This window comes from Pseudoalteromonas sp. Xi13, from assembly GCF_003952205.1.
In the GTDB taxonomy this organism is placed as follows: domain Bacteria; phylum Pseudomonadota; class Gammaproteobacteria; order Enterobacterales; family Alteromonadaceae; genus Pseudoalteromonas; species Pseudoalteromonas atlantica.
In genome coordinates this window covers 1,306,274-1,347,500 of record NZ_CP034439.1, presented here as the reverse complement: position 1 = coordinate 1,347,500, position 41,227 = coordinate 1,306,274, and the positions used below count along the sequence as shown (strand labels likewise).

The 41,227-nt window shown below is 41.0% G+C and carries 38 protein-coding genes, 8 tRNA genes and 1 pseudogene (1 of these 47 only partly in view); 19 read left to right on the top strand and 28 right to left on the bottom strand.

The features are described 5' to 3' along the window. Positions 1–161 precede the first annotated feature (161 nt). Together EJ103_RS06140 and EJ103_RS06135 are read left to right on the top strand one after the other, a co-directional pair. Positions 162–1,577, top strand: a complete 1,416-nt coding sequence (locus tag EJ103_RS06140; protein WP_126006545.1) for a sodium:alanine symporter family protein — start codon at positions 162–164, stop codon at positions 1,575–1,577. 182 nt (positions 1,578–1,759) lie between these two features. Beyond that, positions 1,760–3,355: a BCCT family transporter gene (locus EJ103_RS06135; protein ID WP_096739834.1), complete on the top strand. Its 1,596-nt coding sequence runs from the start codon at positions 1,760–1,762 to the stop codon at positions 3,353–3,355. Between the two features lie 542 nt (positions 3,356–3,897). Here EJ103_RS06135 and EJ103_RS06130 read toward each other — a convergent pair. The 12 genes from EJ103_RS06130 to EJ103_RS06075 form a co-directional block, all read right to left on the bottom strand. Then, positions 3,898–3,984, bottom strand: a tRNA-Leu gene (locus EJ103_RS06130). A gap of 37 nt (positions 3,985–4,021) precedes the next feature. Continuing rightward, a tRNA-Cys gene (locus EJ103_RS06125) sits at positions 4,022–4,095 on the bottom strand. Positions 4,096–4,114: 19 nt separating this feature from the next. Next, a tRNA-Gly gene (locus EJ103_RS06120) sits at positions 4,115–4,190 on the bottom strand. A gap of 60 nt (positions 4,191–4,250) precedes the next feature. Continuing rightward, positions 4,251–4,337 (bottom strand) — tRNA-Leu (locus EJ103_RS06115). A gap of 39 nt (positions 4,338–4,376) precedes the next feature. After that, a tRNA-Gly gene (locus tag EJ103_RS06110) sits at positions 4,377–4,452 on the bottom strand. A 90-nt stretch (positions 4,453–4,542) separates the two neighbouring features. After that, a tRNA-Leu gene (locus tag EJ103_RS06105) sits at positions 4,543–4,629 on the bottom strand. Between the two features lie 36 nt (positions 4,630–4,665). Continuing rightward, a tRNA-Cys gene (locus tag EJ103_RS06100) sits at positions 4,666–4,739 on the bottom strand. 27 nt (positions 4,740–4,766) lie between these two features. Further along, positions 4,767–4,842, bottom strand: a tRNA-Gly gene (locus tag EJ103_RS06095). A 208-nt stretch (positions 4,843–5,050) separates the two neighbouring features. Further along, positions 5,051–5,596 (bottom strand): CDP-diacylglycerol--glycerol-3-phosphate 3-phosphatidyltransferase, encoded by a 546-nt coding sequence (gene pgsA, locus EJ103_RS06090; protein ID WP_024033647.1) that lies wholly within the window; start codon positions 5,594–5,596, stop codon positions 5,051–5,053. A 42-nt stretch (positions 5,597–5,638) separates the two neighbouring features. Continuing rightward, a complete protein-coding gene (gene uvrC / locus EJ103_RS06085) occupies positions 5,639–7,462 on the bottom strand; it encodes an excinuclease ABC subunit UvrC (RefSeq protein WP_004589510.1) in 1,824 nt (607 codons plus the stop codon). Between the two features lie 11 nt (positions 7,463–7,473). Further along, positions 7,474–8,124, bottom strand: coding sequence for a UvrY/SirA/GacA family response regulator transcription factor (gene uvrY / locus EJ103_RS06080; RefSeq protein ID WP_004589511.1), 651 nt, complete (start codon positions 8,122–8,124; stop codon positions 7,474–7,476). A gap of 158 nt (positions 8,125–8,282) precedes the next feature. Next, a complete protein-coding gene (locus EJ103_RS06075; RefSeq protein WP_024033649.1) occupies positions 8,283–9,434 on the bottom strand; it encodes a dicarboxylate/amino acid:cation symporter in 1,152 nt (383 codons plus the stop codon). Positions 9,435–9,800: 366 nt separating this feature from the next. Here EJ103_RS06075 and cysK point away from each other — a divergent pair, with 366 nt between their 5' ends. Together cysK and EJ103_RS06065 are read left to right on the top strand one after the other, a co-directional pair. After that, positions 9,801–10,769 (top strand): cysteine synthase A, encoded by a 969-nt coding sequence (gene cysK / locus EJ103_RS06070; RefSeq protein WP_004589513.1) that lies wholly within the window; start codon positions 9,801–9,803, stop codon positions 10,767–10,769. A 146-nt stretch (positions 10,770–10,915) separates the two neighbouring features. Then, on the top strand, positions 10,916–11,350 hold the full coding sequence (locus tag EJ103_RS06065) for a hypothetical protein (protein ID WP_029773124.1): 435 nt from the start codon (positions 10,916–10,918) through the stop codon (positions 11,348–11,350). A gap of 66 nt (positions 11,351–11,416) precedes the next feature. On the opposite strand, the gene EJ103_RS06060 is transcribed toward EJ103_RS06065, so the two are convergent. Then, a complete protein-coding gene (locus EJ103_RS06060) occupies positions 11,417–13,693 on the bottom strand; it encodes an acyl-CoA dehydrogenase (RefSeq protein WP_126006544.1) in 2,277 nt (758 codons plus the stop codon). A 167-nt stretch (positions 13,694–13,860) separates the two neighbouring features. On the opposite strand from EJ103_RS06060, the gene EJ103_RS06055 reads away from it, so the two are divergent. Continuing rightward, positions 13,861–15,708 (top strand): M2 family metallopeptidase, encoded by a 1,848-nt coding sequence (locus tag EJ103_RS06055; protein ID WP_126006542.1) that lies wholly within the window; start codon positions 13,861–13,863, stop codon positions 15,706–15,708. Positions 15,709–15,796: 88 nt separating this feature from the next. On the opposite strand, the gene EJ103_RS06050 is transcribed toward EJ103_RS06055, so the two are convergent. The 7 genes from EJ103_RS06050 to EJ103_RS06020 all read right to left on the bottom strand — a co-directional run bounded on the left by EJ103_RS06050 (position 15,797) and on the right by EJ103_RS06020 (position 21,831). Further along, on the bottom strand, positions 15,797–16,591 hold the full coding sequence (locus EJ103_RS06050) for a putative porin (RefSeq protein ID WP_004589517.1): 795 nt from the start codon (positions 16,589–16,591) through the stop codon (positions 15,797–15,799). Positions 16,592–16,790: 199 nt separating this feature from the next. Further along, positions 16,791–17,165 (bottom strand): PH domain-containing protein, encoded by a 375-nt coding sequence (locus EJ103_RS06045; RefSeq protein ID WP_004589518.1) that lies wholly within the window; start codon positions 17,163–17,165, stop codon positions 16,791–16,793. After that, positions 17,165–18,073, bottom strand: a complete 909-nt coding sequence (locus EJ103_RS06040) for an ABC transporter ATP-binding protein (RefSeq protein WP_024033654.1) — start codon at positions 18,071–18,073, stop codon at positions 17,165–17,167. The genes EJ103_RS06045 and EJ103_RS06040 overlap by 1 nt, the downstream gene beginning before the upstream one ends. Then, positions 18,070–18,897, bottom strand: coding sequence for an ABC transporter permease subunit (locus EJ103_RS06035; RefSeq protein ID WP_024033655.1), 828 nt, complete (start codon positions 18,895–18,897; stop codon positions 18,070–18,072). The genes EJ103_RS06040 and EJ103_RS06035 overlap by 4 nt, the downstream gene beginning before the upstream one ends. A gap of 163 nt (positions 18,898–19,060) precedes the next feature. After that, entirely contained in the window at positions 19,061–20,242 is a 1,182-nt protein-coding gene (locus EJ103_RS06030; protein ID WP_054983889.1) for a cystathionine beta-lyase, read from the bottom strand. A 9-nt stretch (positions 20,243–20,251) separates the two neighbouring features. After that, the gene (nudC, locus tag EJ103_RS06025) at positions 20,252–21,175 is read right to left on the bottom strand and encodes an NAD(+) diphosphatase (RefSeq protein WP_126006540.1); all 924 of its coding nucleotides are present in this window, start codon (positions 21,173–21,175) and stop codon (positions 20,252–20,254) included. 152 nt (positions 21,176–21,327) lie between these two features. After that, on the bottom strand, positions 21,328–21,831 hold the full coding sequence (locus EJ103_RS06020) for an NYN domain-containing protein (RefSeq protein WP_004589523.1): 504 nt from the start codon (positions 21,829–21,831) through the stop codon (positions 21,328–21,330). Between the two features lie 166 nt (positions 21,832–21,997). Between EJ103_RS06020 and EJ103_RS06015 the strand changes: the two genes are divergently transcribed. After that, complete coding sequence (locus EJ103_RS06015) at positions 21,998–22,621, top strand: hypothetical protein (RefSeq protein ID WP_126006539.1); 624 nt, start codon at positions 21,998–22,000, stop codon at positions 22,619–22,621. Then, positions 22,621–23,364: a DUF3307 domain-containing protein gene (locus EJ103_RS06010; protein WP_126006537.1), complete on the top strand. Its 744-nt coding sequence runs from the start codon at positions 22,621–22,623 to the stop codon at positions 23,362–23,364. Before EJ103_RS06015 ends, EJ103_RS06010 begins: the two co-directional genes overlap by 1 nt. Before the next feature lie 102 nt (positions 23,365–23,466). Here the strand turns inward: EJ103_RS06010 and EJ103_RS06005 are convergent, their stop codons facing one another. After that, entirely contained in the window at positions 23,467–24,858 is a 1,392-nt protein-coding gene (locus tag EJ103_RS06005; protein ID WP_004589525.1) for a DEAD/DEAH box helicase, read from the bottom strand. A 136-nt stretch (positions 24,859–24,994) separates the two neighbouring features. On the opposite strand from EJ103_RS06005, the gene EJ103_RS06000 reads away from it, so the two are divergent. Further along, the gene (locus tag EJ103_RS06000) at positions 24,995–25,417 is read left to right on the top strand and encodes a DUF1801 domain-containing protein (RefSeq protein ID WP_126006535.1); all 423 of its coding nucleotides are present in this window, start codon (positions 24,995–24,997) and stop codon (positions 25,415–25,417) included. Positions 25,418–25,686: 269 nt separating this feature from the next. Here the strand turns inward: EJ103_RS06000 and EJ103_RS05995 are convergent, their stop codons facing one another. Beyond that, on the bottom strand, positions 25,687–26,526 hold the full coding sequence (locus EJ103_RS05995; protein WP_004589526.1) for a 2OG-Fe(II) oxygenase family protein: 840 nt from the start codon (positions 26,524–26,526) through the stop codon (positions 25,687–25,689). 267 nt (positions 26,527–26,793) lie between these two features. Here EJ103_RS05995 and EJ103_RS05990 point away from each other — a divergent pair, with 267 nt between their 5' ends. After that, the gene (locus tag EJ103_RS05990; RefSeq protein ID WP_126006533.1) at positions 26,794–27,996 is read left to right on the top strand and encodes a bifunctional alpha/beta hydrolase/OsmC family protein; all 1,203 of its coding nucleotides are present in this window, start codon (positions 26,794–26,796) and stop codon (positions 27,994–27,996) included. Between the two features lie 247 nt (positions 27,997–28,243). Here the strand turns inward: EJ103_RS05990 and EJ103_RS05985 are convergent. Beyond that, positions 28,244–28,678: pseudogene (locus tag EJ103_RS05985) on the bottom strand (alpha/beta hydrolase); the annotation flags it as partial. 124 nt (positions 28,679–28,802) lie between these two features. On the opposite strand from EJ103_RS05985, the gene EJ103_RS05980 reads away from it, so the two are divergent. Next, positions 28,803–29,126, top strand: coding sequence for a hypothetical protein (locus EJ103_RS05980; RefSeq protein ID WP_004588950.1), 324 nt, complete (start codon positions 28,803–28,805; stop codon positions 29,124–29,126). A gap of 90 nt (positions 29,127–29,216) precedes the next feature. Here the strand turns inward: EJ103_RS05980 and EJ103_RS05975 are convergent, their stop codons facing one another. The 3 genes from EJ103_RS05975 to aspS form a co-directional block, all read right to left on the bottom strand. Then, entirely contained in the window at positions 29,217–29,813 is a 597-nt protein-coding gene (locus tag EJ103_RS05975; protein WP_126006532.1) for a pentapeptide repeat-containing protein, read from the bottom strand. Positions 29,814–29,842: 29 nt separating this feature from the next. Continuing rightward, entirely contained in the window at positions 29,843–30,073 is a 231-nt protein-coding gene (locus tag EJ103_RS05970; RefSeq protein WP_126006530.1) for a hypothetical protein, read from the bottom strand. 189 nt (positions 30,074–30,262) lie between these two features. Continuing rightward, positions 30,263–32,041: an aspartate--tRNA ligase gene (gene aspS, locus EJ103_RS05965; protein WP_029772588.1), complete on the bottom strand. Its 1,779-nt coding sequence runs from the start codon at positions 32,039–32,041 to the stop codon at positions 30,263–30,265. A gap of 247 nt (positions 32,042–32,288) precedes the next feature. Here aspS and EJ103_RS05960 point away from each other — a divergent pair, with 247 nt between their 5' ends. The 4 genes from EJ103_RS05960 (at position 32,289) to EJ103_RS05945 (ending at position 35,508) form a co-directional block, all read left to right on the top strand. Then, positions 32,289–33,137 (top strand): DUF72 domain-containing protein, encoded by an 849-nt coding sequence (locus tag EJ103_RS05960; protein ID WP_096739850.1) that lies wholly within the window; start codon positions 32,289–32,291, stop codon positions 33,135–33,137. Positions 33,138–33,150: 13 nt separating this feature from the next. Beyond that, positions 33,151–33,654: a YgjP-like metallopeptidase domain-containing protein gene (locus tag EJ103_RS05955; protein ID WP_126006528.1), complete on the top strand. Its 504-nt coding sequence runs from the start codon at positions 33,151–33,153 to the stop codon at positions 33,652–33,654. Between the two features lie 204 nt (positions 33,655–33,858). After that, the gene (locus EJ103_RS05950) at positions 33,859–34,881 is read left to right on the top strand and encodes a hypothetical protein (RefSeq protein WP_126006527.1); all 1,023 of its coding nucleotides are present in this window, start codon (positions 33,859–33,861) and stop codon (positions 34,879–34,881) included. 6 nt (positions 34,882–34,887) lie between these two features. Then, positions 34,888–35,508: a hypothetical protein gene (locus EJ103_RS05945; RefSeq protein ID WP_126006525.1), complete on the top strand. Its 621-nt coding sequence runs from the start codon at positions 34,888–34,890 to the stop codon at positions 35,506–35,508. A gap of 131 nt (positions 35,509–35,639) precedes the next feature. Here the strand turns inward: EJ103_RS05945 and EJ103_RS05940 are convergent, their stop codons facing one another. Continuing rightward, on the bottom strand, positions 35,640–36,329 hold the full coding sequence (locus EJ103_RS05940) for a DUF3334 family protein (protein ID WP_004588943.1): 690 nt from the start codon (positions 36,327–36,329) through the stop codon (positions 35,640–35,642). Positions 36,330–36,445: 116 nt separating this feature from the next. Between EJ103_RS05940 and cmoA the strand changes: the two genes are divergently transcribed. From cmoA to EJ103_RS05915, 5 genes are all read left to right on the top strand, one after another. After that, the gene (gene cmoA, locus EJ103_RS05935) at positions 36,446–37,171 is read left to right on the top strand and encodes a carboxy-S-adenosyl-L-methionine synthase CmoA (protein WP_126006523.1); all 726 of its coding nucleotides are present in this window, start codon (positions 36,446–36,448) and stop codon (positions 37,169–37,171) included. A 12-nt stretch (positions 37,172–37,183) separates the two neighbouring features. Beyond that, on the top strand, positions 37,184–38,152 hold the full coding sequence (cmoB, locus tag EJ103_RS05930; RefSeq protein WP_054982276.1) for a tRNA 5-methoxyuridine(34)/uridine 5-oxyacetic acid(34) synthase CmoB: 969 nt from the start codon (positions 37,184–37,186) through the stop codon (positions 38,150–38,152). A gap of 181 nt (positions 38,153–38,333) precedes the next feature. Then, complete coding sequence (gene purM, locus EJ103_RS05925; RefSeq protein WP_029772582.1) at positions 38,334–39,386, top strand: phosphoribosylformylglycinamidine cyclo-ligase; 1,053 nt, start codon at positions 38,334–38,336, stop codon at positions 39,384–39,386. After that, positions 39,386–40,033: a phosphoribosylglycinamide formyltransferase gene (purN, locus tag EJ103_RS05920; RefSeq protein ID WP_126006521.1), complete on the top strand. Its 648-nt coding sequence runs from the start codon at positions 39,386–39,388 to the stop codon at positions 40,031–40,033. Before purM ends, purN begins: the two co-directional genes overlap by 1 nt. Before the next feature lie 16 nt (positions 40,034–40,049). Then, the gene (locus EJ103_RS05915; protein ID WP_029772580.1) at positions 40,050–40,787 is read left to right on the top strand and encodes a DUF3108 domain-containing protein; all 738 of its coding nucleotides are present in this window, start codon (positions 40,050–40,052) and stop codon (positions 40,785–40,787) included. Between the two features lie 72 nt (positions 40,788–40,859). Here EJ103_RS05915 and EJ103_RS05910 read toward each other — a convergent pair whose 3' ends face one another. Then, a protein-coding gene (locus EJ103_RS05910) for a class II glutamine amidotransferase (protein ID WP_004587229.1) crosses the window boundary here: on the bottom strand, positions 40,860–41,227 show its 3' end. The gene runs 397 nt beyond the window's last position; the window shows 368 of its 765 coding nt (coding positions 398–765); its start codon lies beyond the right edge, outside the window; it ends in the stop codon at positions 40,860–40,862.

The window sequence follows — 41,227 nt, the reverse complement described above, 5'->3', positions numbered from 1 at the left end:
ATTGCATTTAATTTATACCCATAAGAACCCCACATTAAAAACACATGTTACCCACAAAAGCCTGTGGATAAGACTGCTTTTTTGCTTTTAAAACTAAACTCTTTTGATTTGTTATGGTAAGTTGCCAGCACTTTTTCAACTCATGTACTTAGGTAGTATTCATGACAGATATAATAAATAGTATAAGTGCCTTACTTTGGGGCCAAGTTCTCGTCTACTTATTAATAGCAGCAGGTGTCTTTTTTACCATTCGGTTAGGCTTTATTCAATTTGTACAATTCCCTCATATGTTTAAAGTGATGTTTGGCTCACGTAAATGTGGTGGAGATGAGATTTCTTCTTTTCAGGCTTTTTGTACTTCTTTAGCGGCGCGTGTTGGAACAGGTAATATGGCCGGTGTTGCCGTGGCACTTTATTTAGGTGGCCCTGGGGCTATATTTTGGATGTGGTTGATTGCTTTAATAGGTATGGCAACTAGCTTTGCAGAAAGTACGTTAGCGCAAGCTTATAAAACTAAAGACGCTGATGGCAACTTTAGAGGCGGCCCTGCTTATTATATGGAGCGTGGTTTAGGCAAACGCTGGATGGGTGTGTTGTTTTCATTATGCTTAATTTTAGCCTTTGGCCTGGTATTTAATGCTGTACAGTCAAACTCTATTGCTGCCGCATTTGAAGTAGCGTTTGATGTACCTAAGTATATAGTAGGCATTGCACTTGTAATTGGCTCTGGCATCATTATTTTTGGTGGATTAAAAACAATATCACGCTTTGCCGAAATGGTTGTTCCATTTATGGCGCTTGCCTATTTGCTAGTTGCTATATATGTATGTGCGATTAACTTTACTGCCCTGCCTGATGTTATTGTACTTATAATAAAAAGTGCTTTTGGTTTAGAGCAAACAGGCGCCGGTGCAATTGGCTATGGTGTAACGCAAGCTATGATCCAAGGTATTAAGCGCGGTTTGTTTTCAAACGAAGCCGGTATGGGTAGCGCAGCCAATGCCGCAGCAACGGCAACACCTTATCCACCGCACCCAGCCTCGCAAGGGTATGTGCAAATGCTAGGTGTATTTATAGATACTATTGTGATCTGTACAGCCACTGCCTCATTAATCTTACTGTCTAATCAACTTGTGCCTGAATCGGGTGTATTAGGAATAGAGTTAACGCAAGCCGCACTACAAGAGCACGTAGGTGACTGGGGTACTTACTTTATTGCCATTGCCATTTTGTTTTTTGCATTTACCTCTATTGTCGCGAATTACTCATATGCCGAAACAAACCTAATGTTTTTAGAGCACAACTCTACTAAAGGAATGTTTATATTTAGATTACTTGTATTAGGTATGGTTATGTTTGGTGCCATTGGTGAACTAGGTATTATTTGGACACTTGCTGACATTTCTATGGGTCTTATGGCTATTGTAAACGTGGTTGCACTGTTTATGCTTTCAGGCGTTGTTGTGTGGTTATCAAAAGATTACAACGCGCAAAACAAGCAAGGTGTATTACCTACGTTTGACAAAGACAAGCACCCTAAGCTTGCTAAAGAGGTTGATCCTAACGCGTGGAAGTAACGCTAAATTAAAAATTATTAAGCGAGCATTAGCTCGCTTTTTTTTGCCTTTCAAACTATATAAAAATTTATTAATGTATTTCAGAGATATATACCATAATTAAATATCAGTAATAGGCGCTTTTTGATTTACTTACGTACTATAAAATTGAAGTTTGTTATCTATAATATAAAGGAGTCATGATGGATGACCAATTGAACAAATACAGTATTGACACTACCGATTATCAGGTAGGTCAAGATAACGTACAAAAATGGGGGTTTGATGTTCATAACCCAGTGTTTGGAATAAGCGCATTTTTAGTCATACTATTTGTTGCCCTTACCTTATTACTTGACCCTGAAGTGGTCAGGGAAGCACTTACCTCAACTAAAGATGCCATTATCAATAAATTTGATAGCTACTTCATGTTGATTGCTAATGGTTTCGTATTATTTTGCTTTGCACTTGCGCTCTCCCCTCTGGGTAAAATTCGCTTAGGGGGTGTTGATGCAAAACCTGAACATGGTTATCTCTCATGGCTGGCAATGTTATTTGCCGCAGGAATGGGGATTGGTTTACTATTTTGGGGTGTTGCAGAGCCCGCAGCCTATTATACTGATTGGTATTTAATGCCAATGAACGCAGAGCCAAATACCCCAGAAGCGCACTCTTTAGCCATGGGCGCCACCATGTATCACTGGGGCTTACATGGTTGGGCAATTTACGCCATTGTTGCACTTAGCTTAGCGTTTTTTGCTTACAATAAAGGCCTTCCTTTATCTATACGCTCCGTGTTTTATCCCTTATTTGGCGATCGTGCATGGGGCTGGCTTGGTCACGTTATTGATATACTTGCTGTACTTTCCACGCTTTTTGGTTTAGCAACGTCTCTTGGTTTAGGGGCACAGCAAGCAACAAGTGGTATTAATTATTTAATGGGCACTGACTACGGCACCGCTTTTCAAATTACAGTTATAGCACTCGTTACCTGTATTGCTATTGTTTCTGTTATTAAAGGCATTGAAGGGGGTGTGAAAGTACTTAGTAACATCAATCTTATATGTGCATTTATTTTACTTGTAGCCATAATATCGCTTACTTTTAGTGACTCAATCACAGCAATATGGTTTACCTTTGGTGCATATGTAGAACATATGGTTCCGCTTAGTAATCCGTTTGGCCGTGAAGATGAAGACTGGATGCATGCCTGGACAGTATTTTACTGGGCATGGTGGATATCGTGGTCGCCGTTTGTAGGAATGTTTATTGCCCGCGTTTCTAGAGGCCGTACCGTGCGAGAATTTTTATTAGTCGTCATTGGCCTGCCAACACTATTAAGCTTAGTGTGGATGGGGGTATTTGGTAATTTAGCGATTTCACAAATTATTGATAAAGTAGGCCCACTTGGGCAAAACGGGTTAACCGATATCTCTGTAACGCTATTTCAGGTTTATGAGCAGCTTCCGCTTAGTGGCCTTATTAGTGTGATCTCAATTGTGCTTGTTTTAGTGTTTTTTATTACCTCTTCTGATTCTGGTTCACTTGTAATAGATGGCATAACCGCTGGCGGAAAAATTGATGCGCCGGTACCACAACGTATATTTTGGGCATCGATTGAAGGGGCAATAGCCGCCGTATTACTGTGGGTAGGTGGCTCTCAGGCCTTGCAGGCTCTGCAATCTGGAGTAGTAACCACTGCTTTACCTTTCTCAATTGTGCTTATTTTAATGTGCGTTGCGCTTATTCAAGGTTTAATGAGCGAATACCCCATTTATAAGGCACAAACAAAGTTATAGCATTATGTACTTTAGCAAAGCGGCCTTGTGTCGCTTTGCTTTGCACTTTATTTCCTCCCTTACCTACACTTCAGCTAATACATTAACGAACGTATTTAATTATCAAACTGTTTAGCTTTGGCAATACACCTCTAAAACACGTTGTTTTAAATAAATAGAGCGCACATATCAGCGCATAACAACCAATTGCTATTAGTTGCACCTTTAGCTATCAAGTTTATATCATCAGGTAGTCGCGTATGTATGCAAAATTGCTTTGATGGAACTGAATTGGATGTAAACGGCGTTAAAAGTACCCTATATCAGCAGCAAAGGGGTATAGGGAAAGTAATGTAGGTTTAATCAACTAACGCTAACGTACAACAATACGTATGCTTTGCTTTAAGCACGATTGTCTGCCTTAAAATTAGTCACTTAATTAAGCCAAGTGCTATTAATTTTTAAGGAATAGGCAAAAACATAAACAAAGTGATTGTTATATAACAGATGGGTATTTATTTAAAATAGGGAATATTCATTTACTAAAAGGACTTTAGTAAAAGTGGTGCCCGAGGCCGGACTTGAACCGGCACGACTTGTTAGTCGAGGGATTTTAAATCCCTTGTGTCTACCAATTCCACCACTCGGGCATCGAGTTTGCTATTTAAAGCATGTGGAGTAATTAAATGGAGGCGGAACCCGGAGTCGAACCGAGGTGGACGGATTTGCAATCCGCTGCATGGCCACTCTGCCATTCCGCCTTAACGCTTCCAAATAATTTGGAGCGGCACACGAGGCTCGAACTCGTGACCTCGACCTTGGCAAGGTCGCGCTCTACCAACTGAGCTAGTGCCGCGTTAAACTTTTTATTAATATTTTATCTAACTTTCAATTATCTTGGTAGAATAATTAAAAGTGGTGCCCGAGGCCGGACTTGAACCGGCACGACTTGTTAGTCGAGGGATTTTAAATCCCTTGTGTCTACCAATTCCACCACTCGGGCATCGAGTTTGCTATTTAAAGCAAGTGGATAAAACTAATATGGAGCGGCACACGAGGCTCGAACTCGTGACCTCGACCTTGGCAAGGTCGCGCTCTACCAACTGAGCTAGTGCCGCATCATATTAATTCTAAATTTAATTACATAAACTAATTTATGTAACATTGTTTTTATAAATTACACTTGGCGATGTAATTAAACCACAAAGTGGTGCCCGAGGCCGGACTTGAACCGGCACGACTTGTTAGTCGAGGGATTTTAAATCCCTTGTGTCTACCAATTCCACCACTCGGGCATCGAGTTTGCTATTTAAAGCATGTGGAGTGTTGAATGGAGGCGGAACCCGGAGTCGAACCGAGGTGGACGGATTTGCAATCCGCTGCATGGCCACTCTGCCATTCCGCCAAACCGTTGGACAACCTAATGAAAACTTGGAGCGGCACACGAGGCTCGAACTCGTGACCTCGACCTTGGCAAGGTCGCGCTCTACCAACTGAGCTAGTGCCGCATTATTATTTAATTATCTGCGTTATTCAACACCTTGCGATGTTTACGCTGCTAACTAAGTAACTTTAGTTTTCTTTATCTTAGGGGCTATGCCCTCTCAACACGGACGCATTCTACAGAGATTATTAAACGCGTCAACACAAAAAATGCCACTTTTGAACTGTTTGATTATTTTTTATCTAAAACGGTGCGTTATTAGACGTTTACAATCAATTTTTGGTCAATTCACTCCATGCAGCCATTAAATATTGCACCATAGAGCTCAGTGTTAAATAGGTGGCTATATACAATAAAGCAAAACTTAAATAGATCATCCACGTATCGTATTGCCAAATTAGGCCAATAATCGCCAGCATTTGCGCCGCGGTTTTTATTTTGCCCATATTTGATACCGCAACGTTTCCACGTTTGCCTTGTTCGGCCATCCATTCACGTAATGCAGATATCACTATTTCACGGCTAATAATAATAAGTGCCGGAATCGTCATATACATAGACTGATAATGATCAGAGAGCGCAACAAGTGCAGCACACACCATAACCTTATCGGCTACAGGGTCTAAAAACGCACCAAAAGGCGTAGATTGCTCTAGCTTTCGTGCTAAATAGCCATCAAGTATATCGGTGATTGATGCAAGCCAAAAAATAAAAGCGGCAGCAAAAAACGCCCAGCTATAAGGCAAGTAAAATATCACCAAAAATATGGGGATAAGAAAAAGTCTAAAGGTTGTGAGTGTGTTTGGAATATTCCACATAACTACTTGGATATGTCTTTTTTTCTATATTCGCATGAAGGGCTAGCCCTTGTCATGCAAATGGTTAAATATCTTCTCAGCCATGTCAGGACTGATCCCAGGAACTTTCTTTAACTGTTCTATATTAGCAGCTTTTACCCCTTGCATGCCCCCTAAATATTTTAATAATGTTTGGCGGCGCTTAGAACCTACTCCGTTGATCTCTTCTAATAATGATTGCGTGCGCTGTTTTTGGCGCTTATTACGGTGCCCTGCAATGGCAAATCGGTGCGACTCATCGCGAATATGCTGGATTAAATGAAGTGCTGGCGCATCCGAATCCATAGGAATCGTTTTTCGCCCGCCATCAATTAATAAGGTTTCAAGGCCTGGCTTTCTGCTTGTGCCTTTTGCTACACCTACTAACAGCGGCATTTTAGCATGTGGCCACGTGGCAAAATACTGCTCTGCACGGCCTAGTTGCCCTTTACCACCGTCAATGAATATAACGTCAGGGATTTTGTCTTCATCTACCACTTTGTTGTAGCGTTTGTTCAGTGCAAACTCCATTGCCGCGTAATCATCACCGCCGGTTATACCCGTTACGTTGTAGCGTCTGTACTCTTTGTTATTTGGCCCTTGCGAATCAAATACTACACAACTGGCTACTGTGTTCTCCCCCATGGTATGGCTGATATCAAAACATTCCATTCTGTTTATATCATCTAAGCCTAGGGTCGCTTTTAATTGTGCATAACGTTTGTTTATAGAGTCTTGCGTACTTTGTTTAACGGTAATGCTGTTTAATGCGTTTTTATTAGCAAGCTGAAGGTATTGTGCTCGCTCTCCGCGGGTAACCACTTTAAGCGATACTTTACGCTCACTAATTTGCGTAAGAGCTTCACTCAATGCGCTACTTTCTTCAATCTCGAACGGTAAAATAATTTCTTTTGCTATGCGCCCTGTCGCACCAGGCGCTAAATAATATTGCCCTAAAAACGAAGTGAGTATTTCCTCTTGTCCCGAATCTTTAGGCACTTTTGGAAAATAGGTTTTACTGCCTAGCACTTTATGATCACGGATCATTAATAAATGAATCCCGTTTAATCCATTTAAGTGCGCAAAACCTACCACATCCATTTCAGCAAAATTACCTGAAATAGACTGCTGCTCCTGCATTTTGCGCAGTAGCATAATTTGGTCACGCACTTTAGCTGCGAGCTCAAAGTTAAGGTCTTTACTCGCCGCTTCCATTTTTTTTATTAAATCGGCTATAACTTCGTGCGACTTACCTGTTAAAAACTTACGTACATAATCAACTTGTTCGCCGTACTCTTGCTCTGTCACTTTATTAACACACGGTGCTGAGCAGCGCTTTAGCTGATACTGTAAACACGGGCGGCTTCTGGCACGGTAATAGGCATCTTCGCACTGACGTACAGGAAATATTTTTTGCATTAAACGCAAACTTTCCGACACTGCGCCAGCACTTGGGAAAGGCCCAAAGTACTCGCCTTTTACCTTGCGGCTGCCTCTATGAAAGGCTAAACGCGGATGTTTATGACTGGTAAGTAATATATAGGGGTATGACTTATCATCACGTAATAAAATGTTATAACGCGGCTGATATTTTTTTATAAGGTTGTTTTCAAGTAGCAGGGCTTCGGTTTCGGTGTTTGTGAGCGTAACTTCAATATCGCAAATATTACTCACTAACACACGGGTTTTACTGTCGGTTAGATTAGATCTAAAGTAGCTACTTACTCGTTTTTTTAAGTTTTTAGCTTTACCGACATAAATAACTTGTTGTTCACTATCAAGCATACGGTATACACCCGGTTCACTTGATAGCGTTTTTAAAAATTGGGCGTGATCGAATTCAGACATAAATTAAAAAATTAATGAGATACGTCTATATCAATCATTTTATGGCGAATAGCCAAATGAGTAAGCTCAACGTCGCCCCCTACGTTTAATTTTTCAAACATACGGTAACGGTAGCTGTTCACTGTTTTTGAGCTTAAATTTAAGCGCTCTGCAATATCTTGAGCTTTTTCACCTTTGGTGATCATTAGCATAATTTGTAGCTCGCGCTCAGATAAGCTTTGAAAAGGGTTTTCATCGGTACGCCCTGTTACTTGTGCAAGGGCAATTTGTTGTGCAATTTCTGGGGCGATATAACGCTGGCCTGCATGAACAGACCGTATAGCACGAACCATTTCATCAGAGCCTGCACCTTTGGTTAAAAAGCCATGCGCGCCAATTTGCATCACTTTTGATGGAAACGGGTCTTCGCAATTAACCGTAAGCACAATAATTTTTACATCTGGGCAATAGCGACAAATCTTTTTAGTGGCCTCTAAGCCACCCATGCCAGGCATGTTCATATCCATTAATACAATATTAGGTGCGTGCTGGCGACAAAACTGTACCGCAGCCTCTCCATCTTTAGCTTCGCCTACCACTTTAAAACCACGTACATCATCTAATATACGTTTTATACCAGTTCGTACCAGCTCATGGTCATCAACTAAAAGCACATTAATCAATGTAATACCCTCATTAACCTAACAATACGCGACAAACAATCTAATTTGCCACATTACCACAGTTAAAGCGAAACAATAACTAATATTATTGCTTCGCTTTAGGTGTACTCATCTTTTAGCATTATTTTACTACTGCTAAAAACCAGTACTTTAGTTTTTTATGACGCTGCTTTTTCGCTAAAACGGTCTACCCATAGGGCAATAATACCATCGCCTGTTACATTACACGCAGTACCAAAGCTATCTTGCGCAAGGTAAAGTGCAATCATAAGTGCAACAGCGCCTTCGTTAAAGCCAAGCATACTAGTTAATAAACCGAGCGCCGACATTACTGCTCCACCAGGTGCACCTGGCGCTGCAATCATTACTACCCCTAACATCATAATAAACGGCAGCATCCCCATTAAAGAAGGTACTTCCATGCTTGGCGATAAAAACATGACGGCCATTGCACACGTCACAATCGTAATGGTAGAACCCGATAAATGAATAGTAGCGCACAGTGGCACTGTAAAGTTTGCTACATCTTCTTTTACGTTATTTGCTTTGCTTGATTGCAAAGACACCGGAATGGTTGCCGCGCTCGACATTGTCCCCAGTGCTGTAAAGTAAGCAGGAAGCATATTTTTAACGAGCTCCAACGGGTTACGTTTAAGTAATATCCCCGTAGAAACATATAATACGGTTAGCCACAGCCAGTGCATTACAAGTGCAGCAATAAGCACAACACCAAAGGTTTGCAATGTATCGACCACGGTCCCTGCTACGGTCATTTCTGCAAATACACCTGCAATGTAAAATGGTAATGCCGGAATAATTACTTTAGATAATAAAGCATCGATTACATCGCGACCCTGATCAGATACTTTTTTAAGTGTTTCTAATTCAAGTTGGCTCATGCCAATACCAAACACAAATGCAGTCACAAGCGCTGTCATTACACCCATCAGCGGTGGAATTTCTAAATCAATAAAACTGCCAATTTCAGTGGCAACTTCGGCTTCAAACGTAATATTGCCACTTAGCAGTGGAATAACCGCACTCACTAATAAAAAGGCAAGCGTACCTGCAATTACTGTAGAGCTATAAGCAAAGCCAACGGTTTTACCTAATAAATGGCCAGACCCTTTAGGCAAGCCCGCAATGCCCGAAGCAATAAAAAATAAAATAATTAATGGGATGGTAAAAGAAATAAGTTGGCCAATAAGTTCTTTAACAGTAAATAAAAGCTCAACACCTGTAAGAGGCACATAAAGCCCGACCAAAATACCGGCCACAATACCGGCAATTAATTTTAAGATTAACTTCATTGTGATTGCTTAGTTGAATATAGATAGAGTGTTTTTAACATGTTTTAGGCGCATTGTGTGATAAAAGTATTCAAGTTATATTCATGTGCGCAAATAACACACAAAAACATCGCAATAATTAGCCTACTCTGAGCATTTTTTAACTACGTGGCGAAATTTACTCTTTAAATTTAAAAATGAGCCCGCATCTTTAATAACTAAAGCAACAATAATAACTAATTTTTATTTCGGCTGGTTATAAGCCCAATAGATATATGTTATAGCCAAACTTTACTTTAGTTTTTTTAAACTCGCAGTAAAGTGTATTTATATAGTTAATAGCAAAGGCTATTAACACATTGATCAGATTGTATCCAAAGGAACATTATGTCTACTATTTTTGAAGATAACTCACTAAGCATTGGTAATACACCACTGGTAAAACTTAATCGCGTAACAGGCGGAAACGTTTACGCTAAAGTAGAATCGCGTAATCCTAGCTTTAGTATTAAATGTCGTATTGGTGCATCAATGATTTGGGAAGCTGAAAAATCAGGTCAGCTTGTTGAAGGTAAAGAACTAATTGAACCTACATCGGGTAATACAGGTATTGCCCTTGCATTTGTTGCAGCAGCACGTGGTTACAAATTAACACTTACCATGCCAAATACAATGAGCCTAGAGCGCCGCAAACTATTAAAAGCATTAGGCGCTAACTTAGTGCTTACAGATGGCGCTAAAGGTATGAATGGCGCAATTGAAAAAGCAAAAGAAATTCAAGCAACAGATCCAGAAAAATACATTTTATTACAACAGTTTGAAAACCCAGCTAACCCTAAAATTCACTTTGAAACAACCGGCCCAGAAATTTTTGAAGCGCTTGATGGTAAAGTAGACTTTTTTGTAGCAGGCGTAGGCACTGGCGGTACTATTACAGGTGTTAGCCGTTACCTTAAAAATGAAAAAGGCCTAGATGTTAAAGCGATTGCAGTTGAGCCAACTAACTCACCTGTTATTAGCCAAACGCTTGCAGGCGAAGAAGTAAAACCAGGTCCACATAAAATTCAAGGTATTGGCGCAGGGTTTATTCCTGGAAACCTTGATTTAAGTGTGATTGATGGTGCTGAGCAAGTATCAAACGAAGATGCTATTGCCATGGCTCATGAGCTAATGAAAAAAGAAGGTATTTTAGTGGGTATTTCATCAGGCGCAGCTGTTGTTGCCGCTAAACGCCTTGCTGAAAAGCCAGAAAACGCTGATAAAAATATTGTGGTGATTTTACCAAGTGCCACAGAGCGTTACCTGTCTAGCCCAATGTTTGCTGAAGAATTTAGCGAGCAAGAATTAGTACAGTAAACTTCTCTCCTTGAGATACTTAAAAGGATGCTTATGGCATCCTTTTTTATTATTTATGATTCAATTTTCTATTTATTCCCCAGTGCTGCTTTACATCTTGTTTAATTAACCACACACTTTAAAAAAACTAATTAAAAACATTCAACATGAAAAAAATAACAGCTTATTTAAGTTTTATCGTATGCTTATTTTTAGCCGCCTGTGGCGATAGCGTACAAACGCTGGGCGACTCACCGGGCGATACAGCCACCGCTTACTTTGATGCATTGTATAATCAAAAAGATTTACAAAAAGCCAGCACAATGGCCACCCCTAACCTAAGCCGGATTATGAAATCCTATGGCACCGCTAAGCAATTTGCCCGCAACTTAGTAAACCTGCAATACGATGAAGTAGTAATTGAAGTCGATATGACCAACATGAGCGTACGCGAACAATATGGCGATAACGCCAAAATAAACCTCATTTTTACAGGCTACTTTAATGGCGATAAAGTCGATGATATGCGCAGCGTTAAAATGCTTCGTAAAAAAGGGAAATGGTATATAGATAAAATAGTTGCAGACCCTTACGCACGCTAACTTATACACCACAAAAAAGGCCTTACACATGTAAGGCCTTTTTGCGTTTAGCGCTTATCTTAAGCGTTATAATTCACCGGGTTTAAAGTTATCAACGGCAATTGCTTGTTTTCTTAGTTTATTGGTATGGTGCATTGCATCGGCATCTGCTTGCGCAAGGAGCTCATTCTCTAGTGCGTAATTTATTGCGCCTTCTATGTCGAGTGTTGCAGGGACCTTACCACTGCGTTGCCAGTTTTTTAACTCTTTAAACTGTGTTTGCATATCGTGCATAGCTAAAAATGCATTTTCCATCACGCCCGTGCCCGCATTTTCATCTACATAACATAAGTGCGTTAAGCGGTTTCTAAACACCCCAGGTTGCGTCATATGCTCGCAAATACTTTGGGCTGTTTCATCACTTGGCTTGTGGTAGTGATTCCCCAGCGGAAACACAATGCGTTTAAGTAAAAAGTTAACCACCGGATTTGAAAAGTTTTTGAAAAAACCATCAAACGCTTGGCCTATCTCATAAAGAGAATTTTCAATAGCGTATTTCACAAAAGGTAAATCAGCCTGTTGGCGCCCTTCATCTTCAAAGCGCTTTAATACAGTAGACGCTAAATATAAATGGCTAAGCACATCGCCTAAACGCGCCGAAATCATCTCTTTACGCTTTAGCTCACCACCAAGTACCAACATGGCTACATCTGTAGTAAAAGCAAGCCCTCGGCTCATTCTGCTTAGCTGTTTGTAATACACAGCGGTTGCACCGCACACGGGCGCTTTTGCCAAACAGCTTCGCGTAAGACCATGCACAAAAGCCATGCCGGCGTTACTGGCAGCAAATAAAATGTGCTTCATCAATAAACTATCAAATTGATCAAGTGCTGCATCATCGTCTTCCATTGCGGCAGCTTCCATTTCTTTTAACACAAACGGATGACAACGCGTGGCACCTTGGCCAAAAATCATTAAGTTGCGGGTTAAAATGTTTGCCCCTTCAACGGTAATCGATACCGGGATCCCCATGTAACCATGGGCTAAATAGTTATTAGGCCCAACTTGAATACCTTTACCAGAATGAATGTCCATTGCATCGTTCATTACCGTACGCCCCATTTCGGTCATATGGTATTTTGCAATGGCGGTAACAACCGATGGGCTAAGTTTTAAATCTATTGCGCCTGCGGTCATTAAACGCGCAGACTCTAACGTATACGTTAACCCGCCAATACGTGCTAAGGCTTCTTGTACACCTTCAAATTGGCCAATTGATACACCAAACTGTTGGCGTACCACAGAGTAAGCAGAGGTCATTTTAGAGGCTAAATGCCCTGTTGCGGTGCTTAATGCAGGTAAAGAAATACCGCGTCCAGCGCTTAAACACTCAACCAACATGCGCCAGCCTCGTCCTGCGCCCTGCTCACCGCCAATAATCCAATCTAGCGGAATAAAAACATCTTTACCGTAGGTAGTTCCGTTCATGAATGCCATGTTTAATGGATAATGGCGCTCACCCGTTTCTACCCCTTCATGATCTGTAGGAATTAGCGCACAGGTAATACCTAGCTCTTTCTCATCGCCTAATAACCCATCTGGGTCATACATTTTAAAGGCAAGGCCAAGTACGGTTGCCACCGGCGCAAGCGTAATATAACGCTTAGACCAATTTAAACGCAGGCCTATAACTTCTTCACCATTATGCTGCCCTTTACACACTACGCCTGAGTCGGGAATACTGCCGGCATCAGAGCCTGCTTCTGGGCCTGTAAGTGCAAAACACGGTACATCTTTACCACTTGCAAGGCTTGGCAGCCAACGGTCTTGTTGCTCTTTTGTGCCATAATGCAGTAACAACTCGCCTGGGCCTAAGCTATTAGGCACCATAACCGTAACCGCCGCAGTTAAGCTTTTTGTGGCAATTTTTGACACTATGGTTGAATTAGCAATGGCAGAGAACTCACGTCCGCCAAATTTTTCAGGAATGATCAGCGCAAAAAAGCCCTCTGTTTTTAAGTAATCCCAGACTTCTTTTGGTAGGTCTTTGTCTTTTTGTACAATTTGGTAATCATCTAGCATCGCCAGTAGCGTGTTCACCTGATTACCCATAAAGTCATTTTCTTTATCGCTAAGCTCAGGCCTTGGAAAGTTATGCAGTTTTTGCCAATCTGGATTACCACTAAATAGCTCACCATCCCACCATACATCGCCGGCTTCCATTGCCTCTCGCTCAGTTTGCGAGAGCGGCGGAAGTACCTTTTTAAACATTTTAAAAGTAGGACGGCTGATCAGGTTAAGGCGAATATCTTTGACTGCAAAAATAACCACCACCACGACCAGCAATATTATAAATACTGACATGAGCACATTCCTTTTACATTGAATGAAAATAGTAACTTAATTATGACCCATCTTAGTTTAAATACAATCATTGCGCGATGCACCACACACCTTAACGTATTAATTTTATTGTTTTAAACATCGCTGCTATTATCACTTTCTTAATAACAATAAACCAAAGGAATACAATGAACACGCCACGCTTTAAATTAAGTATGAGCGCCCTCATAGTCGCAAGTACATTAGCGCTAACCGCCTGCGAAGCAGAAATAGCCATAGACACTACCGATTCAGCACAGACCGAGAAGCCTCTTACAAAACAAGATGCCAATGCATTTATTGCCAAAGCCGAGCAAGAGCTAAGTGAGCTTTACCTAGAGTCGAGCCGCGCTGAGTGGATTTACGCAAACTTTATAACACACGACACCTCGGCGTTATCTGCCGAGGTTAATCGTAAAATGACCGAGTCGGTCGTACGTTTAGCCAATCAGGCAGCCCAATTTGACGACTTAGCGCTTGATTACGATGCACGCCGCAAGCTTAATAAACTTAAACTTGCGCTTACTTTACCCGCTCCTCAGGACGCCGAAAAAACAGCCCAACTTTCAACTATTGTGGCAGAACTAGGTGGTTTATACGGTAAAGGTAAATACTGTAAAGACGATGGCAGCTGTTTAAGCCTTGGTGATATGACCGCAAAAATGGCCACCAGCCGTGATTACAACGAGCTACTTGATTTATGGCAAGGGTGGCGTCAAATTTCAAAGCCAATGCGTCCACTTTACGAGCAGCAAGTAACCCTAACAAACGAAGGGGCTAAAGAGCTAGGTTATGCTGATACCGGCGCAATGTGGCGCAGCAAGTACGATATGCCAGCCGATGACTTTACAACCGAGCTTGACCGCATTTGGGGGCAAGTAAAGCCACTTTATAACTCACTACATTGCCATGTACGCGCTAAATTAGGCGAAAAATACGGCACCGACAAAGTAGCCCAAGATGAGCCTATTCCTGCGCATTTATTAGGAAACATGTGGGCACAAGCGTGGGGTAACATTTACGATGTGGTCGCGCCAGAAAACGCCGATCCGGGTTACGATGTTACCGAGCTTTTAGCTAAAAATAATTACGACGAGCTAAAAATGGTTAAAGGTGCTGAAACCTTTTTTACCTCAATGGGGTTTGAGCCATTGCCAGAGACCTTTTACGAGCGTTCGTTATTTGTAAAACCAAAAGACAGAGACGTGCAGTGTCATGCCTCTGCTTGGAATATAGATAGCAAAGACGACTTACGCATTAAAATGTGTATTCAACGCACCGGCGAAGAATTTTCTGTTATTCACCATGAGCTAGGCCACAACTTTTATCAGCGCGCTTATAATAAACAGCCTTTATTTTATCAAGAAAGTGCCAACGATGGTTTTCACGAAGCCATTGGCGACACCATTGCTTTATCGGTTACACCCGGTTACTTAAAAGAAATTGGTTTACTTGAGCAAGTACCTGATGAGTCAAAAGACATTGGCTTACTAATGAAAATGGCGCTAGATAAAGTCGCCTTTGTGCCCTTTAGCTTAATGGTTGATCAATGGCGCTGGCAGGTACTTTCGGGCCAAGTAAAGCCACAAGATTATAATAAAGCGTGGTGGGAGCTACGTGAAAAATACCAAGGTGTGAAAGCGCCTATTGCACGTAGCGAAGACGACTTTGATCCAGGAGCTAAATACCACGTACCGGGCAACACCCCTTATACACGTTACTTTTTAGCGCATATTTTACAGTTTGAATTTCACCGTAGCTTATGTGAAATAGCCGGTAACGATAAAGCCATTCACCGCTGCTCTATTTATAATTCAAAAGAAGCAGGGGATAAGCTAAACGCAATGCTAGAAATGGGCTCTTCTCGTCCATGGCAAGAAGCCCTTGAAAGCATCACTGGCAAGCCGCAAATGGATGCAACCGCTATGCTTGATTACTTTGCACCGCTGCAACGCTATTTAGATGAGCAGAACAAAGACCGTAATTGCGGCTGGTAAAACTTTTACCACGGTTAATTTAATTTGAAATAACAAAGCCCGCTACAGTAGCGGGCTTTTTATGCTTTTAATTAAGTACAGGGCTTAATTAAAACTGAAAACGCATGTTTGCAAAGTATGCATCGTTATCAGAGTCATCTGCATTGTTCTCGTAACCTACTTTAAGACCAATGTTTTTATTGATGAAGTGCTGAGCACCAAAGCTGTATGTATCTTGCTTGTTGTAGTTAGCAAATACCGAGGTTGCTTTTGAGAAGTAGTAGTTAGTTTCTGCTACCCACTGGTTTTCTGCATCTTCAATGCTCTCGTATTTACCTTCAAACGTTAAAAAGTTACCTTGCTGTAAGTCAATAAAGTACTTAGCTGCAACAGCGCGGTAATCAAAGTCGTCATCAGATGTAAGTGTTACACCTACGTAGTCTGTGCTGTTTAGCATGTGGTTGTATGCTAAATCAAACAAAGCAAAGTCATCGCCGTCTTTGTTTTCAACAAGCGTTACTTTTGCTAATAAATCAGGGTTAAAGAAGTAGCCACCAGTTAGCTTGTAAAGCTCACCGTTAGAGCCCGAATCTGGGTCAAGGTTTTCGTAAGATGCGCCAACAACAAATTCATTAATAAAGTATTCACCACCAATGTTAGTAACATCGCCAAAGTCGTCATCAGCATAACCGCCGTAAACGTTAGTTTGTTTATTAATGTACTCAAACTGATCGTACGGACCTAATGTTTTTTTAGGAGATAGGTAATAAATAGAATCTACAGCAACGGTGTCGTTGTTATCGCTATCTTTGTAGCTTAAATTACTGATTGAATTGTAGCTGTCTGCAGCAGCCGCAGTGCTAGATAATAAAATGCTTGAAATAATAACTGCTAATTTTTTCATTGTAAGACTTCCCTTTGTGCATTGCTTTTTATGCTTTAGCTCATTGACTAAAGTGGGGACATGCTAACGCTGAGAAACTGAATGAAAACTTAATTAAGCAGTTGTATTTATTAAGTTAATTGTAAGTAGGTGTAAGAAACTGTAAATTTAAAGTAGTTGCAACATACAGTCAACAACTACTTAAAACATGTTCAGCAAACTAAAGTGCATGCTGACTTATTACACGATAAACTTCGTTAATATTATCGCCCGATTTAAACTCTTTACTAATAGGCGTTGGGTCTGAACCAATCCAAATTTTAAGCTCTGCATCTAAATCAAAGTGCCCTGCACTTTCTTTACTAAACTTAGTAATTTTAGAATAAGCAATACTCACCATTTCCATTTTAGAGCCGGTCATACCTTGCTTATCAATTAAAATTAAACGCTTATTAGTAAAAATAAACATATCGCGAATCACCTTATAGGCTTTTTCTACTTGTTCGCCATCTATTAGGGTATTAGCAAGTACTTTTTCTAAATCAGAATCATCTACTTCGCTTGCATTTCCCATTAAACCACTGAGTAGTCCCATTATGCTTTCTCCTGTGTAAATATTTGATTTTCTAAGGTGTGACCATTTACTAACTGCCTATATTGCCAGTTTTGTTGATGGCAAAAGTTTAATAAAGCAATATCAAGTGGCTCACCGGTTGGCTGGTACTCAATCACGTATTCTTTATGTTGGCTCATATACACACGGCTTACACCTGCTAACGCCTGCAGTTGCTGCTCCACATTTTGATACGCCTCGTTGAGCATTAAGGTATAAAAGTGAGTATGCGTATTGTTGTCTTTTGTTTGGTGCTCGCTCAAAATGCCCTTATCTAGGTGCAGCACTTGGGAGCATAATCGCTCAAGTTCGGTTAAATCGTGCGAACTTAAAATAAAGGTGGCTTCATCGCTTAAGCTCGATACCAGCTCTCGCACCTCTCTGGCATGAATAGGGTCAAGCCCTGCTGTGGCTTCATCAAGCATCACTATTTTCGGCGAGCCAATCAGCGCTTGCGCTATCGTTACCCGTTTGCGCATACCGTGAGATAAATCGCCCGCACGCTGTTTAGCGACTTCTTTTAAGCCAACCAAATCAAGTACCCGCAGCGCTTCATTGTGGCTTTGTTTAGCGCCCATGCCTTGAAGCTTGCCATAAAACGCCAGTTGCTTATCTATATTAAAACGCGGATCTAACTGCGCATCTTGCGGTAATGCACTCACTTGGTTGAACAACGCGGCACTACCAGGCTTATGCCCTAAAATACTGAGCTCACCGTGGCTTGGGTTAATATAGCCGCACAATAAACTAAATAATGTGGTTTTACCGGCTCCATTTGGGCCCACTAACGCCACAGGTGCGCCTTTTTGAATTTCAAAGCTTACGTTGTTAAGTGCTTGCTTTGCGCCATACGATTTACTCAAGCCGCTGGCTTTTATTAATACGCTCATAGCGAACTCCTTGTAAATATTCGATGCGCAATCGCTATAAATACAGCGCTTTGAATAAGCGGCACACCTAAGGCACTCAATAAAGGTAGGTTTTGCCCAGCTAAAAGTTCAGAATTAACCCCTGGGAAAAGGTAATCGAGCGCATTTAGAGCCGGTACTTGCCACGCCAATATACCCACAATAATGCCGCCACCAGCAAAATATAAAATGGCTAATACAATTGCTAAACGCGACGAGCGAGCAAACGTGTTAATCAAACTCATTAATGCCACAAACGGGCTAAGTACCACCACCATTATTATAAATATAGAAACCGCACGGCTTAACCCACCCATTAATAGGCTAGGCTCTCTGTAACCAAGTACACCAAGGGTTGCCACTAGGGTAATAGCTAATAAACACGCTAACACACCAAGCTGACCTAAAAAACGGCCAAATAAAATTTCAAACCGTGTAGAGCGCAATGATAAAAACCGTAATGTGCCACGCTCTCTATCGCCAACGGTTTGATCGCTTGATATAAAAATAGCAAACAGTGGAAAGCTGTACAAAGCGATTAGCCAGTACATAGCAAATTCGGCCTCAGGCCAATCAAGCAACTTACTTAAACCAATACTGCCTGAAATATCGCGTGCCATTTGTTCAAAATTGGGGGCACTAATAATGCTGACGGCTTGGCCTATCGGGTAGCGTAAAATAAGTAACCACACAAGGGCAAAGGCGGCCATAGCAATTAAGCCGCGCTTGGTTAAAAACATACGTACTAGCTCAAAACCCGCTATTTGGGTTAATCGCCCTATGTTCACTAATGATGATGTTGCCATTGGCTTTCCTTAATGACGTTGCTCATGCTTTAAAATAAAGCGTAATGTAACAACAGTAAGTGTAAACACCTTGAATTACCAGCAAAAAAAAGCTCACAATACGTGAGCTTTGTAACAAACCGTTTAAATGTAACAGGCCAAACTTTGTTTATTTAGCCTATTTTTATAAATGCTGTTGGTATACCTCAAGTGCTTGGCTTAAGTCATTAATTAAATCATCAATGTCTTCAAGGCCAATATGCAAGCGAATAACAGGGCCTAAATCCCAACCGGTGTTCGAACGTAAACCTTTCATGGTCAAATTGGCGGTGACTAAACTTTCAAAGCCGCCCCACGAAAAACCCATTTTAATGTGCTCAAGGCTATCTAAAAACGCATCAATAGCTTTTTGGTTACCGGTTTTCATTACAAATGAAAACAACCCATTGCTGCCATCAAAGTCGCGCTTAAAAAATTCATGTCCAGGGCAGCTTGCAAATGCAGGATGGCGAATATGATCAACTAACTCATGTTGCTCAAGCCATTTTGCCACCTCTATAGCCGCCTTTTCGTGCTGATTTAAACGCACTGCCATAGTGCGTAAGCCTCTAAGCGCTAAATAGGCATCATCTGCGCTGGTGCATTGCCCTAATAAGTACGATTGCTCACGCAGGGTTGGCCAGTACTTTTTATTTGCCACTGCTACACCCATCATTACATCAGAGTGGCCAACAATATACTTAGTTGCTGCTTGAATACTAATATCTACACCGTGTTCAAGTGGGCGGTAATGCAAGCCATTGCCGTATGTGTTATCAAGCATGGTCATAATATTATGCTCATTGGCTACTTTAACCATGGCAGGTACATCTTGTATTTCCATGGTTATAGAGCCAGGCGATTCTAAAAACAGCACTTTTGTGTTTGGCTGAATATACGCCTCAATACCTGCGCCAATCGTGGGTGGGTAATAAGTGGTGGTAACACCTAACCCCGCTAAAATTTTATCGCAAAAATCACGCGTAGGTTCATACACGTTATCAACCATTAAAATATGATCGCCCGCTTTTACAAACGACAATAACGCTTGGCTTATTGCCGCAGCGCCGCATGGGTAAAGTGCGCAGCCTTCGCCGCCTTCAAGCTCGGTTATCGCCTCTTGCAGTGCAAAATGTGTAGTTGTGCCACGGCGGCCATAAAATAATGTTTTATCTCCGCGGGTTTTAGCGGCTTCTTTTAATTCGGCCACGCTATCAAATACAATTGTAGAAGCGCGTTGTACTACGGGATTTACCACACCATGGGTGTAGGCTTTTTTACGCCCCGTTGATACTAACTGGGTATTTTTATTTTTGCTTGTCGACATTACCAATCCTTAAACCTTATTAGAAAGCCATTGTTCAATTAAAAAACGCGAAATTGAATCGACCCGAGGGAGTTTATAATGATCGCCTTCATCGCCCATATTGCCAAACGCCTTAACTTCTTCGCGCGTAAACCATTTGGCATCGTCTAATTCGTCTTTATCTACGTTTATTTGCTCAGTTTTAGCCTGAGCAATAAAACCCAACATAATAGAGGAAGGAAATGGCCAAGGTTGCGAGGCAATATAACGTACATTATCAACGTCAATGCCTGCTTCTTCTTTAACTTCGCGCGCTACAGCTTGCTCTAGTGTTTCACCTGGATCTACAAAGCCTGCCAATGACGAATACATACCTTGTTGCCATATTGCTTGGCGACCCAATAAACAACGCTCTATTCCATCTTCAAATACTTTAGTAACCACCATAATTACTGCAGGGTCAGTGCGTGGAAATGTAGGGTGCTTGCAGTGCTCGTTTTCACATAGGCGTGAATGCCCTGCCTCTACTAATGTATTTTTACTGCCACAACGCCCACAAAAACTATGCGTTGCATGCCAATAACATAAGCCACGTGCAAGTGCGGCTATAGAGCCATCTTGTATATCAACGTGAGGGCCATATTGGCGTATATCAAAAAACTGTGCGTCGCCTATAACGCACTTGAGTTCGTCATCGTGTATGGCTGAAACATCTAACGCAAACACACCCTGTTGCTCAGTATTTGAGCCTAAATAAATAGCGTTTGATAAATCTAAATGGGCAATTTGCTGATACGTTAAGTAGCACACTTGAGCTGCGTCTTTATAAAACAAAGTGTGGTTATTATTCACCAAAAGCCACTTACTTTGTGCCGACATTTGCGCGTTTAACCACGCCGCGTTTTTACGAAAATTAGACCCGCGGTCTAATGGCATGTCGCTGTAATAAAGCATGTGAGTCCTCAATAACATGGTATGGCGTAAAATTACCATAACCGCTGAGTAAACCCAATTTATTACAGCAATAAAAAAAGCCTATATTAGCTATATAGGCTCTTTATTAAAAACTCTCATGTTGCAGGCACTTAGCCGCTATATTTTATGCTTTAGAGTAGCAAGCTATCATCAATTAAATGAAACTGTTCTGCACTTTGCTTAAGCACCTCTGCGGTTAACTTATCGGCCCCGTAAACATCGCACGGTACATTGTATTGATTTTTTAAATGCCCTAGCAATAACGCAAAGTCGCCATCACCAGAGAGCAAAATAACTTTATCGAGGTTTTTGCCTTGCTCTAGCATATCTATCGTTATGCCTACATCCCAATCCCCTTTAGCGCTGCCGTCTCGGCGCTGAATAAACGGCTTTAGTTTTACCTCAAAGCCAATAGCACGCAAAATATTTTGAAACTGGTTTTGTTTTTCATCACCGCGGTGAATGGCATACGCAAATGCACAATCTATAGAATACTGCTGCTTCATGTGCGCCCAAAATGCATTGTAATCAAAGTTTTTACGGTAACTTTCGCGACACGTGTAATAAATGTTTTGTACATCAACAAAAATACCGACACGTGGCTTACTGATTTGCTGATCGTTTTGTAAAGTCATTTGTTTCCTTAAGTGCTCACAGCTCAGCGCAGCTGAAATAAAACACCATTAACGAGTGAACCTTGCAATTTTGTTTTAAGTAACCTAAATTGGTTACTTAATTAAATGTAACCAAATTTGGTTACCTGATTCTATGTAACTGCATTAAGTTACTTTTTGGATTTTTATGATTGGTGTGATCAGCGGCGATATAATTAAATCGCAAAAAATACCTAAGCAGCAATACGATGCCATGCTTTATCAGCTAGAGCAAAGTTTGCGTGCAATTAGTGATAATACATCCCTGTGGACCATATACCGAGGTGATGCTTTTCAGTTACAAATAAATCAAAGCGAGCAGTTAATTAAAACTGCTATTATCATTTATTTGCATTTAAAGTCGGCAGGTTACGAGCTACGCCAAAGTATGGCCTTAGGTGAGGTAGACAACCCACGCAGCGATATAAAAACAGCCACCGGCTCGGCCTTTGTGCTCTCAGGGCAAGGCCTTGATAAAATAGCCAATCAGCGCTTTACCTTACAGATAGCAAAGCCCCCCCTAGATGAAGGCTTTAGTCTTAACCTTGCCTTTGTCGATACCTTGCTTAGCAAAATAACGCAAAAACAAGCCAATGCGCTTTACGTGTATTTAACCCAGGCCGATAACAGTCATGCAGCACTGGCAAAAGAGCTTAACACCAGTCGCGAAAATGTCACTAAATTGCTTAATTTAGCAAATTATCAGCTAATAGAGCGATTTATAGTACACGCTAAACAGGTCATAACAACGATTGTAAAAGGAAGTGAGTAATGGGGTTTTCGTTATTATTAGCGGCATTAATTATAGGCCACCTAATCAGTGACTTTTTTTTACAACCAATGAGCTGGGTAAACGATAGAAACACCCACCACTTTAAAGCTAAAAAGCTCTACCTGCATGTATTAGTACACGGTGTGGTTAGCGCCGTTATTTTAGCGCTTTGGGAATATAGCTATGGCTGGCAACAACTAAGCACCGTGTTACTTTCAACAGCTGCAATTATGCTTAGCCACTACCTAATAGATATTGCTAAGTCGTATTCTAACAAAGGGGTTGTGCCCTTTTTACTCGACCAAATAGCGCATATAGCCGTAATAATAGCGCTGTGTATTTATATAACTGATAACCAAAGTTTAATCGCGTACGTAAGCGCACTTGCCACAAACCCTAAAGTGCTTTGGGTTGTATGCGGATATTTAATTATATTAAGCCCAAGTGCCGTATTTATAAGAATGATGCTTGAAAGGCTCACCGCTAACTTTTCAAGTGAGGGCAGCTTACCGTTGGCCGGACAAAGCATTGGCATGATAGAGCGAGTACTTATGCTCAGCTTTATATTACTTGATCAATTTGCTGGGCTTGGCTTTTTGCTAGCTGCCAAGTCGGTATTTAGGTTTGGCGATTTAAGTGCCAGTAAAGATAAAAAGCTCACCGAGTACGTTATGCTAGGCACCTTACTAAGCGTTAGCGTTACCTTGTTTGTAGGATTAGGCGTTAATTCGTTGATCAGGTAAGTATAAATTACAGAAAATAAAAAACGCGCTACTTCTATTAAAAAGGTAGCGCGTTTTTTGTATTGGCATTTAATTAAAGGCCAATACAATCTTTAATAATGATTAATCGTTATTTGGGCGACGACGGCGCTGGCCATTACCACCTACCGATTGGCGCTTTGCCCATGGGCTTTGTGCGTTGTCATCAGTTTTCGCTGCTGGTTTTTTAGAACCACCACGACGAGGGCCGGTACCGCTTCCCCCATTGTTTGGTTTTTTGCTGTTCGGCTTATCAGACTTAGGCTTGTTAAACGGCTGCTTTGCTTTTTTAGGCTTTTTAGGTTTAATTGGGCGAGCATCTAATGCGCGCTCAGGTACTGGGCTAGTTGGTTCAAATCCAGGCTCTTCAGCGCGAGGGATTAGCTCACCAATAAAACGTTCAATACCGTATAAATCAGCGGCGTCATCGGCTGTTACAAACGAAATAGCATGCCCTGATGCACCAGCACGACCGGTACGGCCAATACGGTGAACGTAATCTTCGTATACGTTTGGTAAGTCGTAGTTAACCACATGCGGAAGCTCAACAATATCAAGACCACGTGCCACAATATCAGTGGCTACAAGTACGCGTACTTCACCACTTTTAAAGCCATCAAGCGCTTTAACACGAGCGCCTTGTGATTTATTACCATGAATAGCGGCGCCTACTATGTCGTCGCGCTCAAGCTGTTTAACTAAACGATTTGCTCCGTGCTTGGTACGGCTAAACACTAATACTTGTTGCCAATCGTTGCTACGAATTAAATGGCTAAGTAATGCGGTTTTACGCGATTTATCAACAGCGTAAACGCTTTGCGTTACGCTTTTAGCAGTGGTGTTTTTTGCCGCAACTGATATTTCAACAGGGTCGTTAATTAACCCTTTTGCTAATGCACGTATATCATCTGAAAACGTTGCCGAAAACATTAAGTTTTGGCGTTTAGGCGGCATTTTAGCAATCAGGCGTTTAATGTCGTGAATAAAGCCCATATCAAGCATGCGGTCCGCTTCATCAAGTACCAGCACTTCAACATTATCAAACTTAACAGCGTTTTGATTATGTAAATCGATTAAACGCCCAGGCGTGGCCACTAAAATATCAACCCCTTTACGAAGGCGCTGCATTTGTGGGTTTATTTTTACGCCGCCGTACACTACAAACGAACTTACATCAGAGTGCTTAGCGTATTCTTCAACGTTTTCGCTTACCTGCAAAGCCAGCTCACGCGTAGGCGCTAAAATAAGGGCTCGTACGTGGTTACTTTTTGCTTTACTGCCTTTAGATAACAGCTCAATTAGCGGTAACGTAAAACCGGCGGTTTTACCTGTGCCTGTTTGTGCAGCCGCCATCACATCGCGACGTTCAATAATTGCAGGAATTGCTTGAGCCTGAATAGGCGTTGGCGTTTCATAGCCCTTTTCTAAAACCGCGTTAACTAAAGACTGTGATAAACCTAAACCATCAAAACTCATAAAATCTCTCAATAAAAAAAAGGCCAAACCGGCCAAGGGCGCATTATACGCAACTAACTTAGAAATGCATGGAAATATTCACTTAGCAAATTAAGTGCTAACCTTAAAGTAGCTAATAACAATACAAATCAACGCTATGACATTAAAAACTAAAGCAAACCAAATAACACTTAAGCAATGCCTAGAAAGTATAGATTCAAAGCGTATTGAAGACACACAAACCTTACTAACCCTGTTTGAAAAAGTCACAGGGGCAAAGCCTGTTGTATGGGGTAAAGATATTATAGGGTTTGACCAATACAGCTATAGGTACGACTCCGGCCGCACAGGTGAATGGCCAATCACAGGGTTTTCACCTCGAAAAACTAAGCTTTCTATTTATATTATGCCTGGCTTTGATCACCCCAAAATAGCGGCATTATTAAATAAGCTTGGTAAACATAGCCTAGGTAAAAGCTGTTTGTACGTGACAAAATTGGAAAATATCGATTTAGCTATACTTGAGCAAATAGTTGCTGAGTCGGTTTTTATAATGAAACAAACTTACCCAAAAAATTAATACCAATCCGCTTAATTAAGTGATCTATTTTGAGAATAGATAAACGTGTTGATAGCTAGACAATAAATTCGTTATTTAGTTGTTGCTCCTGCATTGCTCTACCTTCTGCATCCATATAGTCATAAATGAGAATTTTTTAACGCAGATAGCGACACGTTTAGCCCCTAAAAATGATTCAACATTATTGCGGATTGGTATAACCTTGCTTAAAAACAACAAAAGCGGCTAAAAGCCGCTTTTGGTTTATATTTAACTCAATAAATATAACGTTATTTAACACCTAGCTCGCGTAAACGCTCTTGTAGGTAGCTGTCTGCAGTGTAGCGCTCAGAAAGCACAACATCAGGACGTGGGTGTAAAAACAGCGGTAAAGAAATACGCGACTTAGTCGACGCTTTACCCGTTGGGTTAATTACACGGTGAATAGTCGATGGGAAGTACCCGCCCGACGCTTCTTGTAACATGTCACCAATATTAATAATTAAGCTACCAAAGTCACATGGCACATCTAACCAACCGCCATCAGTTTTTTGAACTTGCAGGCCTGGCTCGTTCGATGCAGGTAACACAGTTAATAAGTTAATGTCACCATGTGCTGCAGCGCGAATTGCACCTGGCTCTTCATCACCTGTCATTGGCGGGTAATGTAAAATGCGTAACAATGTTTGCTCAGAATCAGCAATCATGTCTTTTAAATCGATAGAAAACTTAGCACGTACATCGGCTGGTGCCTCTGCTTGAACCCAGCTTAAAAGCGTTGCTGCAAATTCGTTAGCTAAACGGTAGTACTCACGTACGTCGGCTTCAAGCTCTGCAGGCACGCGACCTTTAGGGTAAACATGAAAGTACTCTTTAATGTCTTTTACTGTAAAGCCTTTAGCTACCTCAGATACAGAAGGCGGGAAATAACCGTCTTGCGTTTCTTTAGAAAATAAAAAGTCGTGCTTTTGCTCTGAATTAAAAAAGTCTTGCCATTTTTCGTAAATAGACTCAACTAAAGATTGCGGGATTGGGTGATTTTTTAATACACCAAAACCGGTGTTTCTTAACGATTCAACAAAGTGAGCAGCCGCATCGGGAGCTTTATAATCAACAGTAGGTAATTGCATTGTACGTTCCAGTGAATAGGTTGTTAGAAGTGAGCTGCTTTAAAATATAGCTAATTAGCCAATATAAAGTAGCAAAACCTTCATTATAGCGCTGTGCGAGGATAGACAAACCACCCAAAAAACATAAGGACAAATGTCCTCACGATGAAATAGTAAACAGTTTACTTGATCAAGATCAAAGCATAATAAACATTGAAATTACACTAGTTAGTGCTTATATCTTATCTATTATTGTAACGTATTTTAATGAAACACTAAGGCTCTTCTATGCGACAAAAAGTATCTTTTAAAAGCGGCGATTTAGAACTTGCAGGCCAACTTGAACGCCCAGCAGGCGATGTAAAGTTTTATGCTTTATTTGCACACTGTTTTACCTGTGGTAAAGATATTGCTGCCGCTACGCGCATAAGCCGCGCCCTTACCCAACAAGGTATTGCCGTACTGCGCTTTGACTTTACCGGCCTTGGCAATAGCGACGGCGACTTTGCAAACAGTAACTTCTCATCAAATATTCAAGATTTAGTGGCCGCAGCCGATCACCTGCGTACGCACTTTGATGCACCGCAGTTATTAATTGGCCACAGCTTAGGCGGCGCTGCCGTACTGGCTGCTGCAGAGCATATTCCTGAGGTATCGGCTATTACAACAATTGGTGCTCCTTCAGATGCGCAACACGTTGCACATAACTTTGAAGCCCATTTAGACGAAATAAACGCCGCAGGTGAAGCTAAAGTTAGCTTAGCTGGGCGCGAATTTACCATAAAAAAACAATTTGTAGAGGATATTGCAAAGTACGACCGTAGCCATATAGGCAAATTAAAACGCGCACTTTTAGTTATGCATTCCCCTGTTGATGCCACGGTTAATATTTCAGAAGCCGAGAAAATTTACGCATCAGCCAAACACCCAAAAAGCTTTATTAGCCTCGATAACGCCGACCACTTACTAAGTAATAAAAACGATGCCGAGTACGCTGCTACGCTAATTGCTAATTGGGCAAACCGCTACGTTAAATACGAGCAAAGCAACTACAGCGCAAAATTAGAAAACGGCAAAGTACTGGTTGAAGAAAAAGATCATATATTTACTCAGCACGTAAGTACTAAAGATCATACATGGCTTGCCGATGAGCCGTTAAAGGTAGGTGGCAGTAATTTAGGCCCCGATCCTTACGACCATATACTCGCAGGCCTAGGCGCGTGTACCTCAATGACATTGCGTATGTATGCAACCTTAAAAAAGCTGCCGCTTGATCATATAAAAGTAGAGCTTGAACACACCCGCGACTATTACAAAGATTGCAACAACGGCGAATGTACCCAAAACCTAGAGGCCATTACCCGTAAAATTACCCTACGCGGCGACTTAACCGAAGCACAGCGCCAACGCCTGCTCGAAATAGCCGACAAATGCCCAGTGCATAAAACCCTGCATAACAGCCCAATTGTAGTAAGTGAATTAGTTGAGTAACTAAAACAAAAATAGCGCAGCTGTGGCTGCGCTATTTACTAGGGCCTGTTTACCTTTCGAGGTTGAATTTGCAGCAGTCTGTTTTGTATTTAGGCAAGGCAGAGCCTATGTAGTGTGGTTGTTCCCCATAAATAGGCGATAACGACGTATAAATGCCAAACAGGCGCTGCCCAAAGGGTTCTGCCTAGGGGCCATTTACTCTTTGTTACTCGATTTTTACTTATTCTTACAGGGATGTAAGTCATTAGAATAACGTGAGCTGAGAAAAGTTATACTCAGGGTATTGAGCACTTAGCTGATTAACTAAAAATTTAAGGGTGACCACACCGCGATGCCAGTTTTCCATGCGGGTGGTTAAATAAGGCTGTATGCGATTAAGCGCGGGGTCGGTTTTTAGCTCATGCGCGACTGCAATGCTTAAATAACCCTGTGCATTAAATAGCTTACTCGCAAACGTGTAGTCATTGTGGCTAATGCCGTAGCCTGCATTTACAAATGCTACAGGGCACTTTGCGTGTACGCTGCATTGATTGCTCTCATTGGGGTATGTGATATTTATAGGGATGGTCCGATTGCGGCTTTGATCCACTATTACATCATCAGCAAAGCTTAATGGTGATATTAAACTCGCGCTTAGGCTAAATGCACTTACTTTTAGTAACTTTTTTATTGTTTTATGCATGTTGTACTTATATAAATTATTGTTTTTAAATAAAAATAACTTTTACTATAAAGGTTAGCGCGCGCCATTGCTAATGTATGCGATAATACGGGTATTATTTTTAGTTAATTTAGAAAAGTACCCCATGAAATCATACAGCACTATTGAACAACGTATCGACATTTTGCAAAGTCGAATAGAAGCCTACAAAGAAGAAATCGCCGTGTTACAGGCCGAGCCAAAAAGTAACAACGAGCGTATTATTTTTAAATTTATTGAAACAGGCAGCACAGGTAAAACAAAAGACTTTGTGCGCGAACTTGGTATTAAGTCGCCGCGCGATAGCTTATATTCATCAGGCGATGTAACCAAATTAATCAAAGACGGCGCTGATGACATCACCCCTGCACTGCTTGAAATTGCCCGCACATTGGCAAACGCACGTAATAAAAATGGCCCTAGCTGTTAATACCAAGCTACAGGCCACTGTTTAATCTTATTAAAGGTTATTCATTGTTTAGAGGCTTGCAATATGCAGCTTCTAAACGCTCCTCACATATTAATCGCAAAGCTCAATATTAAGGCTTGTTAGTAAATTAAGGGCTTCAAAGCGCTCAAACTTAGCACCCGCTAACGTATTACTGTTTAAATCTATATTAAATTCTGTAGCCCCTACAAAGTCACACTCAGTTAAAGTGGTTTGAAAAAACTCACTATCGCGAAAATTACTTCCTGTAAATGTACTTTGCTTTAAATTGGCATGTCTAAAATCAACATTTTTTGCAAAGCAGTGTATTAATTTTAGTGATTTTAAAGTTAATTCATAAAAAGAGCTGTTACTAAGCTCACAGCTATTAAAGCTCACCGGCGCATCAATACTTAGCGCTCCCCAATCAGCATTGCTCCATTGCACGCTGTTTAACTTACAATGGCTAAAGCTTACATTTTCAAGCGAGCTGTATCCCCAATCAATGCTCGATAAATTGCAACGCTCAAAGCTGCACTCTATAAATCGACACGTTTTAAATTGCCCCTGAGATAAGTCGCAATCTATAAACGTACACGCTTCAAACTCTGTGTTTTCGAGTGTGTGTTTTGCTAGCTGTAAGGCACTAAATTGCTGATCGCAATAATAGCTATTATTAGAAATTGGCACTGTGACTACGTGTCCGTATTTAGGGTTGTTTAATGGGCATAAGGGCTGGTTTTTGGCAAGTCTTGTTTAAGCGCTAATAAGGCGATAAAAATTAAGCCAAAGAGCGGAAATACCGCTAAGCATCCGCCCACAAAAGCTAAAACGCCCGGCATGGTGCTTTTGCGTTTACCTATTTTGTAGCTAATAAGCGCAAAAATTGGAATGCAAAACAAAATAAAAAAAGCTAAAAATTCACCAAATAATGTGAGATTAAACGCCATAAGAACTCCCTCTCTATTGAATAATATTTGATACCAAGCAACTTAAATAATTAACTACTCTAGCGTGCTAAATAGACTAATAACTTAACACGATTGATATGAACTGCTTTAAATTTAACCATAAAAAAACCCCTAGGCATACTCCTAAGGGTTTTTAAATCTAGCTAAGCGCATTTCTTGCGCGCGGTATTACTCTTCGCTAGGAATTGCTTTTTCTACCACACTGATTGCAAGCTCAGTTAACGAGTCGCTATTAGCTTTGCTAGGTGCATCGGTTAATAAGCACGATGCTTGAGTGGTTTTAGGGAATGCAATAACGTCACGAATGTTATCGGTACCACATAAAAGCATAACTAAACGGTCAAGACCAAAGGCTAAACCAGCATGTGGTGGTGTGCCGTATTTAAGGGCATCAAGTAAAAAGCCAAACTTGTCTTGTTGCTCTTGCGCATCAATACCTAAAATTCTAAATGCTGCTTCTTGCATATCAGCATTATGAATACGTACCGAACCGCCACCTACTTCGTAGCCGTTTAATACCATGTCGTAAGCATCTGAAATAGCCGCGGCAGGGTTTGCTTCAAGCTCTTCTGCGCTAATATCTTTTGGTGCTGTGAATGGATGATGCACAGCATGTAACGTGCCTTCGTCATCTTCTTCAAACATTGGAAAGTCAACAACCCAAAGTGGCGCCCAGCTATCAAGGTTAGTGATTTCTAAATCAACACCAATCTTCAAGCGAAGCGCGCCCATTGCTTCGTTTACAACGTTGCGTTTATCGGCACCAAATAAAATAATGTCGCCCGTTTGTGCGTTAGTACGCTCAAGTAACTGGGTAATTACCTCTTCGTTTAAAAACTTAGCAACTGGAGATTGAACGCCTTCAGCGCCTGCATCACGGTCGTTTACTTTCATCCACGCCATACCTTTAGCGCCGTAAATGCCAATAAACTTAGTGTAATCGTCAAGTTGCTTACGCGAAAGCTTAGCGCCACCCGGTACTGTTAATACAGCAACGCGGCCTTTTTCGTCATTAGCTGGGCCTGAAAATACGTTAAACTCTACGTCTTTTACTAAATCAGCTACATCAACAAGCTTCATTGGGTTACGTAAGTCTGGCTTATCAGAACCGTAAAGGCTCATTGCCTCGCTGTAAGGCATAATTGGGAAATCGCCTAAATCAACGTTTAGTAATGATTGCCACATTTCACGGATCATTTTTTCAGTCATACCACGTACTTGATCAGAGCTCATGAACGAGGTTTCTAAATCTATTTGGGTAAATTCAGGTTGACGATCGGCACGTAAATCTTCGTCACGGAAACATTTAACAATTTGGTAGTAACGGTCAAAACCCGACATCATCAACAATTGCTTAAACAACTGTGGCGACTGTGGTAATGCATAAAAGCTACCTTTATGAACACGACTCGGTACTAAGTAATCGCGTGCACCTTCTGGTGTTGCTTTTGTAAGTACAGGTGTTTCAATGTCTAAAAAGCCATTGTCATCTAAAAAGCGACGAACAAAGCTGCTTGCTTTAGCGCGCAGTTTAATACGGTCGCTCATTTCAAGGCGACGTAAATCTAAGTAGCGGTACTTTAAACGGCGCTCTTCAGAGTTGGTTTGATTAAAATCAAGCGGAAGCGGCTCAGAGCGATTAATAATAGTTAGCTCAGTACCTAAAATTTCCACTTCGCCTGTTGCCATGTCTTTATTGACTTGGCTTTCTGGGCGCGCACGTACAACACCTTTTAACTGCACACAAAACTCTTGGCGAAGTTTGTTAGCGTTATCCATTAGTCCTTCAACCTCTGGATCGAATACAACTTGTACTAACCCTTCTCTATCGCGTAAATCGACAAAGATAAGTCCACCAAGGTCACGTCGTTTGTTGATCCAGCCACATAGTTCAACTTCTTGATCTACGTGAGTTTTATTTAGCTGTCCGCAATATATAGAGCGCATAGTTTTCCTGTCAGATAAAAGGCTTAAACGGTTATATTTATTTGTTTTAAGGCGTGTGATTTAAAAAACTGGTCACCACAATACAAATAAAGCCGCTAGCAATCTAAAAATAATCAAATTAAGCCCTGCATTATACCCAAGTAGTATCAAGATGCTAGGGCGTGTTGAACGTTGGTGGTTGAATTTGCAGCAAGCACCGTATGTATTTGGTACACTTACGCCACGAAGTCATTAAGCCACCCTTTTTATGTTATATATTGGATGCCCTCAGTGGTCGAGCAGCGCCTGGAAAGGCAACTTATTTACCCGCCAATGTAAAAATGCCGATATGCTAAGCCAATATGCCCAGCATTTTAATTCAGTTGAAGGCAATACCAGCTTTTACGCAGACCCAGCGCCAAGCACTGTTTTACGCTGGGCTCAAAGCGTACCCGAGGACTTTAAATTCACGTTTAAGTTTCATCGTCGCTTTAGCCACGAGCTTGCGCTTAGTAATGTTCAAACAGAACTTAATGACTGGCTTACGTTATTTGCCCCAATACTTGAAAAAACAGGGCAAATAATGCTGCAATTACCCAAAGCGTTTGGTCCAAGCGATTTACCTAAATTAACGCAATTTATTAGCTTGCTCCCCAAAGAGCTAAATTACGGCGTAGAAGTACGCCATAGTGGTTTTTTTAAAAAAGGTGAGGCCGAAATTGCCCTTAATCAGCTATTAATGGCAAATAATATAAACCGTATTTCTATGGATACCCGTGCGCTTTTTGCAGTAAAGCCCACCACCGAGGCTTTAATAGATGCACAACAAAAAAAGCCCCACTTACCGGTACATGCAATAGCTACTGGCTCGCAGCCGATGGCACGCTTTGTAATAGCCGATTTACAAAACGACTATAAACCCTTTTATAAACCGTGGCTCAATAAAGTAAAACAATGGCTTGATGAGGGTAAATCCCCGTATGTGTTTTTTCATACTGCTGATAACCGTGAATCTCCACTCCTTGCTAGGCAGTTTTGTGAAGACTTAGGGTATAATCACCCAGTATTAAATCCATTCAGCGGCGAAAAAGAAGCCCACCAGCCAACGCTTTTTTAAATAGAGAATAAAAATGAGTGAATACGCACGTTACTTTACCGGCTACCCAGCTAACATTGTTGAGCAAGTATTAAGCCTTATAAATAACAACAAGGTATGTGACTACTTACTTAAAAAATACCCACATGCGCACACCATCACCACCGACAAACTACTTTACAGCTACGCCACTGATTTAAAAAAGCAGTATTTAAAAAACGCCCCACCGTTTGGACGCGCTGCATTTAAAAAACAAGGTGATATGGTTACCAATGCACTCGGTACCCACACCTACCGCATGCAAGGTAAAACCCGTAAGCACGATTTAGCCATAAACAGTGACTTACTGCGCGCACCCGAGCCACTGTTAAAAGCGCTAGTCGTACACGAACTCGCCCACTTTAAAGAAAAAGATCACAATAAAAGCTTTTATAAAATGTGCTGCCACATGGAGCCGCAATACCATCAGTTAGAGTTAGATTTACGGATTTTTTGTGTGGTGGTGGCGATGGGAGAGAATCCTTATAAGACGATCTAACCCCCAGTCTATACATTAAATTATATACATATATGGACTACATTGTTTTTGTATAAATTAATACTGAATATTTAACTTCAATTATTTGTGGGACTTGACCCTGGATGTGTTATCGGTAAAGATTAAAGCCTAGATAAGGAAAGTATCAGCACTCCAGAATTATATCTATAAGGAATAATTCTGTAGTTTTATAAGGATAATATTTTGAAGAATAATTATAATATTGAGTTTTGGAATTTTGTTTGTCACTTTGGTGAATCAAAACTATTAGATTACTATCTTGACTTAGTGCACCCAGCATTTATTGGGGAGTTCAAAAGAAACTATGGGGATTCTCAACTCTTCTTTTATGATGTGCAATTAATAGAAATAGAAATTAATGACGAGACCCTTCCATTTATACATGGACGATTAATTAAAGACACCAAGTTAGAGCGCGAACAAGTTTATGAAAACGAAACCTTAAAAGAAGATAAGCTAACTCTTCCCAGTGCCCCATCATCTATTTTTATACTTTCTTTAATCGATCATCGTTTGTTCTTTATAAAAGAACACCGAGACTCCCCTTCTATGGAAGCATTTAAAGCAACAATAACTAAATTCATCAAAGACCATAGAGCCGCACTAATTGATGGCGAATATCAAGAAAAAAAAGAGCAGAGAGAGTTCTATGGTAAAACAAAAAAGCATGTGACAAAAAAGGATCTTGCAATAACTTATCCAGAACCTAATATTGAAGTAATCCCACTATCTTCCGATGCGGATATTGAAGAGTTTATTCGCAGTATGAAAATAATAGATTCTGTTCGGCTGGATCTTGTAATGCCTAACGATGAAGCAGACTGTAACCCTTTTTTTAATGAATGGCGTAAAAAAAAGAAACTATTAGGTGAATCTAAATCAAATATATCGTTTACGAAAACAGGGAAGCAATCATTGCCACATCAAAATGTGTCAGACCTATCTAAAGAAGCAGCTAAAGATGAAAATGTACTTGTCACACTGCGAGGTAAAGACATTTTGAACGATAAACTAATTGGTACACATGACCAATTTAAGCTTACTAAAACAGTGAATGAACTAGAAGACACGCCCCATCAAATGACCTATATGGTATATAAAACTTTTAAAAAGCTTATAACCGATGGAGTAGTAAGAGGTCCAAAAATATCTAATAAAGACAAAGTGAAAGAAAAAATAAAGCACATACTAGCTATGCTTAAGTAGGGGAAAATGAGTGAAAATCACAGTTTTGACAACATAACTTCTGAGAATTCTTTTTGGAAGCTGTATCTTCAACTTAGAAAAGTTAAGTCATCTAAGACGAATATTGCAGTTTTTATTTTTTCATTAATACTGACATTTACCTCAATTTATTTTACTGAAAATAATATACCAATATTAAAAGAACAGATTTATTCCATTTCAGGTAACCTCATAACCTGGTCAGTTTCACTAGTCGGTTTTGTTTTGGCCGGATATGCTATATATGCCACTTTAGCAGAAAAAGAAATGCAAGTAGCAATGTCAATTATTCAAGATGATAAAACAAATCTAGATTTTTTAAAGAGTACTCATTGCGTTTTTATAAAGATATGCGTAGACATGCTCGCCATAGCATTTTTGATATTTATTTTATCGTCTAAACCATTTATCCAGTTTCTTGACCTTTTTTTATTATTGAACATTTTAAATCAAGAAGTATACCAGCTAATATTAGTGTTAATATTTAGCCTGCTACACGCAATGTTTATATTAATATTAATGTTAACTAGGTCTTTTATATATAACGTCTATCATAGCGTTATGGTTGCAATTAGGTGGCATGCAGAAAAAGACTCCGAACCTAACTGAGTGCAAAAGTATTCAAAAAAACGCGATTTAAAATCGCGTTCTCTTTAGTAACTTTTCTACTGACCGCTGATAGCTTAAAAACTGACAGCTCAAAAGCACGTTGGGTTTCGCTTCGCTTAACCCAACCTACATTACAGCCCTAGCTCAGCCATAAAGTCATCATCGGCATCATCTTGTTCTGCTTCTTTTGACTTAGCTTTTGCTTTTTCGGCCTTTTGCTTAGCTTCGTTTTCGATAATGTCATCAGGGTCTATCGCTTCTACAATGTCAAAGTCATGTAGTTTAATAAACTCTGTTTTATCCATTGCCAGCTCTAGGTAAAAGATATTTTGGTTGCGCGTAGTAAAGGTTACGCGGCGTGCTTGTGGGCGATCCATAGTGGTATCAACCGATATTTGCACTTGTTTATTAATCGCCATCATTTTTGGCTGGTTTTGCGTAATAGAGGTATGTAACTGCTCACGTACTTTAGAAGTGAAGTCACCAACAATTTGGTTCATCAGCTCGCCCATTACATTTGAAACGTCATCTGATAAATGACTGTGGGCAATTTCTTCTTCAGGCATGCCCATATTGCGCATGTAATCGCCATAAATTTCCATTGCCGCTTGCGCTGTAAAATTAGTGACTACCAGCCCTGTAAAGCCACCATCAAATAATACAAAACAGCCAATGTCTGGACGCATACAGGTGCGCGTTATTTTTTGCACCATAGCCGAGTAGCTAATTTCGTTACCGCTGGCTGATGACAGAACACCCGTCACTGAATGACATAGGGTTGCTAATATATCGTCTGTGCTAATTACCTTACTTTTGCTCATTTAACGTTCTCTTTTATACTTATTATTCATAATTCTAGCCAAGCTACTGAATTTATCACTGACTATCCAGTATAAAATGTTAAAATAGTGCCATTATTTTTAAAGAGACTGCCTTAGTGAGTATAAAAGACAGTATTTACGCCTCTGAGCAACAAGTAAAAGATTTTAGCTTTGACCAAAATGTGGTTGAGGTTTTTCCGGATATGATCCAGCGCTCTGTGCCTGGGTATGCCACCATTGTAAGCACTATGGGTAAATTGGCTGGTGAATATGCGCAAAGTAATTCAAACCTTTATGATTTAGGCTGCTCGCTTGGTGCGGTTACCCTAAGTATGCGCCGTAATATTCGCACCGATAACTGCCACATTATTGCTGTAGATAACTCACAAGCTATGGTTGAGCGTTGTAAGGTTCATTTACAAGGCTTTAAGTCAGACGTGCCTGTTACAGTAACTTTAGGCGATATTAACGAGCTTGAGATTCAAAATGCGTCGGTAGTGGCCATGAATTTTACCTTGCAATTTATTCCGCCATTACAGCGCCAAGCCGTGCTTGAAAAAATTTACGCTAACTTAAAACCCGGTGGCGTACTGCTCCTTAGCGAAAAAATTAAAGCCGAAAACGAGCAGTGCGATAATTTATTAATTGATTTGCACCACGACTTTAAACGCCACAATGGCTACTCAGAGCTTGAAATAAGCCAAAAACGTACTGCCATTGAAAACGTGATGCGCCCCGATACGCTAAGCACTCACTTTAATCGTTTAAGCGACATTGGTTTTAACCAAACGCAGGTGTGGTATCAATGTTTTAATTTTTGCTCAATGGTAGCAATTAAATAAAGAGAGTGACTTATGTCTCAATGGTTTAACCAATTTTACGCAGCAATTGCACAAAGCCCGCTTAGCCACTGGCTAGAAACCCTGCCCGCTCAATTAAAGCATTGGCAAAACGAGGCAAGCCATGGCGATTTACCAAAATGGCAAAAAGTACTTAAAAATCTGCCAGAAGTAAAAACAACCCACGTTGATATCGCCACTAAAGTAGAAATTGGTGCACCGGGGGAGATGAGCGAAGGCGAGCAAAAACAAGCCACGCATTTATTAAAACGCATGATGCCATGGCGCAAAGGCCCCTTTACTGTACACGGTATTGAAATAAACACTGAGTGGCGCAGCGATTGGAAGTGGGACCGCCTGCTTCCCCATATTGAGCCATTAAAAGGCCGCACAGTATTAGATATAGGCTGTGGCTCTGGCTATCACTTATGGCGTATGCGCGGTGAAGGCGCTGAATTTGTAGTGGGTATTGACCCTTCTGATTTATTTTTGTGTCAGTTTCAGGCCATTAAACATTACAACCCAGACGAAAACGTGCATTTATTACCATTAGGTGTAGAAGCACTACCCGAGCTTAAAGCGTTTGATACGGTGTTTTCTATGGGGGTGCTGTATCACCGCCGCTCGCCTATCGATTTTTTAGCGCAGTTAAAAGCGCAGCTTCGCCCAGGTGGCGAACTCGTACTAGAAACGTTAGTAATTGAAGGCGATGAAAACACCGTACTGGTACCTACCGACCGCTACGCAAAAATGCGCAACGTTTGGTTTATTCCAAGTACTGCTGCACTAAAACTGTGGATGGAACGCGTTGGCTTTAAAGATGTGCAAATAAAAGATTGCGCAATTACCACGCTTGATGAGCAACGCAGGACCGACTGGATGGAAAACGAATCGTTAGTTGATTTTTTAGACCCAAACGATACCAGTAAAACCATTGAAGGTTACCCTGCTCCACTTAGAGCGATACTAACTGCCAAAGCATAAATAACTAAAAAGCACCCAGGGGTGCTTTTTTTGTGCAATTAACAAACTAATAGCGGACAAGTGTCCTTGTTAATTATTTCAAAACTATATTTGAGCTAGCCGCGCAGTTGCAATTGTTGTAAAATACGCGCGTTTCTAAGCTATCGAAAAGCAACCCCAAGCAATTATTTGAGGAAAACCTGTGAGCGAACAAAAACAGTCATTAAGCTATAAAGACGCGGGCGTAGATATCGACGCTGGTAATGCACTTGTTGAGCGTATTAAAGGCGTAGTTAAAAAAACGCGTCGTCCAGAAGTAATGGGCGGAATTGGTGGTTTTGGCGCTCTTTGCGAAATTCCAGAAGGTTACAAACAGCCTGTACTAGTAGCTGGTACTGACGGTGTAGGTACTAAACTACGTTTAGCTATCGACTTAAAAAAACACGACACTGTAGGTATTGATTTAGTTGCAATGTGTGTAAACGATTTAATAGTACAAGGCGCTGAACCCCTGTTTTTTCTAGATTACTATGCAACAGGTAAACTAGATGTAGACACAGCGGCCGATGTAGTAACCGGTATTGGTAAAGGCTGTGAGATTTCTGGCTGTGCCCTGATTGGCGGCGAAACAGCTGAAATGCCAGGTATGTACGATGGTGAAGACTACGACATGGCCGGTTTTTGTACCGGTGTAGTAGAAAAATCTAAAATTATTGATGGCACAAAAGTAGCAGCCGGCGATCAACTTATTGCCCTTGCTTCTAGCGGTCCGCACTCAAACGGCTTTTCTTTAATTCGTAAAGTGCTTGAAGTATCAAACGCCGATACGAACCAAGTTATTGACGGCAAAACACTAGGCGAGCACTTACTAGAGCCAACCCGTATTTACGTTAAACCTTTACTTGAGCTATTTAAGCAAGTAGACGTGCATGCCCTATCGCATATTACTGGCGGCGGCTTTTGGGAAAACATTCCGCGTGTATTACCCGATTCTGCAAAAGCAGTAGTTAAAGGCGATAGCTGGCAGTGGCCAACCGTTTTTAACTGGTTACAAGAAAACGGCAATATTACTACGCACGAAATGTACCGTACATTTAACTGTGGTGTAGGCATGGTATTAGTAGTACCAGGCGATGCGCTAGAGCAAAGCTTAAGCATTTTAAAAGAGCTTGGCGAAAACGCATGGCACCTTGGCGAAATTCAAGATGCCGTTGCCGGCGAAGAGCAAGTAGAAATTGTAGGTGGTGCTAAGTAATGACACCCATTCGCTTAGTGGTATTAATATCGGGTAGTGGTTCTAATTTACAAGCCATTATTGATGCCTGCGAGCGCGGCGAAATAAACGGACACATAGCGGCTGTTATAAGTAACAAAGCAGACGCTTACGGCCTTGAGCGTGCAAAACAAGCAGGTATTGCTACAAAAGTGCTCAGTCACAAAGATTTTGACTCGCGCGAGGCCTATGATGCGCAATTAATGAACGTTATTGACTCTTTTATGCCAAATCTAGTTGTATTAGCTGGGTTTATGCGTATTCTTACTCCTAGCTTAGTGCAAAAATATGTTGGAAAAATGTTGAACATTCATCCATCTTTGTTGCCTAAGTATCAGGGGCTGAATACCCACCAAAGAGCAATTGATGCAAAAGACGATGTTCATGGCGTAAGTGTTCATTTTGTAACTGAAGAGTTAGACGGCGGTCCCGTTATTCTTCAAGCGCAAATACCTGTACTCAAGGATGATACAGCAGAAACATTAGCTAAACGCGTGCACGAACAAGAGCATATAATTTATCCTTTGGTGGTCAAGTGGTTCAGTGAACACAGACTTACTATGGAAGCAGATTATGCAGTTCTTGACGAAAAACAACTTCCTGCACACGGCACGCACTACCCACAATAAAAAAATAAGTGCCCTGCTGTTATGTGTGGGCGCTTTACTTCCTACTAGCCTAATTGCAGGCGAACTAACAGAGTATCAAGCCAGCTACGATATTTTACGCAAAGGTAAAAATCATGGCGAGGCAGTACGCGAACTTAAAAAAGTTGGCGAGCAAACATATCAACTTACTTATCACAGCAATATTGAGTGGATGATTTTCTCTGACAAGCGAGAAGAAACCTCAGTATTTACTTTTTTAGATAACAAAGTCACTCCTCATCATTACAATATGGTGCGTACCGGCACCGGCCCAGATAAAGATTATAAAATAGACTTTGATACACAAAATAAAGTGGTCACCAGTAGTACTAGCGAATACCCGCTAAAGTGCGAATGGACTGACGAATTTCAAGATGCTATTTCGTATCAAGTACAAGTACGCGAAGGCTTAAAAAAAGGCGAAACTTATTTTTCGTTTCCGCTTATTGATAAAAAAGGCAATCGCCGCGACTACAACTTTGAAGTGGTTGGCAAAGAAATGATTTCGCTGCCAATTGGTAACGTAGAAGCTATAAAAGTAAAACGTTTATACGATAACGATAAACGCCAAGCCCTTGCCTGGTTTGCACCAGAAATGGACTACATGCTAGTACGTATGTGGAAAGGCGAAAAAGGCATGGAGCAGTTTGAAGTACAAATGAATTCATTTACCGTTACCCAGCCTGTTTCTACGCCAGTAAGTGAGAGCAGCGAAGTAAGATCAGAAGCGCCGTAAACACGGTGATAGCAAACACAAAAAACGCGATTTTATATCGCGTTTTTTTGTGTTTGCTTTTAGGCTATTTAACTAAATTAGTTCGCCCATTTTAAATAACGCAAACTCCCCTGGCTGCATTTTTTGCCAGCGTTCGTCATTGGTTAATGGCCGTGTAGCTATTACGGTTACTACATCGTTTGGGGTGGTTTCTTCGTTAAAATCAACCACCATATCGGCATCAATTAACGTTGCTTTACCAAATGGCGCTCGGCGCGTTATGTAGTGTAAGTTATTCGTGCAGTACGCCAATACAAATACGCCATCGGTCAATAACATATTAAATACGCCCTTTTCACGTAACGTATGTGAAAGCTTAGCCGCATATCTAAATACAGAGGCCATATTAGAGGGACGTTTTGGGTATTTTTCACGAATTTTATCTAGCAACCAACAAAACG

Bases quoted from the DNA above. Each gene is read 5' to 3' on its own strand.
- EJ103_RS06140 (WP_126006545.1), top strand. From the start codon at position 162: ATGACAGATATAATAAATAGTATAAGTGCCTTACTTTGGGGCCAAGTT.
- EJ103_RS06045 (WP_004589518.1), bottom strand. From the start codon at position 17,165: ATGGGACTACTCAGTGGTTTAATGGGAAATGCAAGCGAAGTAGATGAT.
- EJ103_RS05995 (WP_004589526.1), bottom strand. From the start codon at position 26,526: ATGCAATTACCTACTGTTGATTATAAAGCTCCCGATGCGGCTGCTCAC.
- EJ103_RS06065 (WP_029773124.1), top strand. From the start codon at position 10,916: ATGAAAAAAATAACAGCTTATTTAAGTTTTATCGTATGCTTATTTTTA.
- EJ103_RS06040 (WP_024033654.1), bottom strand. From the start codon at position 18,073: ATGAGCGTATTAATAAAAGCCAGCGGCTTGAGTAAATCGTATGGCGCA.
- cysK (WP_004589513.1), top strand. From the start codon at position 9,801: ATGTCTACTATTTTTGAAGATAACTCACTAAGCATTGGTAATACACCA.
- EJ103_RS06015 (WP_126006539.1), top strand. From the start codon at position 21,998: ATGATTGGTGTGATCAGCGGCGATATAATTAAATCGCAAAAAATACCT.
- EJ103_RS05970 (WP_126006530.1), bottom strand. From the start codon at position 30,073: ATGGCGTTTAATCTCACATTATTTGGTGAATTTTTAGCTTTTTTTATT.
- EJ103_RS06005 (WP_004589525.1), bottom strand. From the start codon at position 24,858: ATGAGTTTTGATGGTTTAGGTTTATCACAGTCTTTAGTTAACGCGGTT.
- EJ103_RS06030 (WP_054983889.1), bottom strand. From the start codon at position 20,242: ATGTCGACAAGCAAAAATAAAAATACCCAGTTAGTATCAACGGGGCGT.
- cmoB (WP_054982276.1), top strand. From the start codon at position 37,184: ATGTCTCAATGGTTTAACCAATTTTACGCAGCAATTGCACAAAGCCCG.
- aspS (WP_029772588.1), bottom strand. From the start codon at position 32,041: ATGCGCTCTATATATTGCGGACAGCTAAATAAAACTCACGTAGATCAA.
- EJ103_RS06135 (WP_096739834.1), top strand. From the start codon at position 1,760: ATGGATGACCAATTGAACAAATACAGTATTGACACTACCGATTATCAG.
- EJ103_RS05940 (WP_004588943.1), bottom strand. From the start codon at position 36,329: ATGAGCAAAAGTAAGGTAATTAGCACAGACGATATATTAGCAACCCTA.
- EJ103_RS05955 (WP_126006528.1), top strand. From the start codon at position 33,151: ATGAGTGAATACGCACGTTACTTTACCGGCTACCCAGCTAACATTGTT.
- uvrC (WP_004589510.1), bottom strand. From the start codon at position 7,462: ATGTCTGAATTCGATCACGCCCAATTTTTAAAAACGCTATCAAGTGAA.
- EJ103_RS05980 (WP_004588950.1), top strand. From the start codon at position 28,803: ATGAAATCATACAGCACTATTGAACAACGTATCGACATTTTGCAAAGT.
- EJ103_RS06060 (WP_126006544.1), bottom strand. From the start codon at position 13,693: ATGTCAGTATTTATAATATTGCTGGTCGTGGTGGTGGTTATTTTTGCA.
- EJ103_RS06075 (WP_024033649.1), bottom strand. From the start codon at position 9,434: ATGAAGTTAATCTTAAAATTAATTGCCGGTATTGTGGCCGGTATTTTG.
- EJ103_RS05960 (WP_096739850.1), top strand. From the start codon at position 32,289: ATGTTATATATTGGATGCCCTCAGTGGTCGAGCAGCGCCTGGAAAGGC.
- EJ103_RS06020 (WP_004589523.1), bottom strand. From the start codon at position 21,831: ATGACTTTACAAAACGATCAGCAAATCAGTAAGCCACGTGTCGGTATT.
- pgsA (WP_024033647.1), bottom strand. From the start codon at position 5,596: ATGTGGAATATTCCAAACACACTCACAACCTTTAGACTTTTTCTTATC.
- EJ103_RS06000 (WP_126006535.1), top strand. From the start codon at position 24,995: ATGACATTAAAAACTAAAGCAAACCAAATAACACTTAAGCAATGCCTA.
- nudC (WP_126006540.1), bottom strand. From the start codon at position 21,175: ATGCTTTATTACAGCGACATGCCATTAGACCGCGGGTCTAATTTTCGT.
- purN (WP_126006521.1), top strand. From the start codon at position 39,386: ATGACACCCATTCGCTTAGTGGTATTAATATCGGGTAGTGGTTCTAAT.
- EJ103_RS05990 (WP_126006533.1), top strand. From the start codon at position 26,794: ATGCGACAAAAAGTATCTTTTAAAAGCGGCGATTTAGAACTTGCAGGC.
- EJ103_RS06055 (WP_126006542.1), top strand. From the start codon at position 13,861: ATGAACACGCCACGCTTTAAATTAAGTATGAGCGCCCTCATAGTCGCA.
- EJ103_RS06035 (WP_024033655.1), bottom strand. From the start codon at position 18,897: ATGGCAACATCATCATTAGTGAACATAGGGCGATTAACCCAAATAGCG.
- EJ103_RS06050 (WP_004589517.1), bottom strand. From the start codon at position 16,591: ATGAAAAAATTAGCAGTTATTATTTCAAGCATTTTATTATCTAGCACT.
- EJ103_RS05945 (WP_126006525.1), top strand. From the start codon at position 34,888: ATGAGTGAAAATCACAGTTTTGACAACATAACTTCTGAGAATTCTTTT.
- EJ103_RS06010 (WP_126006537.1), top strand. From the start codon at position 22,621: ATGGGGTTTTCGTTATTATTAGCGGCATTAATTATAGGCCACCTAATC.